Origin of the sequence: Aminobacter sp. LjRoot7, from assembly GCF_964252895.1 — a bacterium.
Classification (GTDB): Bacteria; Pseudomonadota; Alphaproteobacteria; order Rhizobiales; family Rhizobiaceae; genus Aminobacter; species Aminobacter aminovorans_B.
Genome location: NZ_CAXUPX020000001.1, coordinates 999815 through 1057485 on the forward strand (window position 1 = coordinate 999815; position 57671 = coordinate 1057485).

The following is a 57671-nucleotide window of genomic DNA, read 5'->3' on the forward strand; positions in this document are numbered from 1 at the left end:
CGCCTCGGCGATCAGCTTGCGGTCGAGAACGTCGTCGATCGGGTGCTTCTGGCGTTCGGTCCAGTGCACGGCTTCACGCGGCGCATCGGGCTTGTAGAACACCTTGGAGAAGTCGAGACCACGCGACTTCCAGTGGTTGATCAGCTCGCGCTTTTCCAGAAGGTCGGCGTCGCCGATGATCTGGTCGAGATGGGTGTAGCCCATTTCCGCCAGCAGCTCGCGCACCTCTTCGGCCACGTAGAAGAAGTAGTTGATGACGTGCTCGGGCGTGCCCTTGAAGCGCTTGCGCAGCACCGGATCCTGGGTGGCGACGCCAACCGGGCAGGTGTTGAGGTGGCACTTGCGCATCATGATGCAGCCCGCCGCGATCAGCGGTGCGGTCGAGAAGCCGAACTCGTCGGCGCCCAGAAGCGCGCCGATGACGACGTCGCGGCCGGTCCTGAGGCCACCGTCGACCTGGAGCGCGACGCGCGAACGCAGGCCGTTCAGCACCAGTGTCTGGTGCGTCTCGGCGAGGCCCATTTCCCACGGGCTGCCAGCATGCTTAAGCGAGGTCAGCGGCGATGCACCGGTGCCGCCGTCATAGCCGGAGATCGTGATGTGGTCGGCACGCGCCTTGGCGACACCCGCCGCAACCGTGCCGACACCCACTTCCGACACCAGCTTGACCGACACGTCGGCCGCCGGGTTGACGTTCTTCAGGTCGTAGATCAGCTGCGCCAGATCTTCGATCGAGTAGATGTCATGGTGCGGCGGCGGCGAAATCAGGCCAACGCCCTGCGTCGAGTGACGGGTCTTGGCAATCGTCGCGTCGACCTTGTGGCCAGGCAGCTGGCCGCCCTCGCCGGGCTTGGCACCCTGCGCCACCTTGATCTGCATCATGTCGGAGTTGACGAGATATTCCGTCGTCACACCGAAGCGGCCGGAAGCCACCTGCTTGATCGCCGAGCGCTCGGGGTTCACGCCCCCACCGGGCAGCGGCAGGTAACGGTCCGGCTCCTCGCCGCCCTCGCCAGTGTTCGACTTGCCGCCGATCTTGTTCATCGCGACCGCAAGCGTGCTGTGCGCTTCGCGGCTGATCGAGCCGAAGGACATGGCACCCGTCGAGAAACGCTTGACGATCTCGGCAGCGGGCATGACGTCGTCGAGCGCGGCCTTCTTGCGCCCGCTCTCCTCGGCCAACTTGATGTGGAACATGCCACGGATCTGCTGGGCACGCGCCGTTTCGCTGTCGATCTGGGCCGAGAACTCCTTGAAGGTCGACCACGAGCCCGAACGCACGGCGTGCTGCAGCGAGGCCACCGCATCGGGTGTCCACACATGGGCTTCGCCGCGCATGCGGTACATGTACTCGCCGCCGACTTCGAGCGCGTTCCGCAGCACCGGGTCTTCGCCGAAAGCCGACTCGTGACGGCTGACGGTTTCGGAAGCCACCTCTTCCAGCCCGACGCCTTCGATGTTGGTCGCCGTGCCGGTGAAGTACTTCTCGACGAAGTCGGTCTTCAGGCCGATGGCGTCGAAGATCTGGGCGCCGCAATAGGACTGGTAGGTCGAGATGCCCATCTTGGACATGACCTTGAGGATGCCCTTGCCGATCGACTTGATGAAGCGGCCGACGACTTCCGAGCCGTCCACTTCAGGTGGGAACTCGCCCCGCTTGTGCATGTCGGTCAGCGTGTCGAATGCCAGATACGGGTTGATCGCCTCCGCGCCGTAACCGGCGAGGCAGCAGAAATGGTGCACTTCGCGCGGCTCGCCCGATTCGACCACGAGGCCGACCGAGGTGCGCAGGCCCTTGCGGACAAGGTGATGGTGCACGGCGGCCGTTGCCAGCAGCGACGGGATGGCGATGCGGTCCGGGCCGAGCTGACGATCGGACAGGATGATGATGTTGTAACGGCCGGCAACCGCCGCCTCGGCGCGTTCGCACAGACGCTCGATGGCACCCTGCATGCCGGCAGCACCCTCGGTGGCCGCATAGGTGACGTCGATCGTCTTGGTGTCGAAGCTCTCCTCGGTGTGGCCAATGGAGCGGATCTTCTCCAGGTCGGCGTTGGTGAGGATCGGCTGGCGCACTTCCAGACGCTTGCGGCGCGACGTGCCGACGAGGTCGAGGATGTTGGGGCGCGGGCCGATGAACGACACCAGGCTCATCACCAGCTCCTCGCGGATCGGGTCGATCGGCGGGTTGGTGACCTGGGCGAAGTTCTGCTTGAAATAGGTGTAGAGGAGCTTCGACTTGTCCGACATCGCCGAGATCGGCGTATCCGTGCCCATCGAGCCAACGGCTTCCTGGCCCGTCGTCGCCATTGGCGACATCAGCAGCTTGGTGTCTTCCTGGGTGTAGCCGAAGGCTTGCTGGCGATCGAGCAGCGAGACGTCCTTGCGCAGCGCGCGCGGTTCGACCGGCTTCAGCTCCTCCAGGATCAGCTGGGTGTTGGACAGCCACTTCGTGTAGGGGTGCTTGGTCGCGATCTCGGACTTGATCTCCTCGTCCGAAATGATGCGGCCCTTGACCAGGTCGATCAGCAGCATCTTGCCTGGCTGCAGGCGCCACTTCTTGATGATGCTCTTCTCGTCGACCGGCAAAACGCCGGCCTCGGACGCCAGGATGACCCGGTCGTCGTCGGTGACCATGTAGCGGGCGGGACGCAGGCCGTTGCGGTCGAGCGTCGCGCCGATCTGGCGGCCGTCGGTGAAGCACACCGCAGCCGGGCCGTCCCACGGCTCCATCAGCGCTGCGTGATATTCGTAAAACGCCTTGCGGTCGGCATCCATCGACTTGTTGCCGGCCCAGGCTTCCGGGATCAGCATCATCATGGCATGCGCCAGCGTGTAGCCGCCCTGGAACAGGAACTCGAGCGCGTTGTCGAAGCACGCCGTATCCGACTGGCCCTCATAGGAGATCGGCCAGAGCTTGGAGATGTTGTTGCCGAACAGCTCGCTGTCGACCGAAGCCTGGCGCGCCGCCATCCAGTTGTTGTTGCCACGCACCGTGTTGATTTCGCCGTTGTGGGCGACCATGCGGTACGGATGCGCCAGCTTCCACGACGGGAAGGTGTTGGTCGAGAAACGCTGGTGGACGAGGATCAGTGCCGTCTCGAAGCGCGGATCGCTGAGGTCCTTGTAATAAGCGCCGACCTGGAAGGCCAGGAACATGCCCTTGTAGACGATGGTCCGCGCCGACAGCGACACGCAATAGGCGCCGATGTCCTTGTTGTTGTGCTCGGCATAGATGCGGCCGGAGATCACCTTGCGCAGCAGATAGAGGCGGGCCTCGTACTCCTCATCGTCGTCGATTTCGGGCGTGCGGCCGATGAACACCTGACAGTGGAACGGCTCGGAAGCAGCGATGTCAGGCGCCTTCGACAGTGAGGCGTTGTCGACCGGCACGTCGCGGAAGCCGATCAGCGGCAAACCTTCCGACTGCGCCGACTCGCGGATGATGTCCATGACATGTTCGCGCGTCGCAGCGTCCTGCGGCATGAACCAGTGGCCGACACCATACTGGCCGGGAGCCGGCAGCTCGATGTCCTGCTTGGCCATCTCCTCGCGGAAGAACCCGTCGGGAATCTGCACCAGGACACCGGCGCCATCGCCCATCAACGGGTCGGCGCCGACGGCGCCGCGATGCGTCAGGTTTTCGAGCATGAACAGCCCGTCCTTGACGATCTGGTGCGACTTGATGCCCTTCATCTGGGCGATGAAGCCGACGCCGCAGGCGTCGTGTTCGTTGCGCGGATCATACAGGCCATGCGGAGCAAAGCCGGTGGGGGTTCGGAGATGATCGGTTTTATTGTTGGCCGCTTTCGTCTGCGCGGCCGGTGCAAAATCCGTCGTCACAGATGGCGTCAACTCCGTCATCGTCCTGTCTCCATTCCCGCCCGATCCGGGCAATTTGCTTTGGGACGGCAATATGCCGATCCATTCACCTTCAGATATGCTCGATATGCAGCGGCGCAGTGCCGTTCGCCGGCACTAAACCGCAGTCGGGACAGACGTGAACGGATTGCTCCGGCCTCAGCCCCTGACCCTAGCTCGCGGCGGAAGCCGGACGCGGCGTCATCATACGCCAAATCCGGTTCGCTTTGGGCAGATAAATAAGACAGCACTGCTGTCCTAAATTTTGTATGACAGAATTCTTGAATACGCACAAGACCGATTCACGAATTTTCCGCCTCTGAGAAGACCGAAAATTACGTCAAACCGTCGCATGGCGTAATTTTTGAACCCCCGGTCAAAACAGTGCTTTTCCTGCCTCAATCGATTTCCGGACCCCGCACTTGCCGAAGATCGGCAAATCCGGTCTAGCTCGCGCCTATCCTGCCACGCAGTCTCCCGCAGCCATATTACGGACGGACGATAATGTTCTTCGCATCAGACAATTGGGCCGGCGCTCACCCCAAGGTCTCCGAGCGTTTGCACGCCAATGCCGCAGGCTTCAGCCGCGCCTATGGCGATGGCGAGCTCGACAAGGCGGTCTATGCCAAATTCTCCGAGATTTTCGAACGTGAAGTCGCCGTGTTCTACGTCGCCACCGGAACGGCGGCGAACTCGCTGTCGCTCGCCGCTTACGGCAAGTCGGGCGGCATTTCCTTCGCCCATCGCGAGGCGCACATCCTCGAGGACGAATGCGGCGCGCCGGAGTATTTCTCCCATGGCTCGCGGCTTTCTCCTGTCGATGGCCCGCTCGGGCGCATGGACATCGGCAATCTCGAGCGCGCCGTCGGCCGCTACGCCTCTGAGAATGTGCACGGCGGACGCCCAGCGGCGATCTCCATCACCCAGGCGACCGAGGTCGGCACCATCTACGGCCTCGACGACATCGAGGCCGTCTCCGCCGTCGCTCGCAAGCATGCGCTGCCGCTGCACATGGACGGCGCCCGCTTTGCCAATGCGCTTGTATCGCTCGACGTCTCGCCGGCTGAAATGACCTGGAAGCGCGGCGTCGACATCGTCTCCTTCGGCGGCACCAAGAATGGTTGTTGGTGTGCCGAGGCGATCGTCATGTTCGACCTCGACCGTGCCAGGGAAATGGCCTTCCTGCGCAAGCGCTCGGCCCAGCTGTTCTCCAAGGCACGCTTCATCTCGGCGCAGTTCGACGCCTATTTCGACGGCGGCCTGTGGCTGGAGACGGCACGGCACGCCAATGCGATGTCGGCCAGGCTGGCCCAGGCGATCGAAAGCTCGTCCGTCGCGCGCCTCGGCTGGCGGCCCCAGGCCAACGAAGTCTTCGCCATCATCAGGAAGGATGTCGCCCAGAAGGCCCAGGCGGCCGGCGCTGCCTTCTACACATGGCCGACCCCAACGTCGCTCGCCGGCCAGATCGGCGACGACGAGGCGCTCTATCGCTTCGTCACCTCCTTTGCCACCACATCAGACGACATCGGCCGGTTCAGCGAACTGCTGCGTTAATTCAGATTTCCGGATAGCTGGACAACAAAAAGGCGGCGCTGGTGGCGCCGCCTTTGCTGCTTGGGAGGAGCAGTCTTAGTTGACCGTGTTGGCCTCGATCTGCTTGGCAGTCGCCGGAGCAGCCGAGATCTCGATCTTGCGAGGCTTGTGCTCTTCGGGAATGTTGCGCTTGAGATCGATGTGCAGCAGGCCGTTCTTGAGGTTCGCACCTACGACCTCGACGTGGTCGGCGAGCTGGAAGCGGCGTTCGAAGGCACGCGAGGCGATGCCGCGATAAAGCAGCTCCGAACCTTCGCCGGCGCTTTCATTGGCGCGCTCGCCCTTGACCGTCAGTACATTGCGATGGGCTTCGATCGAAATCTCGGTTTCCGAGAAGCCTGCGACCGCCATGCTGATGCGGTAGGCGTCTTCGCCGGTACGCTCGATGTTGTAAGGCGGATAGGTGGTGCCGCCGTCAGGCTGGCCAAGGCCATCAAGCATGTTGAACAGGCGGTCGAAACCGACGGTCGAGCGGTGGAGCGAAGAAAAATCAACGTGACGCATGGGTGTTCTCCAGTGAGCAACAAGGTTTTGCGCATGACCTGTGCCGAAACCCATTCTGGCGTCCCGGCGGTGGTCAGCGGCCCCGATATTGGGCGCCGCAGGAGACATTTGGGGGCCGCCCAAAGCCATTTCAAGACATCTTCGCGAGAGCTTTTTCACTGCTGCCAGGATGAACCTCAGATGAACCGGCCCTTCGGTATCCGTTCAGGTCGCCCCGTCTAGAGTGCACCCAAGTTAACGAACAGGCGGCACCACAGAATGCCGCCGACGAGGCCGAACCGGGTTGCAACGTCCCTTCCTCCCGGAACGACAGAGGCCGAAGGCAACCCGCAAGCTGCCTTCGGCCTCATTCGATTCCGATTGGGCGATTCCGATTGGCGATTCCGCTTCGCACGGATTTCCTTTGATTTTCTCGATGCGGCTTTCTATCACCCTCGTATCGCCAGATCCCACTGTAGCGAGTGCCGAGCCGAGCGCTGATGACGGACGTGTTCCACGAAATCCCCGGCAATCCGGTACCCGAGCGGGCAACCGTCGGCCACTTCAACGCGCATGACGGCAAACAACTGCGTTATGGCCTGTTTCCCGCGACCTCGCACCCGTTCAAGGGCACGGTGATTCTGCTGCCGGGCCGCAACGAGTGCATCGAGAAGTATTTCGAGACCATTCGCGATCTGTCGGTGCGCGGCCATGCCGTTGCCACCTTCGACTGGCGCGGCCAGGGCGCTTCCGAGCGGCTGCTGCGCGACCGCCATCGAGGCCACGTCAAGACCTTCGACCACTACGTCAAGGATCTCGAGGCGTTCTTCGAGCAGATCGTTTTGCCCGACTGCCGCGGCCCGTTCTTCATCCTCGCCCATTCGAGCGGTGCGCTGATCGCGCTGCTTGCGGCACCCGCGATGATCAACCGCGTCCAGCGCATGGTGCTGGTGGCACCGTTCATGTCGGTTGTCGGCGCTCCGTTTTCGATGAAGACGATCCGGCGCCTAACGACGCTGCTGTACTGGCTCGGCCTCGGCGGGCTTTATGCCGCCTGGGGCCCGCGGCCGCGCGAAGGCACGCCCTTTGCCGTCAACAAGCTGACCAGCGACGAACGCCGCTACCGCCGCAACATCCTGCTCTACGAAACCTATCCCGAACTGTCCGTCGGCGGACCGACGATCGCCTGGCTGCGGGCAGCGGCCTCGGCATCGGAAGCCGTGCGCGACCCCGCCTTCATGGCATCGCTCAAGGTGCCGATGCTGATCGTCACCGCCGGCGCCGACCAGGTCGTGTCGACGCGCGACGTCGAGCAATATGTCCACGGATGCCGCGTCGCTTCGCTTTTGACCATCGACGGCGCCCGTCACGAAATCCTGCAGGAAGTCGACATCTACCGCGAGCAGCTGCTCGCGGCGTTCAGCGCCTTCGTGCCGGGAACGCCAGCGACGGTGGAATAGTCTGATTCAGCCCATCAGCACCTTCAACGCCGCGGCATGCAGCTCGGGCGTTGCTGCCGCGATGATATCGCCGCCGTTTTCGGCCGGACCACCTTCGAAAGTGGTGACGATGCCACCGGCCTGCTCGATGATGGGGATCAGAGCCACGATGTCGTAGGGCTTGAGCCCCGGATCGACGACGATGTCGACCTGGCCTGCCGCAACCATGGCAAAGGCGTAGCAGTCGGTGCCGTAGCGCGCGAGCTGAACCTGGGTCTCCAGATGATCGTAGCGCTTGCGCATCTCGCCCTTGAACAGGGCAGGCGTGGTGGTGAACATCGTCGCATTGGCCAGCGATGTGGTCTTGCGCACGGCAAGCTTACGCGGCCCGCCCGGCCCCTCATAGTGCGAGCCCTTGCCGTCGGCATAAAACAGCTCGCCGGTGAAAGGCTGCGACATCAGGCCGGCGACCGCATCGCCATTGACAGTCAACCCGACCAGTGTGCCCCACACCGGCAGGCCGGAAATGAAGGCGCGCGTGCCGTCGATCGGGTCGATCACCCAGACATGGCTGTTGCCGAGGTTTTCGCTGCCATGCTCCTCGCCGAGGATGCCATGGTCGGGAAATTCGCCGTTGATCAGCGCGCGGATGGCGCGCTCGGCCTCCTGGTCGGCCTCGGTGACAGGATCGAAACCGCTGGCCAGCTTGTTTTCCACCGCCTCGAGGCGGCGAAAACGCGGCAGCGTCTCAGCTGCTGCGGCACTCGCGATCCGTCGCATGAAACCAGCATCGACCATCATTCACCCCATCTCCAACTGTGGCGTGGATGACACGCCACGACCCCGCTCGGCAATAACCACATCACCGTGAATTAAAAAGCCCAAAGGCGCCTTGACTTTTGTGCAGCGCACAATAATCTCGACCTCGGACAGTTCTCCTGTCCATGCCCTCCTTGGGCGTTTCCTCCCTAGACTTCGACCGCTCTCCGGAGCGGTCTTTTTTTTAGCCACGGCCTGTCGCGGCTATTCCGCGGCCAATGGCAGGTCGAGGAAATGATAATCCGGAATCGCCATCAGATCGGCGGAAAACCGGGCCAGATCGTCGGCAAGCGCATAAAAACCGGCTGATTTCTTGAACGTCCGTTCGTCCATGTAGAGCCCGCGATTGATCTCGATCTGCAGCGCGTGCAGCTTCCGCGCCGGCCGGCCGTAGTGCTCGGTGATGAAGCCGCCGGCGTAAGGTTTATTGTGCGCCACAGCATAACCCATGGCCGCCAGCAGCCCGATCGCCCGCTCCGACAGAGCAGATGCAGCAGAAGTTCCGAAGCGGTCGCCGACGATGAAATCGGGCCGCGCGCCATTGTCGCCCAGGCGCACCGACGCCGGCATCGAATGGCAGTCGACCAGCACGGCATAGCCAAACCGGGCATGCGTCCGGGTGACCAGCCGCTTCAGCGTCTCATGATAAGGCTTGTAGACGGATTCGATCCGCCCGATCGCTTCGGCCAGCGGCAGCCGGCCGGGATAGATGTCGAGCCCCTCGCCGACCAGCTTCGGCACAGTGCCGAGCCCTCCGGCGACACGCGCCGAGCGCACATTGGCGAAGGGCGGCACCGGCTCGGCGAACATCCGGGGATCGAGCTCCCACGGCTCGCGGTTCACATCGAGATAGGCGCGCGGGAAGTGCGCCGTCAGCATCGGTGCGCCAAGGGCAACGGCCGCGCCGAACAGCTCGTCGACGTAGCAGTCCTCCGAGCGCCTGATGGCCATGGCGTCGAGCCTGGACATCGCCAGGAACCGGTCGGGATAGCAGCGTCCGCTATGCGGCGAATTGAACACGAACGGCACACGCTGCTCGGCACTCGTCCGGACTTCGAACGGCGGCAGCTCGGCGAAATCTTCGGCTGGCGTCATCTTTGCTGATGGACCTGCGAAATGCACTCACTCATCCATCGAAAGTGCCACCTGCGGCCGCCCCTGTCCAGCCGTTCGAGTGGTGGAAAGTCGGCCCTTTTTGTGCCTTTGCGTCACTCTGCTGACACGGCATTCACTTGATGTTTACCGTCCAGGACTCATATACAAGATGGTTAACGAAGCCCCTGCTGGGGGGCGGCTTCGACCGCTGATTCGGACGGGATACTTATGGCACGCATTCTTCTGGCAGAAGACGACGACGATATGCGTCGCTTCCTGGTCAAGGCGCTGGAACGCGCAGGTTACCAGGTGAGCGACTTCGACAATGGCGCGAGCGCTTACGAGCGGCTGCGCGAGGAACCCTTTTCGCTGCTTCTGACCGACATCGTCATGCCGGAAATGGACGGCATCGAACTGGCGCGCCGCGCAACCGAGATCGACCCCGATCTCAAGGTGATGTTCATCACCGGCTTCGCGGCAGTCGCCCTGAACCCTGATTCGAAGGCTCCGCGCGACGCAAAAGTGCTGTCGAAGCCCTTCCATCTGCGCGATCTCGTCAACGAGGTCGAGAAGATGCTCCACGCCGCTTAGGCGTTTCCCCAGCGTCGCCAAGGGGAATTGATGGCGCCGGGAAAGGAATTGATGATCCGGCGCATTTTTCCGCCAAACACGCTATTGACGCGCCGGATCAAAAATGGTGTATCCGCCCCCATCGGATGGGCGTGTAGCTCAGCGGGAGAGCACTGCATTGACATTGCAGGGGTCACAGGTTCAATCCCTGTCACGCCCACCATCCGAACTCCCTGATATCGCTCAACAAAATTCGTCAGACGCCCGACCAACATTCGGGCGTGACGCAGTTCTTTTCGCCGTCTGGTTACGCTGCGCGATAATCCGGCGCACTTGCCAGATAGCCGGCATAGGCATCGGCGTTCGGTGGCGCGAAGTTCTCGGCTAGGGGATTGCGCCGCCGTTTCGTTGCGCCGATGTCGGCCAGCAGCTCGTCGAAATGCTTGAAGTGATAAGGCGCAACGCAGAGGCCGCCATAGACGCCTGCCGCCGGTCGTTCGTCGCGCTTCCAGCGCAGCATCATCTCGATATTGTCGGTCATCTCCTGGCGCGTTGGCTGCCGCCCCAATTTGCCGTCGGCGTAGCGCACCAGCCAGTTGGCGGCGAGTTCGGCGCTCAGCACCGTGCAGAATGACGAGTTGAAGCCGACAAAGCCCATGTCGGGCAAATCGGGATTGGCGATGACGCGATAGAGCCGGTACTGCCCGTCGGGCTCGACAAGCTTGCGCCGGCATTCTTCCGGCAGGAACGGCACGCCCGGTTTCCAGCCGACCGCGAGAATGGCCATGTCGGCCTTGACCCGCTCCCCACCTGACAGGATCACCGTGTCCTTGTCGTACGAAGCAATGGTGCCCTGGATCGCCTTGATGCGACCGTCGGCGACCATGTCGAAGAAGCCGGGCGTGACGATCGGTACCGAGCAGTTGATGCTGGTTTCGATCGGCACCTTTGGCCTGAGGCCAGTCTTCTTCAGCTTGAGCTGCAGCGACAACAGGCTCTCCAGCCCCCGCCAATTGGCCCAGACGAAGGGCTTGGCCACTGCATGCGCCAGCCGCGCCAGCAGGGGCTGGTTCCAGCTCGGGAACATCACCTCCTGGGCGCGGACGTAGAGGATGCGCTTGAAGTTGATCAGGCCGCCGATGAAATAGGGAATGCGCCAGACCGGCTCGAGATAGACGATGGTGACGGCAGCAGCGCCCGAATTGACGGCGTTGACGGCAATGTCGGTCGCCGACTTGGAGAAGCCGAGCACCACGACTCGCTTGCCTCGTACAGTTGCCGGGTCGGTGTATTCGGACGAATGCAGCGCCTGGCCGCCAGCGGCGACAAACTCATCCTGCCCCGGATGCACCAGCTCGCGTTTCTCGCTGAAATTGCCGGTGCAGACGGCAACGAAATCAAAGTCCTGCCGCGTCGTCGAGCCGTCGCCAGACTCCAGTTCGACAGTCCAGCCTTTGGCGCCATTGCGCCGCTGCATGGAAACAACCTTGGTGCCGTAGCGGATAAGCGGCACGAGCCCGTTCTGCTCGGCATAGCTCTTGAGATAGGCGTGAACCTGCGTGCCTTTCGGCCATTCCGGATAGTTCTCCGGCATCGGCATCGAGGTGTAGCGATAGAGATCCTTCGGGCTCTGCGTCTGCACATCGGGATAGGAGCGCGATGGCTCCCAGACGCCGCCCAGATCGTAACCGCGCTCGACGATTTCGACATCATGCCCGCGCTGCCTGAAGGCGTGCGCTGCCGCAAGCCCGCTCACGCCGGCGCCGATGACGCAGACTTTCTTCTTCTCGACCATGTCGTTGTTTCCTTTCGCCAGGACACGGGCCAGCCTTCGCACGCGACCGATGTCGCGCGCGTCAGGCAGATTCCCCGGTGGAAGCTGGCAGCCTAGTCGTTGGCTTCGGGCGGCAGGAAGTTGACCTCGTGCTGGGCCGAGACCTTCACCACCTCGGCCGGGTCGGCGAGGTTGTCGAGCTTGTTGAACAGCTCTTCCAGCATGCCGGCCGGCGACACCCAGAACAGCGCCTTGGTCGGCTTGTCCGACTTGTTGAAGTAGCCATGCGGAATGCCCCTGGGCATGCGCACCAGGTCGCCGGCCTTGGCCTTGACCCATTCGCCGTCGAGCTTGAGGTCGAGTTCGCCTTCCTGCACCAGGATGAATTCTTCCTGGTTCGGATGGATGTGCACGGGCACGAACTGGCCCGGCTCGCTGTTGGTCTCGAATGCGAAGGTCGATTCACAGACCGCCTTCGGGAAATAGACCTGCCCAAGGATGTTCCAGGTCTTGCCGGCATAGCCGGTGCCCTGGCGCGTGATGCCCTTGGCGAGTTCATTGCTCATGTGATGCTCCCTTTGCTTTCGAAGGGCCTGCCTGAGGCGACCCTTTCATTTGTTCCACCGCAGAGATTGCTGCGGGCATCCCCAAAGCACTAGCCGGAATGCGCGATGACTATCCAGAAAGCGCAAAAATGCTGCCGGCGCGACCTGTTGCCGCTCATTTTCGTTGGCAGCCCAAGGATCGGTGCTAGTCTGCCAAAATGCTGATGGAAGAGGCGTCCGTCCGAAGGGTACCGCTTTCAGACCATGTCTTGTTTCAGTCGAACGATCTCGACTGCGCCAGGGAGCGGGTCGCCCAGAAGTTTTGCAATCACCGACTGGACATCATCGGTGACCGGAAAGCTTTTCGCGTCACCCATAATCATGCGCCCGGCGAGATGATCTCGCTGAACTACATCAGCTATGGCGCCGATGTGTTGATCGATCCGGGCGAACTTGGCGACTTCTACCTGATCCAGATGCCGGTCTCGGGCGCAGCCACCGTCCGCAACGGCACGCGCGAATTCCTGACCGACCGCAGCATCGCCTCCGTCCTTAACGCCGACCTGGCGACAAGAATGAAATGGTGGCAGGGCTGCGCCCAGTTGCTGGTCCAGGTTCGCAAGGCGCCGCTGCATGCCTTCGCCATGCGCCTGCTCGACCGCGATATCCAGGGGCCGCTTATCTTCGACCCGCTGATCGATTTCTCCCGGCCCGAGATGCAGGCATGGCGACGCTTGGCCAACTCGCTTTTCCATGCCGCCGACGCGAAAGCACCTTTGCACGGCCCAGGCCTGCACAACGTGCTGCACGAGCAGCACCTGCTGGAACTGTTCCTGCGCAACCAGCCCAACAATATGAGCCTGTTCTTCAATGAGCAGAGGCCAGGTGCTGCCCCTCGCCACCTGAAGCGGGCAGAAGAATTCATCCGCGCCAATGTCGCGGCACCCATTGGGCTGCATGAGATCGCAGAAGCTGCCGGCGTGGCCCCGAGGACGCTGCAACTGGCCTATCGCAACGCCTTCGGTATCTCGCCGATCCGCGCACTGACACGCGAGCGCATGCGCCGTGCCCGCTTCGACCTGGTGGCGGGCGAAGCCAGCGTCACCGACATCGCGCTGAAATGGGGCTTCACCCATTTCGGCCGCTTCGCCGCCGAATACCGGCACGAGTTTGGCGAGCTCCCGCGCGAGACGAGAAAGGCCAGCGCCTTGCCGCAATAGCTTGCGGGCGCATGGCGGAACGCACTACCCTCCTGCCTGACACGCGACGCTGCCGGACAGCATTCGGTCGCCTTCGTCGTTCGGCAATCTCTGGAGCCCACCGATGCCTGACCTGCCCCGGATGGCACCGCCGTTGCAGGCGATCCTGATGTCGGAGCTATCAAGGGGAAACAGCATTCTCTCGGTCGGTGACTGGCCGCCGGACTGCCGCCTGTTCGTCATGCTCGCGCGTCCGTTCAGGAAGAAATACGTCATGTCGGCCGATGTCGAATACGCCGTGGTCAACGACCCGCACTACTGGAAAGCCGAATATCGCTACAGGAACGGCGAGGAATGCCTGGCCTGCGGTTTCTAGGCCTGTTCTCGGCCGAACCTGCAATTTCCGACGTGTATACAATTATCACAACGTCCTGATGCGCTAGCTGCTCCGGAAAGCCGTGCATTGCTTGGCTTTGAGCTGCCGCGCGCTGCAGCGCAGCAAAACCTCAAATCCTTCAAATGCTTGCACCGCCAACTGCTGCAGTCCGTGCATCCATGCGTAAACCCGCCTCCGTCGGTTCTGTGCCAGGCGGGCGCTCTTTCTCGCCTGTCCCGGAAAATCGCCTGATGCCATGTTGACAACAGCAAATTACATCCAATACGAATACATGATAGTATACAATTTAAGGCTGGGAATTACCCACACCCGGCGAGGCCAGCGGCTTCAGAGGATCGCATGAGAATTAAGCTCATCAATCCCAACACCACCCAGTCGATGACCGACCTCATCGGCGACGCGGCGCGATCGGTTGCGGCACCTGGAACCGAGATCCTGGCGGTAACCTCCCGCTCCGGCGCCGCCTCGATCGAAGGCCACTACGACGAAGCGATGAGCATTATCGGGCTTGTTGACGAGATCATGGATGGGCCGGCCGCCGACGCCTACATCATCGCCTGCTTTGGCGATCCCGGCCTGCTTGCGGCGCGCGAGATAACAGGCGCGCCGGTGTTCGGCATTGCCGAAGCAGCGATGCACGCCGCAACCTTCGTCGCTACTGGCTTTTCCGTGGTGACGACGCTCGAGCGCACCCGCATCATCGCCGAACAGCTGGTCCGCAACTATGGCATGGAGCACCATTGCCGCCGCGTGCGCGCCACCGACGTTCCGGTGCTGGAGCTCGAGAAGCCGGAATCGAACGCCCGCGCCATCATCCTGGCCGAATGCGAGAGGGCGCTGTCCGAGGACCGTTCGGAAGCGATCGTTCTCGGCTGCGCCGGCATGGCCGATCTCGCGCATTATCTGGAAGACCGGCTGCAGGTGCCTGTCATCGACGGCGTCGTCGCCGGCGTCAAATTTGCCGAGGCCATCGTCGGCATGGGCCTGAAGACGTCCAAGCGTGGCGACCTCGCCTATCCGCTGCCCAAGACCTATCGCGGCAAGCTTGCCGGCTATGCACCCGATACGCGCCTCGCAAGCACTGAAAAGTCGAGAAAGGTCAGTTAGGCCAAGGGTTTGAACAGCGTCTTGAAGTCGACGCGCACGGGGTGGTCGGACAGGTCGATTTGAGCCTCGATATGACGGAGATGGTGGTCCATGTACTGCGCAGCTTTCTTGCCGTCCCGCCGCTTCAGGGCGTCCACGATCTCCTTGTGCTCGCTGTACGAACACGGCACCGCACCCGGCGACTCATACAGCGCGATGATCAGCGACGTTCGCGATACCAGCTCGTGGACGAAGTCACGCAACACCTCGTTTCCCGCAAGCGAGGCGAGTTCACGATGAAAATCCCCGGAGAGCTGCAGCCGCCTATGTTTGCTGTCTTGCTCGACTGCCTCCGCCTCGACGCTCACCATGGCCGTCAGCCGATCGACGTCTTCCTTGGTGATCGTCGAGGCGAGCTTTTCCGCGAGGATGCATTCCACGCCGCGCCTGGCTTCGAACACCTGCCGCGCCTCCTCGATCGAAGGCTTGGAAACAAAGGCGCCTTTGTTGGGGATCAGGTCGACAAGCTTCTCGTGCGACAGCCGCTGCAGAACTTTGCGGATGATCGTGCGGCTGACGCCGAAGGCCGTCGCCAGCGCATCTTCCTGCAACGGCGTCGCCGGGCGGATCTGATGGTTGATGATCGCCGCGTAGATTTCGCCGTGAATATGCTCGTCGGTTGGGCCGCCGCGCTTCTTGGTCTTGCCGGCCTGCGGCGAAACGGCGGTCTTCGAAGCGCGGGGCTCGCGTAGCATGTCACGATCCTGGTGAATTGGGCATAGGGAGGACTTGGTATGTATTCTATCCTCTACAGTTCCCGCTTGGAACATGCCTTTTCCCTTGGCACAACCCTTGAACGAACGGCGGTGCTCCCATGACTGGACTAGCCCTTGACCCGAGACCGGCGGCGCAAACAGGAGCCGTTCTCGATGTACACAATCTGCGCATCGAATTTCCATTGCGCCAGCGTTCCCTTGTCGCGGTCGACGACGTTTCCTTCAGCATCGGTCAGGGCGAAATCCTTGGCGTTGTCGGCGAGTCTGGCGCCGGCAAGTCGCTGACCGGCAGCGCCCTGATCGGGCTTTTGCAGCCGCCCGGACGGATTGCCGGCGGCACGGTCCATCTCTCCGGTCAACGCATCGACGACCTGCCGCAGGCCGAACAGCGCAAGCTGCGCGGCCGCCACATCGGCGCGATCTTCCAGGATCCGCTGACCAGCCTCGACCCGCTGTTCACCGTCGGGCGCCAGCTCACCGAAACCATCCGCGCGCATCATCCCGGCAATGCCGAGACCGCACGCGCCAAGGCGCTGCAGCTGCTGCGCGAGGTCGGCATCGCCGATCCGGAAAACCGCTTCAGCCAGTACCCGCACCAGTTTTCCGGCGGCATGCGCCAGCGCATCGTCATCGCACTGGCGCTCGCCGGCGAGCCCGAGCTGATCATCGCCGACGAGCCGACAACGGCGCTCGATGTCTCGGTGCAGGCCCAGATCATCGGCCTTTTGAAGCGGCTTGCGGCGACGCGCGGCACCGCAATCATGCTCGTCACTCACGACATGGGCGTCATCGCCGAGACCGCCGACCGTGTAGCGGTGATGTATGCCGGCCGGGTCGTCGAAATCGGACCGGTCGACGAGGTCATCCATCGTCCCCGACACCCCTATACGGAGGGCCTGATGGGCTCGATCCCATCGCTCAACCGCAAGGCCGATCGGCTTGCGCAGATCGACGGCTCGATGCCGCGCCTCGGCAGCTGGCCCGAAGGCTGCGCCTTCAATCCACGCTGCCCCAAGGCCGGGGACCGCTGTCGCAGCGAACTGCCAAGGCTCGCCGATGCCGGCGGTACATCCGCCGCCTGCTTCATCCACCAGGGCGGCACGACGCTCTGACGACAGCATGGCAGCGCGCGCTGCCGTGGCCGAACACGGTATTCGACCGGCGTCGCCCGTTGCAAACGGCGACCGCTTAGTTACGCCCACCCTCCCAGCAAAAAGCTCAAATTTCAGGCATTATTTGTATACAATTGATGTCACTTTGCGCATACAACACTGTAGACGAAGCGTATTCGATGTGAAATCATCCCTCCTGTCGGCTCTCAACAGGCTGGGCTCCAAGTGACAAGCGCTCGAGATCAGAACGGATCGAAATGGGCATTCCCCGCACCTCGGGGGATGAGAGGATCGCGGTTTCGTTCCTGTCACGCCGGCCATGCAGCCCTGTTGAACCAGCTCAAGACCCCGATGGACGCGGCAGCTTTCGGCATGCCCGACGCCCCGGCCATCGGCCTGCCGACGCCCGAACGAGACAACGCAAGTCCAACAATCAAGAACTGTGTGGGAACAGCCGATGAACCGTTATCTGAAAATACTTCTCCTCACCTCCTGCGCCGGCCTCGCCGTCAGCGCGGCTGATGCCAAGACGCTGCGGTTCGCTGAATCGCAGGAAATCAGTTCGATGGACCCTCACGCGGCGCGTGAGGATTTCACCCTCAGCCTGATCGGCAATGTTTATGAAGGCCTTGTCCGCTGGAACAAGGAGCTCAAGATCGAGCCGGCGCTGGCCGAAAGCTGGGAAACGCTATCCGACACCAAATGGCGCTTCCATTTGCGCAAGGGCGTGGAGTTCCACAACGGCAACCCGTTCACCGCCGACGACGTGATCTTCTCCTTCGAACGCGCCGGCTCGCCCGGCTCACCCTTCGCCGGCCTGCTTGAGCCCATCGCCGAGGTAGTCAAGGTCGACGATCACACCATCGACATGACGCTGAAGCGCAAATACGCGCTGCTGCTCAACGATTTCGCCGGCTGGTACATTCTCGACAAGGAGTTCCAGGAATCGATCGGCGCCCAGAAGCCGCTCGACTTGTCGACCAACACCGGCGGCGCGATGATCACGCAAGGTGTCGGCACCGGACCGTTCAAGGTCGCCAGCCGCGAGCCCGATGTGAAGACGGTCTTCGTCGCCAACGAGAAATGGTGGGACAAGCGCGAGCACAACATCGACGAGATCGTCTACACGCCGATCGCCAACAACGCGACGCGCGTCGCGGCCCTGCTCTCCGGCGAAGTCGACTTCATTCGCAACGCACCGCCGCAGGACGTCGCGCGCATCGAAGCCACCCCTGGCATGCAGATCATGCGCGCGCCCCACCTGCGCAACATCTTCTACGGCATGGACCAGCAGTCCAAGACCTTGCCCGGTCTCGATTCCAACCCGCTCGCCGACATCCGCGTCCGCAAGGCGATCTACCAGGCCATCGACATCGACGGCATCAAGCGCTCGATCATGCGCGACAACAGCCGCCCGTCAGCTATCATGATGGCGCCACAGCTGCCGTTCTACGACGCCAGCCTCGACGTCCGTTTCCCCTTTGACATCGAGGCGTCGAAGGCGCTGCTCAAGGAAGCGGGCTATGCCGACGGCTTCACTTTGCCGATGGATTGCCCGGCCGGTTCGTTCATCAATGACGAGCAGATCTGCCAGGCAACTGTCGGCATGCTTGCCAAGGTCGGCATCAAGGCACAGCTGACGATGCATCCGCCCGTGCAGTTCGACACCGAACTGCCGGCCGGCAAATACTCCTTCTACATGCTGGGCTGGGCCGGCCTGCCGACGCTGGACGCCTACAACATCATCTCGGCGACCTTCCATACGCCCACCGGCGACCTCGGCGCCTGGAATCCGAAGGGCTATTCCAACGCCCGGGTCGATGAGCTGATCCCGCAGATTGGTACCGAATACGACACCGAGAAGCGCCAGGAGATGATCTCCGAGGTCATGAAGCTGCATCGCGACGAGGTCGGCAAGATCATGCTGCACCAGCAGTTCCTGACCTGGGGTATGAGCGACAAGGTCCACGCCATCGTACCGGCCGACGAATACACGCGGTTCTGGTACTACACGATGGACTGACGAATGATCGGAGGCTGGGTGCCACGCGCCCGGCCTCTTCTCCATTTCAGAGGCTGAGATGATTTCCTTGCTCGCCACGCGACTGACCAGCGTCATCCTCGTGATGCTGGTCGTGTCGGCGCTTTCGTTTTCGATCTTCAATTTCCTCGGCGACCCGGTGAACAACATCCTCGGCGTCAACGCAACGCTTGCCCAGCGCGAGGAGCTGCGGGTCGCGCTTGGTCTCGACCAGTCGACATTCGTCCAGTTCTGGCGCTTCGTTGAACGCGCCGTGGTCGGCGATTTCGGTGTCTCCTACCGCAACCGCCAGCCGGTGGTCGACCTGATCCTCGCCCGCCTGCCGGCGACGCTGGAACTGGTCCTGTGCGCCACCGTCATCGCCCTTGCCGTCGGCATCCCGATGGGTGTCTACACCGCGCTCAAGCCACGCGGCCTCCTCAGCCGCAGCCTGCAGTTCGGTTCGCTGCTCGGCATCTCGATGCCGCAGTTCCTGATCGGCATGCTTTTGATCCTGGTTTTCTCCGTCGAGCTGCGCTGGCTCTCGGCCTTCGGCCGCGGTGAGGTCGTCAAGCTCGGCTGGTGGACGACGGGTATGCTGACCACGTCGGGCCTCAAGGCGCTGATCATGCCGACAATCACGCTCGCCGTGTTCCAGGTGTCGATGATCATGCGCCTGGTGCGCGGCGAGATGCTCGAGGTGGTGCGGACCGATTTCGTCAAGTTCGCCCGTGCCCGCGGCCTCTCCGACCGCGCCGTCTATCTGACGCACGCGCTGCGCAACAGCCTGCTTCCCGTCATCACCATCACCGGCCTGCAGATCGGCTCGCTGATCGCCTTCGCCATCGTGGTCGAAGCAGTGTTCCAGTGGCCGGGGATGGGCATGCTGATCCTGCAGGCCATCGAATTTGCCGACTTCCCCGTCATGGCCGCTTATCTCGCCTTCGTCGGCTTCAGCTTCGTCACGATCAACCTGATCGTCGACTTGATCTATCTCGCCGTTGATCCAAGGTTGCGCGCAAAATGAGCCAGCTCGTCCTCAGACTCAAAGCCTTCGGCAACAGCGAACTGGCCTGGCGCTTCAGGAACTCGCCGCCGGTCATCTTCGCCGCTGTCGTGCTCATCGTGCTGGTGTTCTGCGCCGCTGCCGCAAGCCTGATCGCGCCGCATAATCCGTTCGATCCGGCGACCCTCAACATCATGGACGCACGCCTGCCGCCGGTGTGGATCGATGGCAGTAGCTCGACCTATCTGCTCGGCACCGACGAGCAGGGCCGCGACATCCTCTCCACCATCTTCTACGGCATGCGCGTGTCGATCCTTGTCGGTATCGCCGCCGTCGCCTTCTCGATGACAATCGGCGTCGCGCTCGGCCTGATCGCTGGCTATCTCGGCGGCTGGGTCGACACCGTCATCATGCGGCTCGGCGACATCCAGCTCAGCTTCCCCACCATCATGATCGCCTTCTTCATCGACGGCGTCGCCAAGATCGTTATGCCGATCGGCATGCGCGAGGAGATGCGCTTTTACGTCGTCATCCTGGCGATCGGCGTCGCCGACTGGGTCCAATTCGCACGCACCGTGCGCGCCGCCACCATGATCGAGCGCCGCAAGGACTATGTCGCCGCCGCCCGCATCAGCGAGGTCAGCGGTGTCCGCATCCTGTTTGCCCACATCCTGCCCAACACCATCGGCCCGGTGCTGGTGCTTGCGACGCTGGGCCTCGGCGTCGCCATCCTTACCGAAGCGATCCTGTCCTTCCTCGGCCTCGGCATGCCGCCGTCGCAGCCCTCGCTCGGAACCTTGATCCGCGCCGGCAACGACCTGCTTCTGTCTGGCGAATGGTGGATCTCGCTCTTCCCCGGTGCCGCACTCGTCTTGCTGGTGCTGGCCGTCAACATCGTCGGCGACTGGCTTCGCGACGTCCTCAACCCTCGCCTCCGCTAAGACCACGGAACAGCAATCATGACCGACCTTCTGCTCACCAATGTCCGCCCCGACGCCGGGGTCGCCAGCAACATCCTGATCGAGAACGGCCGCATCTCGGCTATCGGCAGTGATGTGACAGCCCGCGACGGCATCAAGGTCGTCGACGGCAAGGGCGCGATCGCCATAGCCCCCTTCGTCGAAGCACACGTCCACCTCGACAAGATCCTGTGGGGCCTGCCCTGGCACAGCATCAACGTGCCGGATTCGCTCCGCGCGATGATCGACAACGAGGTCGATATCCGCCGCACCTTGCCCTGGTCGGTCGCCGAGCGCGCCAGCAATCTGATGCGCCAATGCGTCGCCAACGGCTCGACCCATATCCGCAGCCATGTCGATATCTCGCCCGAATACAAGCTCGACAATCTCCACGGCGTACTCGCTGCCTGGGAAAAGACCAAGCACGCTGTCGACCTCGAAATCGTCGCCTTCCCGCAGCTCGGCATGCTGATAGAGCCGGGCACGGCCGAGCTGATGGAAGCTGCCCTCGACGAAGGCGCTTCGATCATCGGCGGCATCGACCCAGCCAGCGTCGACGGCGACGCCAAGGGTCATCTCGACACCATCTTCGGCATCGCCCACCGCAAGCAGGCCAAGATCGACATCCACCTCCACGAGCGCGGCGAGCTTGGCCTCTACGAGCTCGGCCTTATCGCCGAACGCGCCAAGGCGCTTGGCATGCAGGACAAGGTCATCGTCAGCCATGCCTTCTGCCTCGGCACTGCATCCCGCGACGAGCTTGCCCGCATGATGGACCTGCTCGCCGAAGCTGGCATCGGCATCATCTCGGCGGTTCCGGGCGACATCCCCTTCCCGCCGATGTTCGAGCTCGCCGACTATGGCGTGCGCTGCGCGGTTGCCTCCGATTCTTTGCGCGACACCTGGAACCCGCATGGCAATGGCGACATGCTGGAGCGCTGCTGGCTGTTGTCCTGGCGCAGCAACTGCCGCACCGACGCCGAGCTGACGGCTGCCCTCGACATGGGCACCAAGCGTGGCGCCGACCTGCTCGATCTCGCTGGCCACGGGCTGGACGTCGGCTGCGACGGCAGCCTCGTGCTGATCGAGGGCGAAAACCCGGCGCAGATCGTCGTCGATCGGCCAAAGCGCGCGCTGGTGGTCAAGCGTGGCCGCATCGTCGCCCGCGACGGCGCATGGATCGAAGGTGGCGGCGCATGAACGCAATCGTCAGCGAACAGCCTCTGCTCAAGGTCGCCAATCTCGGCCGCACCTTCGACGTCTCGGCACCGTTCCTGCAGCGGCTGGTGACGCGCGCGCCGCGCCGCAGCGTCAAGGCCGTCGACGGCGTCAGCTTCGCCATCCGCCCTGGCACCACCTTCTCGCTGGTCGGCGAATCCGGCTGCGGCAAGTCGACCGTCGCGCGCCTCGTCGCCGGACTGGAGAAGCCGACCGCGGGCGCTGTCGAGATCCGCAAGGCCAGCGGCGAACGCGTCCGCCTGCAGATGGTGTTCCAGGATCCCGTCGGCAGCCTCAACCCGCGCTGGCGCATCGGCCAGAGCATCGCCGAGCCCATGGCGCAAAAGCTTGGCCGCACTGAGCGCCGCAAGCGTATTGGCGAGTTGCTTGTTACGGTCGGCCTGGCGCCCAGCGACGCCGACAAATACCCGCACGAATTCTCCGGCGGCCAGCGCCAGCGCATCTCGATTGCCCGCGCGCTTGCCGCCGAGGCCGAACTGCTCTTGCTCGACGAACCGACCTCCGCCCTCGACGTCTCGGTGCAGGCGCAGGTGCTCAACCTGCTCAAGGACCTGCAGCAGAAGCTCGGCCTGACCTACCTGTTCATCAGCCACAACCTCTCGGTCGTGCGCTTCCTCACCGACCGCATCGGCGTGATGTATCTCGGCCGCCTCGTCGAGGAAGGACCGGGCGAAGTCATCCTCGAAAACCCGCAACACCCCTACACCCGACTGCTGCTCGAAACCGTGCCCGACCTCGAAGCGCCAAAGCGTGATCGCGCACCTCTGGGCGGCGACATTCCGAGCCCGCTCAACCCGCCAAGCGGTTGCACCTTCCACCCGCGCTGCCCGCTGGCGATGGACATCTGCAAGAAGGAGAGGCCCGAACTGAGGCTCTCCGCCGGCGGCGCCAACGTCGCATGCCATGCAGTGACGGGCTGACTGCAGAGGAAGAAACTGAAATCGAAGGATCGGCCTATCTTGCCAATCAACGGGCCGTTATTACAGGATTTTAATAATAAACCGCCAAAGCCAATTTTGATTGGCATCAACATTACAGAGATTTAACAAAAACCGCCAATAAGTAAGTGGAACCCGAAAACAACTTCAGCATTTATATCTCGCATGGAGTTGCCGGCCGCACCTGAGGATCAGGGGAAAAATGGCTAAACAAACAGGAGCACTTCTATGAATAAGATTGTTCTCGCATTTGTTGCTGCAAGTCTGTTTTCGGTTCCTGCCTTTGCGGCCGATGGCATCGTCAAGGAATTCAACAAGGAAACCCGCGTCATCATGCTTGAAGATGGCACGAGCTATACCATCCCCGCCGACGTCGCCATTCCGCCGGAGGTCAAGGCCGGCGCCAAGGTCTCGGTGCAGACCGACAAGAACGACAACACCAAGATCACCGACGTTCTGATGAACCCGTAACCTCTACGGACGACAATCGGGGCCACGGGCGCCTTGCGCCCGTGGCCTTTCGTTTTGGCGCTCAGCTCATCTCGGCCCGCGCCCTTGGCCTGATATCGTTGCGCTCATGCGTGAAGATCGCCGGTGGCAGCGGGTCGCGGTTGCGGATGATGTCGGCGCCCTTTTCGCCCATCATGATCGTCGGGCCGTTGGTATTGCACGACGGCACGCGCGGCATCACCGAGCTGTCGCAGACACGCAGGCCCTCTATGCCGCGCACCTTGAGCTCGAGGTCGACCACGGCCATGTCGTCGGTGCCCATCTTGCAGGTGCCGACGGGATGATGGTCGGTCTTGGCGTTGGCGCAGCCATAGTCGAACAGCTGTTCCTCGGTCATCTTGTCCGGCCCCGGCAGCCGCTCGGCCAGCACGAAGGGCTTGAGGGCCGCCTGCTGCATGATCTCACGCGCCACCCTGAGCCCCTCGATCGACATCTTGCGGTCGTGTGGATCGGACCAGTAGTTGGGGTCGATCAGCGGGGCGGTTGCGGGATCGCTTGAAGCGAGACGCACCGTGCCGCGCGAGCGCGGGTGCAGGTAGGCCGAGTTCAGCGTCACTCCGGCATTCTTGAGCCGCGCCACGCCGGCCTCTATGCCTGAACCAAGCCCGAGGTGGAACTGGATATCGGGCGAGCGGGCATCGGGATCGGCATACCAGAAGCCGCCCGTCTCGAAGAGGCTCGACGTCACCGGCCCGGTGCGGAAAAGCACATATTGCAGCCCGGCCCACAGTGTCCGATGCAGCTTGGCGACGTTGTCGTAGGTGTGATCGCCGGTGCATTCGGAAATGACGAACAGGTCGAGGTGGTCCTGCATGTTTTCGCCGACGCCCTTGAGGTCGTGGACAACGGGAACGCCGACGCTTTTCAGGTGATCGGCCGGGCCGATGCCCGACTGCAGCAGAAGCTTGGGCGAGCCGATCGCACCCGAGGACACCAGCACCTCGCGCTCGGCGCGGATCATCTCGGTATTATTGCCGCTGGCGATCTCGACACCGACCGCCCTGCCCTTTTCGACGACGATGCGTGTCACCCGCGCGCCCAGACGGACGGTCAGGTTGCGCCGGTCCTTGATCGGAGCGAGATAGGCCATCGAGGCCGACGAACGTCGCTTGTTGCGCTGGGTCAGCTGGTAGAAGCCGACGCCAGCCTGCTGCTTGCCATTGAAGTCGTGATTGTAGGGAATGCCAAGCTCCTGGCCGGCGCGGATATAGGCATCGCAGATCGGCAGCGCAGCCGAGGGCATCGACACGCCGAGCGGGCCGCCATAGCCATGATAGTCGTCAGCGAAACGCTGGTTATCTTCCGAGCGCTTGAAATAGGGCAACACTGAGCGGTAGCCCCAGCCGGTGCAGCCGTCCTCGCTCGCCCACAGATCATAGTCGGCGGCATTGCCGCGCGTATAGAGTTGGGCGTTGATGCTAGAGCCGCCGCCGATCACCTTGGCCTGGGTGTAGCGCAGCACGCGGTTCTTCATGTGCTTCTGCGGCACGGTTTCCCAGCCCCAGCTCGCCACGCCCTTGGTCATCTTGGCAAAGCCCGCCGGCATGTGGAACAGCGGGCTCCAGTCGCCACCGCCCGCTTCCAGCAACAGCACGCGCACGTCGGGGTCTTCGCTCAGCCGGTTGGCAAGCACGCAGCCGGCGGGACCCGCACCTGTGATGATGTAGTCGTAGGTCATCTCTGATCTCAAAGTCGCGCGACCGACAGCGCACCGTCGGCCCTGATGATGGAACCGGTGGCGAAACCGAACCCGCCGCTGGCAAGTGCTGCCGCGATGCGGCCGATGTCGTTTGGCTCGCCCCAGCGCTTGACCGGCACAAGCCCGTCGGCGATCAGCCGGTCGTATTTCTCCGAGATTTTCGCCGTCATGTCGGAACGGATGATGCCGGGCCGGATCTCGAACACGTCGATACCGGTGCCGGCGAGCCGCAACGTCAGCCCTTGCGTGAAGGCGGCAAGCCCGGCCTTCGACATGCAGTAGTCGAGCCTGTCGGGCGACGTCATCTCGGCCGAGATCGAGGTGATGTTGATTACCGAGCGCGGGTGAAGTGTGGGCGGCGCAATCAGCATGGCGCGCAGCACAGCCTGGGTGAAGAACACGGTGCCGCGCAGATTGACCGCCATGATGGCGTTGAAATTCTCGGGCGTCAGCTCGAGGAAATCGCCGCGTACCCTGGACGCGACGCCGGCATTGTTGACCAGGCAATCGATCTGCCCGAAGTGTCCGACGATCTTGTCGACGGTGCCCGCGTGGCCATCGAGATCGGCGAGGTCGGAGGCGACAAACAGTACCCGAGCGCCATGCTTCTCAAGGCCCGAAACTGCCTCGGTGGAGGTTGCATCTTCCTCGCGGTCGGTGATGGCGAGATCGAAGCCGGTCCGGGCAAGCGCCTCGGCGACCGCAAGGCCGATGCCGCGACGCGCGCCGGTCACCAGCGCGACAGGTTTTGCCGCAACCTTCATGCCGCCAGATCCTTTTCAGCGATGTGGTTGGCGACCCGCAGCGCCTGGGCCGCAATGGTCAGCGCCGGATTGACCGCCGCCGACGTCGGCAGGAAGCTCGCGTCGACGACAAACAGGTTGGGATGCTCGAAGGCGCGGCAGAAGACGTCGAGCGGCGCCTCCTTGGGGTCGTTGCCCATCCGCACTGTGCCGCACTGATGCGACGGCGTGCGCTTGTCGAAGGCGCGTGACACGACGAGCGGAAAGCCCGCGCTGCGCAGCACCTGCTTGAGCTTGGCCACCAAGCGCTCATGCGCCTCCCAGTTGCTGCGCACCCATTTCAGCACGATGCGCTCGCCGTCGATCATCACCCGGCTGTCCGGCGACGGCAGGTCCTCGCTCATGGCATAGAAGTCGATCGAATGCGCCGTCACCCGGTTCAGCAGCCACTCCGGCACCGCCGGCATCGAGCCCTTCAGGATCGTGCCCGAGATCCGGCCCAGCAACTGGACATTGCCGAGCGGCGGCCCGCCCTCGCCGTCGGAGAGGTAAAAATCGTTGAAGCCGAAAGTCTTCTGGTAGATCGAGTCGTTGCGGAACCAAGGGCTCATGGCGATCACCGCCGTCGAGTTGTGGTTCATGAAGTTGCGGCCGACCTGGTCGGAGCGGTTGGCGAGCCCGCTGGGATTGCTGTCATTGGCCGAGCGCAGCAGAAGCACCGCCGACTGCACGGCGCCCGCTGACAGGATCACCAGCTTCGGCCGCAGCACCGCAGTCTCGCCATCGCTGATGTAGTGGACCGCGACGATCCGCCCGTCAGCCGCCGCTTCCAGCCGCGTCACGCGCGAGCCGGTCTGAAGCCTGACGTTCTCGTGCTTCAGCGCCGCCGCCAGCGCGGTCGTCTCGGCATCCATCTTGCCGTCGAAGCTGTTGGGATGCGCGTCCCACGGCGTCTTGCCCTTGGCCAACCAGCGGTCGATGTCGACGCCGAGCGGTAGCGAGAAGGGATGCACGCCTTTGGCCTTGAGGCGCGCCCGCACCTTGGAGATCGCCGGTTCGTCAGCGACCGGCTTAAGGCCATAGGGCTGCGAATGCGCCGGTTCGGTCGGGTCCTCGCCAAGCGTGCCGCGCACCTGGTAGAGCTCCTCGGCAAGCCCATACCACGGCTCCAGGTCGCCATAGGTTATCGGCCATGCCGGCGAGATACCGTCGAGATGCTGCATCTCGTCAAAGTCCTCGCGGCGATAGCGCGTCAGCACCGCCCCGTAGAACTTCGAATTGCCGCCGACATTGTAGTAGTTGCCGGGGTTGAAGCCCGTGCCGTCGACCTCGTACCAGGTCTCGTCGGGCCGGAAGTGCCCACGTTGGAAGATGGCGCGCTGGTCGCGGTTTTCCGGCCGGTCGGCGATGTGACCGCCGGTCTCCAGGATCAGGATTTCGGCACCGGTCGCAGCGAGGCCAGCAGCGACAGTCGCGCCGCCGACACCCGAACCAATGATGACGATATCAGGCTGTCTCGACATGTCAGGCGATGCGCAGCTGGCTCTTCGGGTCGAAGAACACCGCCTTGTCCAGGTTGAAGGCGAGCTTTGTCTTCTGGCCGGCATGGATCGCCGCGTCGGCGCGCAGCCGCGCCACCACTTCCTTGCCGCCGAGCTTGGTCACCGCAAAGGTGTCGGAACCAGCGGGTTCGACCACCTCGATCAGGCATTCGCCCTCGGCGATCGACTTGGCATTGCGATCAGCACCGTCAGGGTCGGTCAGCGCCTCAGGGCGGACACCAAAGATGATCTCCTTGCCCGAATAGGCACTGAGCGCACCGTTGGCCGTCTTGATCGGCAGTGCCAGCGGCTGGTCGCCGGGCCGGTCGAGCATGACGCTGAGCCCGCTCGCCCCGCCTTCGAGGCGGCAGTTGAGCAGGTTCATCGCCGGCGAGCCCATGAAGTCGGCAACGAACATGTTGGCCGGGCTGTTGTAGATTTCGGCCGGCGTGCCGAACTGCTGCAGCACGCCATCCTTGAGCACTGCGATCTTGGTCGCCAGCGTCATCGCCTCGATCTGGTCGTGGGTCACATAGACGATCGTCGTCTTCATGCGCTGGTGCAGGCGCTTGATTTCGGTGCGCATGTCGACGCGCAGCTTGGCGTCGAGATTGGATAGCGGCTCGTCGAACAGGAACACCTGCGGGTTGCGCACCAGCGCCCGGCCCATGGCGACGCGCTGGCGCTGGCCGCCAGAGAGCTGGCTCGGCTTGCGGTCGAGCAGATGGCCGATCTGCAGGATGTCAGCGACGGTCTTGATCGCCTTTTCGCGCTCGTCCTTGGGCACGCCGCGGATTTCCATGCCGAACGCGATGTTCCCCGCCACGGTCATGTTCGGATAGAGCGCATAGGACTGGAACACCATGGCGATGTCGCGCTTGGACGGGTGCAGCCCGGCCACCGAATTGCCGTTGATGGCGATCTCACCCGAGGTGATCGGCTCGAGCCCGGCGATGGTGTTCAAAAGCGTGGACTTGCCGCAGCCCGACGGCCCCACGAGCACCAGGAAACCGCCCTTGTCGATCTCGATGTTGATGTCTTTGAGGATCTCTACCTGGCCGTAGTTCTTGTAGAGATTGCTGATCTTGAGAAACGACATGGGCTTACCCCTTGACCGCGCCGGCCATCAGGCCGCGCACGAAGTAGCGTCCGGAGACGATGTAGACGATGAGGGTGGGAAGCGCGGCGAGGATCGCGCCGGCGAAATGGACATTGTATTCCTTCACGCCGGTCGACGAGTTCACCAGATTGTTCAGCGCCACGGTGAGCGGGATGGAATTGAAGCCCGAGAAGGACGAGCCGAACAGGAAGTCGTTCCAGATGTTGGTGAACTGCCAGATGACGGTGACGACGATGATCGGTCCCGACGACGGCAGCAGGATGCGCCGGAATATCTGGAAGAAGCTCGCGCCGTCGATTTGTGCTGCCCGGATCAGCTCGGTCGGGAATGCCTCGTAATAGTTGCGGAAGAACAGCGTGGTGAAGCCGAGGCCATAGATGGCGTGGATCAGCACCAGCCCGGTGATGGTGCCGGCAAGGCCGGTCAGGCCGAGGATGCGGGCCGACGGGATCAGCACGATCTGGAACGGGATGAAGCAGGCCAGCAACATCAGGCCAAAGACGATGTTGTCACCCTTGAAGCGCCACTTGGTCAGCACATAGCCGTTGAGCGCGCCGAGGATGGTCGAGAGCGCCACCGCCGGCACGACCATCATCACCGAGTTGAGGAAGTAGGGCTTGAGGCCCGTTGGCGAAACACCGATCTGCGCCGTCGACCATGCTGACAGCCAAGGCGCGATCGTCCATTGCTGCGGCAGCGCCAGCATGTTGCCCTGGCGGATCTCGTCCAGCGGCTTCAGCGAATTGACGATCATCACATAGAGCGGCAGCAGGTAGTAGACCGCAAACAGGATGAGCACGGCATAGATCAGCGCACGAGCGAAAATGCCGTTGCGGGTAGCGACGTCCTGGGAGGCGGCACTCATTTCTTCTTCCCCCCGAGTTCGGAGTAGAGATAGGGCACGATGATGGCGAAGATCATCATCATCATGATGATCGCAGACGCGGCACCCATGCCCATTTCATTGCGGCCGAAGGTGAACTTCTGCATGAACAGCGCCGGCGTCCAGGTCGCGGTGCCGGGGCCGCCGTCGGTCATCGCCACGACAAGGTCGTAGGACTTGATGGCGAGGTGGGCGAGCACCACGAAGGCCGACAGGAACACCGGGCGCATCAATGGGATGATGATCCGGCGATAGATCGTCAGCGTCGAGGCGCCGTCAATCTGGGCCGCCTTGATGATCTCGTTGTCGACCCCGCGAAGGCCGGCGAGGAACATCGCCATGACGAAGCCCGACGATTGCCAGACCGCCGCGATAACGATGGTGTAGATCGCCATCTGGCCTTCCTTGATCCAGCGGAACGAGAAGCTCTCCCAGCCCCACGACTGCATGACATGCTCAAGGCCGATGCCGGGATCGAGGAACCATTTCCAGGCGACGCCGGTGACGATGAAGGAGAGCGCCATCGGGTAGAGATAGATCGGGCGCAGCACGCCCTCGCCGCGGATTTTCTGGTCGAGGAAGATCGCCAACGCCAAGCCGATGAAGCTGCAAATGACGATGTACAGCACCGAGAAGATCGCGAGGTTCTTCAGCGCCGTGATCCAGTTGGGATGGTTGAACAGCCTGACGTAGTTGTTCAGGCCGACCCAGGTCGAGAAATCGGGCAACAGCTTCGAGCCGGAGAACGACAGGAAGGCCGTGAAGATGATGAAGCCGTAGACGAAGATCAGGATTAACGCGAAGCTCGGCGCCAGCACGATCTTCGGCAGCAGGTCCTGCAACGTCGCGCGCGGGTTCGTTACCGCGCGGGGTGCGGTCGTGGTGAGATCGGCCATGGTCCAGCCTCTGGGTTGTCAGGTCAGGAGGTGCCCCGGCCGAAGCCGGGGCACGAAGAGCGTGCCGCGCGCCCCAAAAGGACGCGCGGCGCAGTAAGATCAGCCCTTTGCTGCGGCAACCGCTTCGGCCAATGCCTTGGCGGCGGCCTTGGAATCGAGCTCGCCATTGAAGTGGCGGGTCACGACGTCATAAAGCGCGTTCTTCACCGCGGCCGGTGCGGCATAACCATGGGCCATCGAGCCGAACAGCTTGCCGCCGGAGCTGGCTTCCGCCAGGTCCTTGATGCCCTTCTTGCCGCAATCGTCGAAGGCAGTGTCCGGCACGTCGGTGCGCGCCGGCACCGAGCCCTTGACCACGTTGAACGACGACTGGAAGGCCGGATCCTCGATGTCGGCTGCCATCTGCAGCTGTGCCTTCTTCTTGTCGTCGCCGACCTTGAACATCATGAACATGTCGGAGTTGAAGGTGACTGCGCCCTGCGTGCCGGGGAAGCGGATGCAGACGAAGTCGGTGCCCGGCTTCTGGCCGGCCTTGAGGAACTCGCCCTTGGCCCAGTCACCCATCATCTGCATGCCGGCCTTGCCTTCAATCACCATTGCCGAGGCAAGGTTCCAGTCGCGGCCGGAGAAGTCCTTGTCGACATAGGTCTTGAGCTTGGCCATGCGGTCAAAGGCCTCGACCATCTTGTCGCCACCAAGTGCCGCCGGATCGAGATCGATCATCGACGACTTGTAGAAATCGGTGCCCAGCGACAGCACAACGGCGTCGAAGATGGTCGCATCCTGCCAGGCCTGGCCGCCATGGCCGAGCGGGGTGATGCCATTGGCCTGCATCTTGTCGAGCACCGCAACCAGCTCGTCCCAGGTCTCGGGCGCCTTGCCGCCGGCAGCGTCGAGCGCTTTCTTGGAGATCCAGACCCAGTTGGTCGAGTGCACGTTCACAGGTGCGGCAATCCACTTGCCGTCATGCTTGGCGAAGTTCTGCAGCGCGGCCGGAACGACCTTGTCCCAGCCTTCCTTGTCAGCCACTTCCCCGAGATCGCCGACGACACCCTGGTTGGCCCAGTCGGTGATGTCGAAGCCAAGTGCCTGCACCGCGGTGGGCGGATCGCCTGCAGTGACGCGGGCGCGCAGCGCGGTCATCGCCGCTTCACCGCCGCCGCCGGCCACCGGCATGTCTTTCCAGGTCACGCCCTGGCCTTCGAGGTTCTTCTTCAGCACGTCGAGCGCCGCCGCCTCGCCGCCTGACGTCCACCAGTGCAGAACTTCGACGCTTTCCTCGGCCTGTGCCATCGGCATCGGCGCGGCAAACAGCGCCGCCACAGCTGCCGTACTCATCAAAAACTTACGCATTCCAGTTCCTCCCGGGTTGCAAGTTCCTCACGCGTCATTGCGTGTCATAAAATCCCTTTGGCCCCGCCTCTGGGAATCCTCCGTTCAGCCGCGCGCCTCCTTCGGCATCCAGTGGCCGGTGCGCGGTCCGATATGCATGTTGAGCGTCTTGGTCTCGGTGTAGTCTTCGACCGCATGGCGGCCGAGCTCGCGGCCGATGCCCGACTGGCGGTAGCCACCGAAGGGCAGTTCCGACGCGCCATCCATGAAGGTGTTCATCCAGACGGTGCCGGCGCGGACGCGGCGACCGACAGTCAGGCAGGTGTCGAAGTCGCGGCTCCACACGCCGGCCGACAGGCCATAGTCGATCGAATTGGCGACGCGGATCGCCTCATCGGTGGTCTCGAAGGCAAGCACCGAAAGCACCGGTCCGAACACCTCCTCTTTCGCCACCGCCATGTCGGGGGCGACCGACGACAGGATCGTCGGCTCCATGAACTGGCCGAGGCCGAGATCAGCGGCAGTTCCGCCGACAGCAACGCTCGCACCGTTCTCGCTCGCACCTTTCACGTAACTCACGATCTTCGCAAGATGCTGCGGCGTGATGATAGCACCAACCTGTGTCGAAGGGTCGAGCGGATCGCCGACCTTGACCTTCGCAGACAATGCGGCGACGCGGCTGGTCACCTCGTCCAGAATCTCGCGATGCACGATCAGGCGCGAACCGGCATTGCAGCACTCGCCAGCGTTGAAATAGGCGCCGAACACGGCCGCATCGATGAAGTCGTCGAGATTGGCGTCGGGAAACACGATCTGCGGGTTCTTGCCGCCAAGCTCCAGCGACACCTTCTTCAGCGTCTGCGCAGCGTTGGCCATTGTCAGTTTGCCGATGCCGGTCGAGCCGGTGAACGACACCATGTCGATATCGGGGTGGCTGGTCAGCGGCGCGCCCGCCTCCGGACCGGTGCCGACGATGACGTTGACCACGCCGGCCGGAACGCCCGCGGCCTCAAGGATCTCGCCCAGAACCAGGGTCGAACCTGACGTCAGTTCCGACGGCTTGACCACAGCCGTGCAGCCAGCGGCGAGCGCAAAGGGCAGCTTCTGGCTGACGATCAGGAAGGGGAAGTTCCATGGCGTGATGATCGACACCACGCCGATCGCCTCACGCAGCACCACGCCCAGCGTGCCATCGCCCAGCGTGTTGTAGCTCTCGCCATGCAGGTCGCGCGCAAGCGCTGCGGCATAGCGCCAGATGTCTGCGGCACCGCCGAGTTCGCCCTTGGCTTGCGAGATCGGCTTGCCCGACTCGATGCAGTCGAGGAAGGCGAGTTCGTCGGCGCGCTCATCGATGATGTCGGCGGCTCGCAGCAGGATGCGCGAACGCTCGGCGCCGGTCATGCGCGGCCAATGGCCGTCGTCGAATGCCTTGCGTGCCGAGGCAATGGCGCGGTTCGCATCGACAGCGGTCGCGGCCTGATAGCGGCTGACCACGGCGCCATGGCCGGGGCTGGCACGCTCAAGAATCTTGCCTTCGGCGCCGGCGGTCCATTTGCCGTCGATCAGCATGTTGAACTCGCGGACCTTGAAGCCGTCGAGCGGCTTGGGGCGCATCAGGACCGTCATCACCATTCTCCTGCAAATTTGGCGGCACGCTTCTCGCTGAAGGCCGCGAGCCCCTCCTTGAGGTCTCCGGTCTTGGCCACGAGAATCGAGCCCAGCGCCTCGACGGCGGTGCCATTGTCTTCGCCGTTTGCGGTCGCGATCATCAGTTTTGCGACCTCGACTGCCGCTGGACCGCGCGCCGCGATCCTGGCCGCATAGTCGCGCGCGGCAGCCACCGCCTCGCCGGTCTCGACCACATCGTCGACCAGCCCGAGCGCTGCTGCCTCGTCGGCGGAAAACACCTCGCCGCCCAGCGCCATGCGCCGAACCACCTGTGCTCCTGCGCGACGCACCAGCCGCTGCGTGCCCGACCAGCCCGGCACCATGCCGAGCCCGGTCTCGGGCAGGCCAATTTTCACGTGACGTTCGGCGATGCGGATGTCCGCGGCGATCGCCAGCTCCAGCCCGCCCCCTAGCGCATGGCCGTTGATCGCAGCGACCAGCGGCATGCGCAGCGTCGCCAGCCGTTCGAACACGCGGTGGCCGAAGCGCACCCAGGCATGGCCGAATTCGCTGGGCGTCATGCCCCCCCAGGCCTTGATGTCGCCGCCGGCCGAGAACGCCTTGCCTTCGCCGGTCAGGATCGCAACGCGGATGTCGGCATTGGCCTCGACCTCGTCGCATGCCGCCGCCAGCGCCTTCAGCATGTCGATGTCGAAGGCATTCAGCTTGTCCGGCCGGGCCGCCGTGATGATGGCAACAGGACCGTAGAACTCGACCTTGATGCGCTGGTCAGCCATTGATGCCCTCCAGCTTGCGCACCGGCTTGCGCGGCAGCTTCAGCCCGATCGGCGCGTCGGCAAACAGAGAAGCCTCCATCTGCTTGAGCTTGTCGGAGACGATCAACGGAAACTCGGACTGATCCAGGATATGAGCCTGCAACTCGACGCCAGGCGCGATCTCGGTCAGCACGATGCCCTGAGGTGTCAGCTTCATCACGCAGCGCTCGGTGACATAGGTGATGTCCTGGCCCTGCTCGACGCCGCGGCGGCCCGAGAAGGTGACGTGCTCGACCTCGTTGACCAGCTTCTTGAGCTTGCCCTCCTTGTCGATGACCAGCTTGCCGCCTGATATGTCGAGCTTGGCGCCGGCGTTGAACATGCCGGAGAAGACGATCTTCTTGGCCCGCGCGGTGATGTCGACGAAACCGCCGGCACCCGCCGTCACATGCGGCCGGAAGCTGAGCTTGGAGACGTTGACCGAGCCGCTGCGATCGATCTCCAGGAACGACAGCAGCGAAGCGTCGAAACCCGCGCCCTGGAAATAGGTGAACTGATAGGGAGACGGCATGAAGGCGTCGGCGTTCGACGCGCAGCCGAAGGCGAAGTCGAGCAGCGGCACGCCGCCGACCGCACCTTGCTCGATCACCCAGGTAACCTCACCATGCAGCCCCTCTTCGAGCAGAATGCGCGGCACGTTGGCCGAGATGCCGAAGCCGAGATTGACGGCGCTGCCCGCTTCCAGTTCCTGCGCCACGCGGCGCGCGATCACCTTCTGAATATTGAACTCCGGCACGCGGAAACTGTCGAGCGGACGCATGATCTCGCCCGAGATCGCCGGGTCGTAGGCCGTCTGCGTCGTCTGCTTCTGCTCGGGATCGACGACGATGTAGTCGACCAGCATGCCGGGCACACGCACGTCATGCGGCCTGAGCGAGCCATCCTTGGTAATGCGCTTGACCTGGGCAATGACGATGCCGCCATTGTTACGCGCGGCCAGCGCCTGGTCGAGCCCGCCGAGATAAGCGCCCTCATGCTCGTAGGTCAGGTTGCCGCGCTCGTCTGATGTCGTCGCACGGATGATCGCCACTTGCGGCTTGATCGCGGGGAAGAACAGCCAGTCCTCGCCCTCGAAGCTGACCTTCTTGACCAGAGGTTCGGCCGCGGCGCGCGCATTCATGGCGCAGCCCTGCCGCTCCGGATCGACGAATGTGTCGAGCCCGACCTTGGTCATCACGCCCGGCCGCTTGGCGGCAGCCTCGCGATGCATGTCGAACATGATTCCTGACGGCACGTTGTAGGCCGCGACCTCCTCATTGCCGATCATCTGCCAGATCAGCGGCGGTTCGGCACTCGACGGACCCGAGGGATAGGAGCCGCCGATGATCTTCTTGAGCAGACCCTTTTTAGCGATGTAGTCGACGCCCTTGATGCCGCTCATGTCGCCGGCGGCGATCGGATGCAGTGTTGTCAGTTCGCGTGGATGACCCGTCGCCTCAAAGCGCTCGCCGATGGCTTTCAGCATCAGGTCGGGGCAGCCGAGCCCACTCGACGACGACACCGAAACAACGGCGCCATCGGGGATGAGTGCTGCGGCCTGATCAGGGGTGATGTGCTTGCCCATGATCAGAGCCCCGCCTCGATGGCAACCGCCTTGCCGGTCGCGGCCGACTTAACCACCGCCAAACCTGTCGCCAGCGACCACACGCCGTCCTCGCCTGTCGCCGAGGGCTTGCCCTTGCCGGTGACTGCGTCGTGGAACGCCTGCAGCCCCGCCTCATAGAGATTGCGCTGGTCGAGCTTGAGTTCGTGTTCGCCGGCGGCATTGCGCAGCACGACCGAGCCGACCGGCTTCTGCGTCATGACATTGCGCGCGATCAGCGAACCCTCGGTGCCGTGCACCTCGAAACCCGTCTCGGCGAACTTGGTAGTAAACGCGTCATGGAACTGGGCGATCACGCCCGACTTGAAGCGCAGCACGCCCATCACGGCGTCCTCCAGCCCCGCCTGGCCCATCCCGCCAACCTGACTGAAGGCCACTGCCTCGACCGGATCGTCATTGAGCACGAAGCGCAGCGTGTCGGCGTCATGCACCGTGATGTCGAGGATGACACCGCCGCCGGCCTGCGGCTTGTCGAGCCGCCAGCCCTGCAGATGCAGCGGCAGGTAGACGGCGTGGAACACCCGCGCCGCCAACGGCTTGCCGATACGGCCCGCAGCGATCGCATCGCGCATCGCCCGATGGCTCGCCGCATTGCGCAGATGATGGTTGGTGCCCATCACCACGCCCGCCTCACGCGCCGCCTTCACCATTTCCAACGCGTCGTCGAGTGCCAGCGCCAGCGGCTTCTCGCACAGCACGTGCTTGCCGGCCCCAGCTGCTGCGATCGCCTGTTCCAGGTGCAGCTCGTTGGTGGTCGAGATGTAGACAGCGTCGACGCCGTCATCGCCGACGATGTCCTCGAGCGACGTCACAGATTTCGCGATGCCGTTCGCCTCGGCATAGGCCCGGCCGCGCTCGGCATTGGTGCTCATGACGGACACCACCTCGCCACCGGTCGCCCGGATCGCGCCGATGACCCATTCCTTGGCGATGGTGCTCGCCCCGATCAGACCCCAGCGCGTCATGCCGTAAGCTCCCTAACCCGTTGCGGCGCACCGCAGCTCTCGCGCACCACCAGCCGCACAGTCGCCACCAGCGCCTCGGCGTCGAAATCGCCGGCATTGATCTGCTTGAGCAGCAGCTGTGCCGCTCGGCGGCCCATGCCTTGCGGATCGACCGAAACGGTGGTCAGCGCCGGCACCGCGGTCTTGGCCTCGATCACGTCGTCGAAGCCGATGACGCCGAAGTCGACGCCCGGCTCAATGCGAGCGCTGCGCAAGCCATCGCAGGCGCCAAACGCCACCGCATCGTTGAAGCAAAGGGCGGCTGTCGGGCGATCGCGCATGGCAAGCATGCGCTCGACCGCCGCCACACCGCCCGCACGCGACGGTGCGGAGCTGATGACAAGCTCGTCCGAGGCATCAAGGCCGGCTTCCACCAGCGCGTCGCGGAAGCCGCGCATGCGCTCGTCGAAGACAGCCGTGTCATTGAACCCGCCGAGGAAGGCGATGCGCCGATGACCGAGTTCGATCAGATGCCGCACGGCCGCCGCAGCACCTGCGTGCCCGTCCGACACGACGGAAGAAACCTTGAGCCCCGGCACATTGCGCGCCACCAGCACGACAGGAATGCCGCTGTCGACAAGCGGCTTGAGATCGGCTGCTGTCGTGCCGCGCGCCGGCGACAGGATTAGCCCGGCCATGCCGTGCTCACGCATCGAGGCGATCACCTCGCCCTGGCGATCGGCATTTTCGGAGGTGTTGGCCATGAACTGGATGTAGCCGGCCGACTGCACCACCATGTCCATGCCGACGGCAAGCTCGGCAAAGAAACTATTGGTCAGGTCGTTGACGACGATGCCGACGATCTTCGACTTGGACTGCCTGAGATTGGCAGCACCGCGGTTGTAGACGTAGCCAAGCTCACGAATGACCGCACCCACTTTGGCTCGCGTCGCCTCATTCACCAGCGAGCTGCCCTGGAGCACCAGCGACACGGTCGACTTCGACACGCCGGCGGCGTGCGCAACATCGACGACTGTCACCTTCGTCTGCTTCAAAACGAACCTCCCGGGGAAGTGTCTTTGGCTCCCTTTTCCGAGTCAAATAATTGGAACGTTCCAAACTGTCAAGCAAGGATGAACGGTAACGCCATCGATTTCACAACGGCTGCACGCAAGGGACCATGGGTACAGAAATGCCTAAATTGTACACAATTTGCCCTTTCAAACGATTTGCAATGCCTTTTGACACCTGAATCATCTCGGCCCAACGACGCACCGACTGATCGACGGGTACGCCTGCACCAGACCACGAAATTCCAACTTGAAATTTGGAACGATCTAAATTACGAGATGCAACCGATCAGGGAGGAACCCATGGCCAAGGCAGTGAAGCTTCCGCGGGCAGACCGCTCGATCGAGACCTACGCCGTTGTCGGCACACCGACCGAACGGCCTGGAGCCGCTCCCATTTTCAACCGCATCGCCTATGCGGCTGCCCATGTCGTCTCCGACCCGTGGGCGGATGTCACGCCCTGGAACAACCCGGCCATCGACTGGGATGCGACCATGGCCTTCCGCCATCATCTCTGGTCGCTCGGCTTCAGGATCGCCGAGGCGATGGACACCTCGCAGCGCGGCATGGGGCTCGACTGGGCCGGCGCGCAGGAGCTGATCCGTCGTTCGCTCGCCGAAGCGCGCACGGTCCCAGGCGCCGACCTCGCCTGCGGCGCCGGCACCGACCAATTGGACAAGCGCGAAGCTCGCTCGCTCGATGACGTGATCGCGGCTTATGAAGAGCAACTCGGCTTCATCGAAAAGCATGGTGGCCGCGCGATCATGATGGCCAGCCGTGCGCTTGCCCATGTCGCGAAATCCCCCGACGACTACCGCAAGGTCTATGGCCGCATCCTCGGCCAGGCCAGGGACAAGGTCGTCCTGCACTGGCTGGGCGGCATGTTCGATCCCGAGCTCAACGGCTATTGGGGCGGCGACCGCTTCGAGGATACGCTGGAGACTGTGCTCTCCATCATCGCCGATCACCAGGACAAGGTCGAAGGCATCAAGATCTCACTACTTGATCAGGCCTATGAGGTCGAACTGCGCCGCCGTCTACCCGAAGGCGTGCTCTGCTTCACCGGCGACGACTTCAACTACGCCGCCCTGATCGAAGGCGACGGCACACACCACAGCCACGCGTTGCTCGGCATATTCGATGCGGTTGCACCCCAGGCATCAAAGGCGCTGGCGGCGTTGGCCAAAGGCGACCTCGCCACCTTCCGCGGCACCATCGAGCCGACGGTTCCGCTGTCACGGAAAATCTTCGAGGCGCCGACGCAATACTACAAGGCCGGCGTCGTCTTCCTCGCCTGGCTCAACGGCCACCAGAGCCACTTCACCATGCCCGCGGGCATGCAGTCGGCGCGAGGTGCGGTGCACTACGCCGACATCTTCCGCCTCGCCGACGAGGCCAATGTGCTCGACAAACCTGAATTCGCAACAGCGCGGATGACGGCACTTATGACGCAATACGGGGTCGGCTGATCTCTTCCTTCTCCCCGTTCACGGGGAGAAGGTGGCCCGAAGGGCCGGATGAGGGGCGGCGCTTCAATCTACGAGCGTGGCTCAGCCCGTCATCTGCCTGCCGGCATCTTCTCCCCGTGAACGGGGAGAAGAAAGCTACCCATGTGCGATCATCACGTGACGCACCGCAGTGTAATCCTCCAGCGCGTAGACCGACATGTCCTTGCCATAGCCAGACTGCTTGAGGCCGCCATGCGGCATCTCGTTGGTCAGCATGAAGTGCGTGTTGATCCAGGTGCAGCCATATTGCAGCCGCGCCGCCGTCGACATGCCGCGCGAGATGTCCTTGGTCCACACCGACGACGCCAGGCCGTAGTCGCTGTCATTTGCCCAGTTGACCGCCTCGTCAACGTCGGAGAAGCGCGTTACCGAAACCACCGGGCCGAACACCTCGCGGCGCACGATCTCGTCTTCCTGCAGCGCGCCGGCAACCACCGTCGGCTGGTAATAGAAGCCGCCGCCCTCGCCCGGCTTGCCGCCAGTAGTAATCTCGATGTGCTTGAGCTCCGAGGCGCGCTCCACGAAGGAGGCGACGCGGTCGCGCTGACGACGGGAGATCAGCGGCCCGATCTCGTTTTCAGTATCGTCAGCCTGGCCGAAACGGATGGTCGACACCGCCGACGACAGGTCGGCGACGAGCTTGTCGTAGACCTTCTTGCCGGCATAGATGCGGCAGGCCGCGGTGCAGTCCTGGCCGGCATTGTAGTAGCCGAAGGCGCGCAAGCCGCTGACCACGGCGTCGATGTCGGCATCGTCGAAGACGATGACCGGCGCCTTGCCGCCAAGTTCGAGATGGGTGCGTTTGACCGACTTGGCCGCCGCCTGCAGCACCTTCTTGCCGGTGGCAACGTCGCCGGTGATGGAGATCATGCTGACCGCCGCATGGTTGATCAGCGTGTTGCCGACGCTCTCCCCACGCCCGAGCACGACATTGACCACGCCCTCGGGCAGCACGTCGGCGAGGATTTTCGCGAGCTTCAACGCCGTCAGCGGCGTCTGTTCCGACGGCTTGAAGACGACCGTGTTGCCGCCGGCAATTGCGGGGGCCAGCTTCCACGCCATCATCATCAGCGGATAGTTCCACGGCGCGATGGAGGCGACGATGCCGACCGGGTCGCGGCGGATCATCGAGGTGTGGCCGGGCAGGTACTCGCCCGCCACCAGCCCAGGCATCGAGCGCACCGCACCGGCAAAGAAGCGGTAGCAGTCGACGATGGCCGGGATCTCGTCATTGAGCACGGCATTGATCGGCTTGCCGCAGTTGAGCGCCTCGAGCTTGGCAAAGCCTTCCGCCTCGGCCTCGATCCGGTCGGCGATCTTGAGCAGGTAGCCTGAGCGCTGCGCCGGCGTCGTCTTCGACCACGTCACGAAAGCCTTTTGGGCCGCCGCGACCGCCGCCTCGATCTGTGCCGGCGAAGCCTCGGGCAGGCTGAGGATCGTCTCGCCGGTACGTGGGTTGAGGATGGCTTCTTCCGTCTCGGTTCCCCGCTCGAACTTCGAGCCGATGAGCATCTGGGTGTCCATGATTTCTCCCTTTCGATCTTATTTGCCGGCGCCGGCGATCTGGTCGCCTTCGCGGGTCAGGTAATAGGCGGCGAGGATGGGCAGCAGGGTCGCGAGCACGACGACCATGGCGACGACATTGGTGACCGGGCGCTGGCGCGGCCGCACCAGTTCCTCCAGCATCCAGATCGGCAGCGTCTGCTGCTGTCCGGCGGTGAAGGTGGTGACGATGACCTCGTCGAATGACAGCGCGAAGGCGAGCATGCCGCCGGCAAGAAGTGCCGTGCCGATGTTGGGCAGGATCACATGCCTGAACGTCTGGAAGCCGTCAGCGCCGAGATCCATCGACGCTTCTATGAGCGACCCCGAAGTGCGGCGGAACCGCGCCACCGCGTTGTTGTAGACAACGACGACGCAGAAAGTCGCGTGGCCCAGCACGATCGTCCAGAACGAGAACGGGATCTCCGCCAGGCTGAAGGCCGAACGCAGCGCAATGCCGGTGATGATGCCGGGCAACGCGATCGGCAGGATGACCAAAAGCGAGATCGCCTCGCGGCCGAAGAAGCGCGTCTGGCTGACGGCAGCCGCGCAGAGCGTGCCGAGCACAAGCGCAATTGCCGTCGAGATCGCCGCGACCTGCACCGAAAGTCCCAGCGCCTGCCAGACGTCGGCGCGTCCCCACGTCACCGCAAACCACTGCGTGGTGAAGCCGGGCGGCGGCCACTGATAGCTCTTCTCCTCGGTGGTGAAGGCGTAGACGAAGATGAGCAGGATCGGCAGGTGCAGGAAAGCGAGCCCTGCAGCAGCAGCGATCTTCAGGCCCGTCGGGGCCGATTGCGAACGGTCAGAGCGCATCGAAGGCCCCCATGCGTTTGGCGCCCCAGAGATAGAAGCCCATGATGACGACGGGCACCACGGTGAAGGCGGCGGCGAGCGGGATGTTGCCGGCGGTACCCTGCTGGGCATAAACGGCCTGCCCGATGAACAGCCTTGATGTGCCGATGATCTGCGGGATGATGTAGTCGCCGAGCGTCAGCGAGAAGGTGAAGATCGAGCCGGCGACGATGCCGGGCAGCGCCAGCGGGAACAGCACATTGCGGAACGTCTGCCCTGGCGACGCGCCAAGGTCCGACGAGGCCTCGACCAGATTGCTGGGCACGCGCTCGAGGGCCGCCTGGATCGGCAGGATCATGAATGGCAGCCAGACATAGACGAAGACGATGAAGGTGCCGGTGAACGACACCGACAAAGAGTTGCCGCCGACGACGGGCAGCGACAGCCAGCTGTCGAGCAGCCACGACAGATGCAGCTTGGCGAACAGCCAGGTCAGGATGCCTTCCTTGGCGAGGATCAGCTTCCAGGCATAAATCTTGACCAGGTAACTCGACCACAAGGGCAGCATGACGCCGAGATAAAACAGCGCCTTCCACGTGCCGCGGGCATAACGCGCGGCGTAGTAGGCAATCGGGAACGCGATGACGGCCGAGGCCAATGTCACCACGGCCGCCATCGTCACGGTACGCACGATGATGTCGAGATTGGCCGCCTGCAACAGGTCGCCATAGGTCTTGAGCGTCAGCTCGCGGCTGATCAGCCCGGAGAACTCATCGATCGAAAAGAAGCTCTGCGCCAACAGGGCGATCAACGAGCCGATATAGACGACACCGAGCCAGAGCAGCGGCGGCGCCAGCATCAGGAACAGCAGCAGCCCCGGCTTGCGCCACAACAGGTCCGAAAACGACCCGGCCAACCCGCCGCGCCGGGGCAGGATCGCAGCAGTCACATCCGACGTGCCTGACACAGCCTGGACGCTCATGCCTGCTCCTCCATGAGGTGAAGCTGGTCGCGGTTAAAGGTCAGCATGACGTGGGCGCCATCCTCGGGGACAGCCGTGCCCGACGGCAGCGTCGCGTGCAGCCTCAAGCCATCGGCGTCGAGCGACAGCTTGGTGGCCGCACCGAGATAGTGGCGCGAAACGACGCGTGCCGCCACACCGTCACCCGACGTATCGGCGCGGACGCGGATCTGCTCGGGCCGAAGGCTGCCCCAGCGGTGCTGGCCGGCGTAGCGCTGGACGAAGTCGGGCGGCAGCACGTTGGACGAGCCGACGAAATCGGCGACGAAGCGCGAGGCCGGGCGCTGGTAGATCTCCTCCGGCGCACCCACTTGCATGATGCGGCCGTCGTTGAAGACAGCGACACGATCGGCCATCGAAAGTGCTTCGCCCTGGTCGTGGGTGACGAAGACGAAGGTGATGCCGAGCGCCTTCTGCAGCTGCTTGAGCTCTTCTTGCATGCTCTCGCGCAGCTTGAGGTCGAGCGCGCCGAGCGGCTCGTCGAGCAGCAGGACCTTGGGCTTGTTGACCAACGCACGGGCAAGCGCCACGCGCTGCCTCTGGCCACCGGACAGCTGGCCCGGCTTGCGGCTGCCATAACCCGGCAGCTGCACGAGCTTCAGTGCATCTTCGGCGGCACGGTGGCGTTCGTCCTTGCCGATACCCTTGACCATCAGGCCGTAAGCGACGTTGTCGAGCACGTTGAGATGCGGGAACAGCGCGTAGTCCTGGAACACCGTGTTGACGTTGCGGCGGTAGGGCGGCACGCCCTCGGCACGCTCGCCGAAGATCGAGATGCTGCCCGAGGTCGGCTGCTCGAAACCGGCGATCAGCCGGAGGCAAGTGGTCTTGCCCGAACCCGAGGGTCCCAGCATGGCGAAGAACTCGCCGGGCTTGATCTCGAGGTCGACGGCATCGACCGCGCGCACCGCGCCGAAGTGGCGCGAGGTTTTTTGAAAGGCGACTGCTGGGGTCATCGTCTTCAGCTTCCGATGTCTGGGCCACGTGCACCCAGGTGATAGCCTGGCATGGCTGCGCATCCGGCCGACCCACGGCCGCCGATGCTTGTCTGCCGCCGTCAGGCGATCGTTTCAGGTCGGTTGGTGCCCTCCGCCCCCTCTCCCCTGAGGGAGAGGGTTGGCCGCAAGCGGCCTGGCGAGGGGGGCATCGTTTCGTTGCCGGCCTCAGCGGCCGCCGATCACGCCGATATAGTCCGACACCCAGCGATAGTAGGGCACGCACTGGTCGTTCTGGCTGGCGCATTTCGACACCGGCGTCCGCCAGAACTTGATCTTGGCGAAGTCCTCGAAGCCGTTGGCCTTGCAGCCTGCGTCGGTGAGCAGTTCATTGCCTTTACACGCAGCCGGCACCACCGGGTTCGAGCCGAACCAGGCGGCAAGATCGCCCTGCAGCTTGGGGTTCAACGAATGCTCGAGCCACATATAGGCGCAGTTCGGGTTGGCGGCCTCGGCATGCATCATCGTGGTGTCAGCCCAGCCGGTGGCGCCCTCCTCCGGGATCGTCGAGCCGACGGGCTGCTTTTCCGAGCCGAGCAGGTTGACCTGGAACGGCCACGAGCCCGAAGCCACGACACCTTCGTTCTTGAAGTCGTCGACCTGGATCATGGCGTCGTGCCAGTAGCGGCCGACAAGCGTGCGCTGGACACGCAGCAGGTCGAGCGCTGCCTTGTACTGGTCCTCGTTGAGTTCGTAGGGATCCTTGATGCCGAGGTCGGGCTTGTGCGCCATCAAATAGTTGGCAGCATCCGCGATATGGATCGCGCCGTCATAGGCCTGGACGCGGCCCTTGTTGGGCTTGCCGTCGGGCAGGTCCATCGGCTCGAACACGACGCTCCAGCTCTTGGGTGCTTCCTTGAAGACATTGGTGTTGTACATCAACACGTTCGGGCCCCACTGATAGGGCACGCCGTAATGCTGGCCGTCGACGGTGAACCACGGCGCATCCTTGAGGCGCTCGTCGACAGTCGACCAGCTCTTGACCAGGTCGGTGTTGATCGGTTGGACGCGCTTGCCGGCGACGAGGCGGAGCGAGGCATCGCCCGAGGCGGTGACGAGGTCGAAGCCGCCCTCGTTCATCAGCGCGACCATTTCGTCGGAGGTCGCGGCAGTCTTGACGTTGACCTTGCAGCCCGACGCCTTTTCGAACTCCGTCACCCAGTCGTAATTCTTGTCGGTCTCGCCGCGCTCGATATAGCCCGGCCAGGCAATGATGTTGACCTGTCCCTCGGCCTTGCCGATTTCCTTGACCTGCGCCACCGCCTGGCCGGAAAAGCTGCAAGCCAAGGCGATTGCCGTGCAGGATTTCAGAAATGCCTTCATCTCGATCCTCCCATGTGCAGGAACCGCTCTCCCATCGGCGGTGTTGCCCTGAAACGAAAGGTGCTGCGAAAGCGCAGGTTTCGCAAATTCATTCGAAAGAAGGGTGATATCGGTTTTTCCGATACCGGACGGATGCGTCAGAGCTTCTGGCGGACGGTGCGCTGCGCCTGCGCGATGCCGATGAAATCGCGCGCAGCAGCCGGCAGCGACGAGCCGCGCCGCCAAACCATGCCGACCTGCACCACCGGCAGCGAGCCGGAGACGTCGCGGGACTCGATCCTGTCCCCTTCCAGAGACCAAGGCCGGTAAACCAGGTCGGGCAGCAGCGCCACCCCTGCCCCTGTCGCCACCAGCGAACGCACGGCCTCGACCGAGCGCGTGCGGAAGGCGACATGCGGCTTGGCGCCGATGGCCGAAAGCAGCTTGCCGGTGTTCTCCTCGATCTCGTCGACGGAGAGCATGATCAGCGGCTCGGACGCGATGTCGCCGACGCTGATGATTTCGGCCGAGGCGAGCGGATGGCCGAGCGGCAGCCAGAGGCGATAGGCGGAGACCTCGAGGATTTCCGATTGCAGCGCCATGCGGTCGCGCAAATTGGAGGTGACCATGACGGCGAGGTCGAGCTTGCCGCCGACAAGCAGGTGTTCGAGATAATCGCCATTGTCCTCGATCGCCGAGATCTCGACAGCCGGATGGGCACGGCGGTAGCGGGCGAGCAGGTCGGACAGCACGTAGCCGGCAACCAGCGAGGTGACACCGAGCTTGAGCTGGCCGGTGGCCGTCGCCTGCCCACCGAAGAAGGTGCGGCGCGCGTCGGAGACGTCGGCGAGGATCTTGGTGGCGTGGCGCAGGAACTGGTGGCCCTTGTGGGTGATGTTGAGGCCGCGCGGATGGCGCTCGAACAGCTCGACGCCGAGATCGCCCTCCAGTTCCTTGATCGCCTCGGTGACCGACGATTGCGAGATCGACAGATTCTGCGCCGCGCGTGAGATCGTACCCTGCTCGGCGACGGCGACGAAGAACTGCAGCTGGCGAAGCGTGAAGGCCATGGCCGGAGTAGACAGGGCGGCGGGCGATTTGGGAAGGCCTTCGACACGCGTGGCGGACAACCGCGCAGCCGTCATCCCGGACGAGCGCAGCGAGACCCGGGACCCATTGATTAGCGCAGCCGGGGTTTGGGTTCGCAGGTCGGCTCACGAAGGGCGGTGAAGCGAGGACCCGGCCCTGCTTCACGATGGTCCAGTCAATGGGTCCCGGCTCTCGCTTCGCTCGGCCGGGATGACGGCGGCGGTGGTGGCGCCAAATTTATTCACTGCCACGCTCGCTTTCGCGCCTGGCCATTGTCAAAGAACGCTCCCGTCTCGGGAGAAAAATTTCGGGAAGCGGGGCGCGAGGCCGTGCCTTCCGATTGTAAGTATGTGGCGCGACGTTCGCGCCCCGCTCGGTGTTCTTGCCCCGCTCAGTCGCCTCGGCTTTCACCGCCAGCCGCCGCAAGGCCCGGGCTTGGGGGCTCATCACCCAGCAGGAGATCCGACCTCCTGCCAGCCCGGCACCGGCGCTTCCCCCCGCTGCCCGGTGCGCACCGGGGTCCCGTGGAAGATCGCGAGGGGAATTGTACGGGAGGTGTTTGGGGCGTGGAGAAACCGGCGCGGCTATCCACGGTGGTTGGTGACAAAGATACTGACAGGGAGCGGGTTCAAAGGGTGGTTCGGTCGCGCCCTGCGAAGCAAACCTTCAGCCTGGTGATCCTTCGCACCCCCCTCTGGCCTGCCGGCCATCTCCCCCACAAGGAGGGAGATCAGGCTGTCATCGCCGCCTCGGTAAATCGCCATTTTCGCCAATGCCGCTGGAATTTCCCTCCAACGAGGCAGAATGGGCACCGCCGGCGACGTGACTAATCTCCCTCCTTGTGGGGGAGATGGCCGGCAGGCCAGAGGGGGTGCGAAGGATCACGGCGGCGAAGGTTGGCCTGTGGCAGCACCGGCGCCCTATGTCCCACAAAAAATTCTGAGACCGCGGAAACTCTCTCCCGCTCAAAACACCAAAAGGCCTCGCGTAATGCAGCAAGGCAGCCGCCTACCCCAAAATACAACAAGGCGGAGAAATCCCCGCCTCGCCGCAAAGCCAATGATCGGAGCGCGCCGGGCGCCAACGCCCCCTAGTGCAGCACCAGCACGTCGCCCGAGGAAAAGCTGATTTCAGTCTTTTGACCAACGACGGGCGGCGGGGTGGAAGAGTTGTTGAACGTGTCGAGCGAGACGACGTTCGGGCCGACGCCGACGCGGACGCGGATGACCGAGCCCAGGAAATGCACGTCGGCGATCTGGCCGGTGAGGTTCGAGTCGTTGCCGGCCTTGCGGCCGAGCGAGATCGCCTCGGGACGCAGCGCGAGCGACAGCGTGTCGCCCGACTTGGAGCCGTTGAGCTTGCCCTTGAGGCCGATCTCCTCGGCGTTGATCTTGACCGTGCCAGAGGCGGCGTCGCTGATCGTGCCTTCGAGCACGTTGAGGGTGCCGACAAAATTGGCAACGAACTTGGTCGACGGGCGGTTGTAGATCTCGAACGGCGTGCCGGTCTGGTCGGCGCGGCCCTCGTTCATCACCACGATGCGGTCGGACATCGACAGCGCCTCTTCCTGGTCGTGGGTGACGAAGATGGTGGTGATGCCGAGCTTCTTCTGGATCGAGCGGATTTCCTCGCGCAGCGAGATGCGAACCTTGGCGTCGAGCGCCGACAGCGGCTCGTCCAGCAGCAAGAGCTTGGGCTTGGGCGCGAGCGCGCGCGCCAAGGCGATACGCTGCTGCTGGCCGCCGGAGAGCTGGTAGGGATAGCGGTCGCCGAAGTCGGGCAGCTTGATGATGCCGAGCATCTCGTCGATGCGCGCCTGGGCCTCCGCCTTGGGCATGCCGGCGACCTTGAGGCCGAAGCCGATGTTCTGGGCGACGGTCAGGTTGGGGAACAGCGCATAGGCCTGGAACACCATGCCGATGTTGCGCTGATTGGGCTTGAGGCCGGTGACATCCTTGCCGCCGATCAGCACCTTGCCGGCGCTCGGTTCCTCGAAGCCGGCGACGATGCGCAGCATGGTGGTCTTGCCGCAGCCCGATGGTCCGAGGAACGAGACGAACTCGCCGGCGCCGACATCGAGGTTGAAGTCCTTGACCACGGCGACGTTGCCGAAGGATTTCTTGACGCTCTGGATGGAAAGGAAGGGATCGGCCATTGGCTTGTGCTCTTCTTGTTCAGTTCGGGCGGTTTGCCGACTTCGGCGCGAAACGGGCGAGGATCTGGATCACCGACATGCAGCCCCAGGTGATGGCAAACGCGATGACCGCAAGTGCTGCCGGCTCATAGGCGCGGTTGGCGCCGATGTTCTGCAGGTAGGGACCGAAGGCCGGGCGGTTGAGCAGGCTTGCCAGCGTGAACTCGCCGATGACGATGGCGAAGGTCAGGAAGGCACCCGACAACACGGCGATCAGCACGTTGGGCAGGATGACGCGGGCGATGATCGTGGTCCAGCCGGCGCCAAGGATCTGGGCGGCTTCGGTCAGCGTGCGCACGTCGATGGTGCGCAGGCCGGTGTCGACGGCGCGGTACATGTAGGGTAGCGCCAGCGTGGCATAGCCGATGACCAACAGTGCATCGGTGCCGCGCGCCGAGCCGAGGAACGGCAGCGGCGAGTTGGAGCCGTACATCCTGATGTAGCCGAAGACGATGACGATCGCCGGGATGACCAGAGGCAGCAGCGTGATGAACTCGACCACCGGACGGAGCTGCGGCATGCGCAGCCGGATCCAGTAGGCCGTCGGCACGACGAGGAACACGCCAAGCAGGATGGTGAACACCGCGACCGTCACCGAATAGGCGAAGGTTTCCTGGAAACGACTGTCGCCGAGCACGACGCGGTAGGCATCGAAGGAATATTCGCCGCGGCGCATGCGCAGCGAAAACTCGAAGGTGGCGATCAGCGGGATGAAGAAATAGGCGGCGCCGACGGCAAAGACTAGCCAGGCCCAGAAGCGGGAGGTCTTCATTTGAGCCACCTCTCCGAGCGGGTTCGGAACCAGATGTAGAAGATGTTGGCGAGGCCGGTGACGACGATCATGCCGAAGGCCAGCGCGTAGCCGAGATGCGGGTTGTGCAGCACGTCACCGCGGATCTGCGCATAGAGCTTGATCGGCACGATGTTGAGCGACGAGCCGGTGAAGGCATAGGCGGTGGCAATCGCGCCGAAAGAATTGGCAAACAGCAGGATCACCGTGCCGAGGAAGCTCGGCCACAGCACCGGGATGACGACCATGCGCCAATACTGCCAGGTGGTGGCGCCGAGCGTGGCGGCAGCTTCGCCCCATTCGCGCTTCAGGCCGTCGATCGCCGGCGTGATGATGACGATCATCAGCGGGATCTGGAAGAACAGGTAGACGATGATCAGGCCCCAGGACGTCAAGACGTTGAAGCCCAGCGCATAGATGTCGATGCCGATGCCGCGCAGCAGCACGGTGACCAGGCCAAGACGGCCGAGCGTGGCGAGGAAGGCGAAGGCCAGCGGCACGCCGGCGAAATTGGAGGCGACGCCGGAGAAGGTCATCGTCGACGAGCGCACCCAGCTGGGCAGGCCGCCGCGGACGATGGCGATCGCCATGGCGAGGCCGATGAAGGCGCCGATGGTGGCCGACCAGAAGCTGATCTTGATCGACACCCAGTAGGCGTCACGGATCGAAGCGTCGAGGAAGAGCTGGCGGATGTTGTCGAGCGTGTACTGGCCCTGGTCGTTCTGGAACGCGCCGATGACGAGGTAGAGCGTCGGCAGGATCAGGAACATCAGGGCGAAGATGAAGAACGGCGCGACGCCGAGCCAATGGGTCGGCAAGCGGAAACCGCGGGTCGCGTCCGGCGGAGCGGAGCGTGCGGCGATGGCCGTGTCGGATATGCTGGCTTGGGTCATCGGGGCGCCGTCTCGAGAGAAAAATGCGGGCGGCCGCGAAGCCGCCCGCGATGGCAGAGATCAGTTACTGAACGTTGGCGCCGACAACGGCATCCCACTGCTTGGTGATCGCTTCCTTTCCCTTGGCCTGATCGTCAAGCGTCGGGAACACGGCCTTTTCATAGGCAGCGGCAGGCGGCAGCTTGTCGAGCATTTCCTGCGGGATCTTGCCGTTCTTGGCGAGATCGTTGAAGCGGATCGGGTGGCAGTAGCCCTTCAGCCAGCCGAGCTGACCTTCATCGGAATAGAGATACTCCATCCACAGCTTGGCAGCGTTCGGGTGCGGCGCGTAAGCGCTGATCGCCTGGACGTAGACGCCGGCAACGACGCCCGAAGCCGGGACGATGACGTCGACCGGCGGGTTGCCGTTCAGCGTGTCGCGGCCCGCAAGGGCGTTGTAGTCCCAGGTGATCAGGATCGGGGTCTGGCCCTGAGCGAGGGTCGCCGACTTGCCGATGACCGGCACGAAGTTGCCCTTGGCGTTCAGTTCCTTGAAGAAGGCGAGGCCCTTCTCGGCAGCCGAGGCGGCGTCGGTGGCACCCGAGCCGAGACCGGCGGCGTAGACGCCCTGGATCGCCTGGTTCGACGCGCGCGGATCACCGGCGAGAGCGACCGAGTTCTTGTACTCGTCCTTGAGCAGGTCGGCCCAGTCGGCCGGCGGGTTCTTGACGAGGTCCTTGTTCACTTCGAAGGACAGCACGCCGTAATAGTCGCCGTACCAGAAGCCTTCCGCGTCCTTGGCGGTGTCGGGAATCGAATCCCAGGTCGCGACCTTGTAGGGCTGGATCAGGCCGTCGGCCTTTGCCTGCGGGCCGTAGGAGAGACCGACGTCGATGACGTCAGGCGCCTGCGGGCCCTTGTTGTCCTTGTTCGCCTTGATCGCCTCGATCTCGTCGCTGGAGCCCGCGTCGGGGTTCAGCTCGTTGACGGTGATCTCGGGATACTTCTTCTTGAAACCTTCGATGACGGCGCCGTAACCGCACCAGTCATGCGGCAGCGCGATCGTGGTCAGCTGGCCCTCCGCCTTCGCGGCAGCCTCGAGCGCGGCCAGGTCCTGGGCCGACACGAAAGCCGTCGTCACCATCAGCGACGCCGCGCTTAGGGAAAGCACTTTCCCTGCAAACTTGAACATGTTGTTCTCTCCGTTGAACTGACGCCATGAGACGCCTGCGATGCGGTAATGGCTTCATGTGACAGTCACATGAAAGTTCCATGAAGCCACCGCCCGCAGTGGAAAAAAGTTAACTACTTTTAATCGGTTGTCGCAATCGTCGCCGTTGTTTACCGGCTAATTAAATTCCGATACCTCCCAAGCCCCTCCCCCTTTGTTTTGCCGACTATACAATTCGGGATCGCGTCTCGACACTAGTCTCAAACCGTCCCTTCGATGGCGTTTTCAAGCAAGCCGAGCGCGGCCTTCTTGGTGAGCTTGACCGGGTTGCCGCCAGCGGTCGGATCGACCACCGCCATGTCGGCGATCAGCGTCTTTCGCTTCTTGTCCATGTCGAGGCCCTTGATCAGGCCGGGCAGCGCGTGCGGCACCTTGAGCTCCTTGCGCAGCTTGATGACCGCCTTGGCGAAACCGTCGAAACCGCCCTTGATTCCGCAATAGGCCGACAGGCGCGCGATCTTCTCCTCGATGGCGTCGCGGTTGAAAGCGAGCACATAGGGCATGAAGACGGCGTTGGTCATGCCGTGGTGGGTATCATAGAGCGCGCCGATCGGATGCGACAGCGAGTGGATGGCGCCGAGGCCCTTCTGGAAGGCGGCGGCACCCATGGCGGCAGCGCTCATCATGTGGGCGCGGGCGGTGAGGTCCTTGCCGTTGGCATAGGCCTTGGGCAGGTTCTCGAACACCAGGCGGATGCCTTCGACGGCGATGCCGTCGGCCATCGGATGGTAGCCCGGCGCGCAATAGGCTTCGAGGCAGTGGGCGAACGCGTCCATGCCGGTGCCGGCGGTGATGAAGGACGGCATGCCGACCGAAAGCTCGGGATCGGCAATGACGATCGCCGGCAGAAGCTTGGGATGGAAGATGACCTTCTTGGTGTGGGTCTCTTCATTGGTGATGACACCCGCGCGGCCGACTTCGGAGCCGGTGCCGGCGGTGGTCGGCACGGCGATGATCGGTGCGATGGCGTCGGAATTGGCGCGGGTCCACCAGTCGCCGACATCCTCGAAGTCCCACACCGGAAGCGTCTGGCCAGCCTGGAAGGCGATCAGCTTGCCCAAGTCGAGCGCCGAGCCGCCGCCGAAGGCGATGACGCCGTCATGCTTGCCCTTCTTGAACACGGCGATGCCGGCAGTAAGGTTCGATTCGACCGGGTTCGGCTTGACGTCGGAGAACACGCCGTAGGGCACCTTGGCGTCGTCGAGGATCTTCAGCGTCGAGGCCACGACCGGCAGCTTGGCGAGGCCCGGATCGGTGACGAACAGCGGCTTCTTGATGCCGGTGGCGGCAAGCACGTCGGGCAGCTCTGAGATGCGGCCGGCGCCGAAACGAACGGTGGTCGGGTAGTTCCACTTGGAAACGAGTTTTGTCATGGGTTTGCTGGCTTTCCACGTTTGCAAAGATCCCCTCTCCGGCCCTGCGGGCCACCTCTCCCCAAAGGGGCGAGGAACCCAAGCTTGAAAAGCGCCGGCGCTGCGGAAGCATTTCCTCGCCCCTTTGGGGAGAGGTGCCCAGCGCAGCGAGGCGGAGAGGGGTAGTTCATAAATCGTCGACCTAGATCTTCTCGCGCAGGTGATAGGACTTCGGCCTGGTCAAATTGTCGTAGCCGATCTGCGACAGCGCCGCACCCTTGCCGGTGTCCTTGACGCCGGTCCAGACAAGTGCCGGATCGAGATAATCGCAGCGGTTCATGAAGACCGTGCCTGTCTCGACGCGGTCGCCGACTGAAATGGCGTGCTCGGTGTCGGCGGTCCAGATCGAGGCAGTCAGGCCATAAGGGCTGTCGTTCATCAGCGCGATCGCCTCTTCGTCGTTGCGAACCTTCATGATGCCGACGATCGGGCCGAAGCTCTCGTCACGCATCACCGACATCTGGTGGTCGACATTGGTCAGCACCTCGGCCGGCAGGTAGGGCGAGCCCTCCTTGTCTTGCGCATCTTTGGTGTTCATGTGCGCGACGGCACCCTTGCGCAGGGCTTCGGCCTTCTGCTCACGGATGAAGTCGGCGAAGCGCGCCTGGGCCATCGGGCCCATGGTCGTTGCCTGCTCCAGCGGATTGCCGAGCACATAGCTCTTGGTTTCGGCGATGAAGCCCTCGACGAACTGGTCGTAGATCTTCTCGTGGACGTAGACGCGCTCGATGCCGCAGCAGCACTGGCCCGAGTTGAAGAACGCGCCTTCGACGAGATTGGCGACAGCATGGTCGAGCTTGGCGTCCGGCAGCACATAGGCCGGATCCTTGCCGCCGAGCTCGAGGCCGAGCGTCATGAAGGTGCCTGCCGCTGCCTTCTCGATGGCGCGGCCGCCGGCGACGGAGCCGGTGAAATTGACGTGGTCGATCTTGCCCGAGCCGAGCAGCTTCTCGGTCTGGGCGTGGTTGAGCACTAGGTTCTGGAAGACATATTTCGGCAGGCCAGCAACCTCGAAGGCACGGGCGAAGCGCTCGCCGACGAGCAGCGTCTGGGCGGCATGCTTTAGGATGACGGTCGAACCGGCGATCAGCGCGGGAACGATGGTGTTGACCGCGGTGAGGTAGGGATAGTTCCACGGCGCGATGACCATGACCACGCCGAGCGGGTCCTTCTTCACGTAGCGGCGGAAACCGTCCTTGGGGTTGGACGCAGGCACCGGCGCGAGCGCGCGCTCGGCGATCTCGACCATGTACTGGGTGCGTTCCCTGACGCCACCGAACTCCCCGCCATAGCGGGTCGGCCGGCCCATTTGCCAGGCCAGTTCCGGCACGATCTCGTCGCTCATGGCAACGAGCGCCTCGAGCATCTTGAGCATGTAGGCGGCGCGCTCGGCGACTGGCACGCGGGCCCAGTCGGCCTGCGCGGTGCGCGCGCGTTCGACCGCTGCATTGATCGCCTGGTCGGAAGCGACCGGCCGCTCGACAAAGATCGAGCCATCGATGGGGGATTTGAGTTTGACCGTCTCGGTCATGTTTTTTGTCCTTCCAAGTTCAACACCCTCCCCTGGCCGGCAGGCCAAAGGAGGGTCACGCAATGATGGTGACTTTAGTACCGCTCGAAGCCTCTGTGCAGCTCCCAGTCGGTGATGCGGCGGTCGTATTCGAACTGTTCCCAGCGCGCGGTGTGGACGTAGTGGTCGACGACCTCCTCGCCGAGCGCTTCCCTGAGCATCTTCGACGACGCCAGGGTCTCGGTGGCATCGCGCAGGGTCTTTGGAATTTCGGGCAGGCTGGCGGCCTGGTAGGCGTCACCGAAGAACGGCTTCTGCAGCTCGAGCTTCTCGTCGATGCCGGCAAGGCCGGCGGCGATCAGCGCGGCGAAGGCGAGATAGGGGTTGAGGTCGGCGCCGCCGATGCGGCACTCCATGCGAATGCCCTTGGTGCCCTCGCCGCAAAGGCGGAAGCCGGCGGTGCGGTTGTCCTCGCTCCACATGATCTTGGTCGGCGCAAACGTGCCCGACTGGAAGCGCTTGTACGAATTGATGTAGGGCGCCAGGAACCAGGTGAACTCCTTGGCGTATTTGAGCTGGCCGGCCGACCACTGCTGGCCGAGCTTGGACAGGGTCCACTCAGCGCCCTTGTCATAGAACAACGGCGTCTTGCCGTCGGCGCTCCACAGCGAATTGTGGATGTGGCTGGAGTTGCCGGCGAGGCCGTAATTGTACTTGGACATGAACGAGATCGCCTTGCCTTCCGAGGCTGCGATCTCCTTGGCGCCGTTCTTCAGGATGACATGGCGGTCGGCCATCTCGAGAACTTCGGCGTAGCGGACGTTGATCTCTTCCTGGCCCGGGCCCCATTCGCCCTTGGAGTTTTCGATCGGAATGCCGGCGGCTTCCATCTCGTTGCGAAGCCGGCGCATGACGCCTTCTTCCTTGGTGGTGATGCCGATCAGGTAATCGCCGATATAGGGCGATGCGGTGTCGAGGTTCTGCCAGTGCTTGGCGCGGGCGGAATCGTAGGTTTCGGAGAACAGGTAGAATTCGAGCTCGGAGGCGAAATAGGCGAGATAACCGCGATCCTGCAAGCGCCTGACCTGCTTGCGCAGGATGCCGCGTGGTGAGTGCGCCAGATCTTCATGCGTGTGGTGGTCCTGCAGGTCGCAGAGCAGCAGCGCCGTCTTTTCGAGCCAGGGCACGTTACGGATGGTGTTGAGGTCGGGCTTCATGACGAAATCGCCATAGCCCTTCGACCAGCTTGCCGCCTTGTAGCCGGGCACCGGCTCCATATCGATGTCGTTGGCCAGCAAATAGTTGCAGCCATGGGTCTCATCATAGGCGGATTCGACGAAGTACTTGGCCAAAAACCGCTTGCCGACCAGACGGCCCTGCATGTCGACGGCGCAGGCGAGCACCGTGTCGATCTCGCCAGCGGCGACAGCCTTCTTCAACTGATCGAATGAGAGATTTCCAGCCATTTTTGTTCCGCTCCGGGCAATGCCACTTTCAGGTTTTTGGATGATCGAGGGTTTGAAACGAGACGTGGCCGGCGCTTGGCCGGCCACGGCCATATCGAGGACTGTCAGTGTCCGGTTTCGCCGACGGCGCGTTCGGCCGCTTCAATGATCGCCTTGCGCTTCGCGATCTGGTCACCGATGGGCGGCCCCTGGAAGCGTCCTTTTTCAACAGCAAACCAGAGCACGGCGGCCAGCACGACGAAGCCGAGCACGATCCACAGAACCTTGTCGTTCGGCGGCTGGATGGCGATGTAGAAGATGACTGCCATGCCAACGACCGACAGGAAGGTGACCAGCCTGTAGAGCCCGCCAGACATCGCCCATGGACCCGGATTGGGCCATTTCGGCGTGCCATAGGCGAACATCGCCAGCACCAGCGGAATGGTGAACGACAGGAACAGGAACACCAGGGTCGAATTGACGACGATGGTGTAGAGGTTGGTGCCGCCGAACGAAACAAACTGCGCCACGAAGACGTAGATGATTTCGAGGATGGCAGCGACCCAGATCGCCGTCACCGGCGTCCGGTACTTCGGCGACACCGTCGCCATGGCCTTGGAGCCGACCGGCATGCCGTCATCGCGCGAGAACGCAAACAGCATGCGCGATGCGGAAGTGACCGTGGCGAGGCCGCAGAGGAACTGCGTCACGAAAATCAGGAAGTAGAGGACCTGCTTGAACGTTGCCGGCAGGATCGCGTCCATCGTGCCGAAGAACATGCCCCAGCCCTGCTTGGCAGCAGCATCCATATCCGGGATCGCCAGCGTGATCGCGCAGATCATGACCCAGCCGACCAGCGACGACCACAACACGGCCGACACGATACCGCGTGGTACCGAATTGGCGGCATTGACGGTTTCTTCCGACGTGTGGGCAGAGGCGTCGTAGCCCGTGATCGTATAGACCGGCAGCAACAGGCAGAGCAGGAACAGGTAGCCCATGCTGTCGCTTTGCGGGAACACTTCTCCGCCGGCCGGGCCGGAGTAGTTGGTGAAGGTCCACAGCCGCGAGAAATCCAGCGCCGGCGCATAGACGAGACAGGCGACGACCAACGCTGCAGTGGTGGCAAAGATGATGTAGCCGGAAATATCGGTCAGGAACGTCGTGACCTTGATGCCGAGATGATTGAACAGCGCCTGGATGACGGTGATCAGCGTCACGAAGGCAACGACATGACTCGCCGATGCTTCCATGCCGAAATAGCTGCCAAAGGTACCCTGGAAGAAGAGCGCCGTGCCGATGTTGATGGCGCCCATCACCGTGATCAGGCCGAGCAGGTTGAGCCAGGCGGTCAGCCAGCCGGTGAAGCGGTTGCCGAGGATCGATGCCCAGTGATAGAGGCCGCCGGCCGTCGGAAACGCTGACGCGATCTGCGCCATCGACAGAGCGAACATGCCTGAGATGATGCAACCGACAATCCAGCCGATACCAGCACCGGCGCCGCCGATCGACGAGATCGCCTGCGCGAAGGAGTTGATACCGCCCGACAGGATGCAGATGATCGAGAACGAAATCGCGAAATTGGAGAAGCGGCTCATCGACCGCTGGAGTTCCTGGGCATAGCCCATGCTGTGGAGGACTTTGACGTCCTCGCTCTTGTCTTTCTCGGTATAACCAGGTGCTGCCATTTCAGTGTCCCCTTATTGTTATGCCTTCGATTGAGCTGCGCGTCCGTTGCCCGTCTGGAAACCGGGCGCTTCGCCCGCTTCCGGTTCGAGCCCTTCAAAGATGCCCGTGAGCAGATCCGCCCATTTCCGCTGCCCGGTCTGCGCCGAGATTTCGTCGTTGCGGATTTCGATCATCGCGCACGGCAGGCCGCGCGACCTGCCGTGGTGTTCCAGGGTGAAATAGACGCGGTCGGCCGGCGAATAAGGCTCGTTGACGCCAACGGTGATGCCGTCGAGCCCTTGCAGCGCCGCGATCAGTGGCGCGGCGAGCCGGGAGTCCTCGTCATGGATGATGCCAATGTGCCAGGGGCGCGAAACGCCCTTGTAGACCGGAGTGAAGGAATGGACAGACACCAGTCTCGTCTCCCGCCCTTCGCGGAGCCGCTCCGCAACGACCTCGTCGATCGCCTCGTGGAACGGGCGCCACGATAGCGCGATTCGCGCCTCGCGCTGAGAGGCGGTCAAAGCAGCATTGCCGGGTATGGCTGTCGTTTCGCTGATCTCCGGGATCAGGTCATGGGCAGCGAGCGGCCGATTGCAG

48 protein-coding genes, 1 tRNA gene and 1 pseudogene (2 of these 50 running past the window's edge) are annotated in these 57671 nt (G+C 63.4%); 16 read left to right on the plus strand and 34 right to left on the minus strand.

Annotated features, from left to right (window positions below):
* Positions 1-3864, minus strand: partial view of a glutamate synthase large subunit gene (gene gltB / locus ACSQ3E_RS04875; protein ID WP_436121816.1) — the 5' portion only. Its footprint begins 867 nt before the window's first position; only the first 3864 of its 4731 coding nucleotides appear in the window; the start codon lies at positions 3862-3864; its stop codon lies off the left edge, out of view.
* A gap of 501 nt (positions 3865-4365) precedes the next feature.
* Between gltB and ACSQ3E_RS04880 the strand changes: the two genes are divergently transcribed.
* Positions 4366-5415 (plus strand): threonine aldolase family protein, encoded by a 1050-nt coding sequence (locus ACSQ3E_RS04880; RefSeq protein ID WP_436121817.1) that lies wholly within the window; start codon positions 4366-4368, stop codon positions 5413-5415.
* Between the two features lie 75 nt (positions 5416-5490).
* Here ACSQ3E_RS04880 and ACSQ3E_RS04885 read toward each other — a convergent pair whose 3' ends face one another.
* Complete coding sequence (locus ACSQ3E_RS04885; RefSeq protein ID WP_436121818.1) at positions 5491-5958, minus strand: Hsp20 family protein; 468 nt, start codon at positions 5956-5958, stop codon at positions 5491-5493.
* 479 nt (positions 5959-6437) lie between these two features.
* Here ACSQ3E_RS04885 and ACSQ3E_RS04890 point away from each other — a divergent pair, with 479 nt between their 5' ends.
* The gene (locus ACSQ3E_RS04890) at positions 6438-7397 is read left to right on the plus strand and encodes an alpha/beta fold hydrolase (protein ID WP_436121819.1); all 960 of its coding nucleotides are present in this window, start codon (positions 6438-6440) and stop codon (positions 7395-7397) included.
* 6 nt (positions 7398-7403) lie between these two features.
* Here ACSQ3E_RS04890 and hisN read toward each other — a convergent pair whose 3' ends face one another.
* Together hisN and ACSQ3E_RS04900 are read right to left on the minus strand one after the other, a co-directional pair.
* Positions 7404-8177, minus strand: coding sequence for a histidinol-phosphatase (gene hisN / locus ACSQ3E_RS04895; RefSeq protein ID WP_436121820.1), 774 nt, complete (start codon positions 8175-8177; stop codon positions 7404-7406).
* A gap of 222 nt (positions 8178-8399) precedes the next feature.
* Positions 8400-9290: an N-formylglutamate amidohydrolase gene (locus tag ACSQ3E_RS04900; RefSeq protein WP_310322378.1), complete on the minus strand. Its 891-nt coding sequence runs from the start codon at positions 9288-9290 to the stop codon at positions 8400-8402.
* Positions 9291-9518: 228 nt separating this feature from the next.
* Here ACSQ3E_RS04900 and cpdR point away from each other — a divergent pair, with 228 nt between their 5' ends.
* Both cpdR and ACSQ3E_RS04910 read left to right on the plus strand, forming a co-directional pair.
* The gene (gene cpdR, locus ACSQ3E_RS04905; RefSeq protein ID WP_018429348.1) at positions 9519-9881 is read left to right on the plus strand and encodes a cell cycle two-component system response regulator CpdR; all 363 of its coding nucleotides are present in this window, start codon (positions 9519-9521) and stop codon (positions 9879-9881) included.
* A 127-nt stretch (positions 9882-10008) separates the two neighbouring features.
* Positions 10009-10083 (plus strand) — tRNA-Val (locus ACSQ3E_RS04910).
* Between the two features lie 84 nt (positions 10084-10167).
* Here ACSQ3E_RS04910 and ACSQ3E_RS04915 read toward each other — a convergent pair.
* Positions 10168-11655: a flavin-containing monooxygenase gene (locus ACSQ3E_RS04915; protein ID WP_436121821.1), complete on the minus strand. Its 1488-nt coding sequence runs from the start codon at positions 11653-11655 to the stop codon at positions 10168-10170.
* Positions 11656-11747: 92 nt separating this feature from the next.
* A complete protein-coding gene (locus ACSQ3E_RS04920; RefSeq protein ID WP_310322394.1) occupies positions 11748-12200 on the minus strand; it encodes a cupin domain-containing protein in 453 nt (150 codons plus the stop codon).
* Between the two features lie 248 nt (positions 12201-12448).
* Here ACSQ3E_RS04920 and ACSQ3E_RS04925 point away from each other — a divergent pair, with 248 nt between their 5' ends.
* The 3 genes from ACSQ3E_RS04925 (at position 12449) to ACSQ3E_RS04935 (ending at position 14882) form a co-directional block, all read left to right on the plus strand.
* Positions 12449-13399 carry an AraC family transcriptional regulator gene (locus ACSQ3E_RS04925; protein ID WP_436121822.1) on the plus strand — a complete coding sequence of 317 codons (951 nt, stop codon included), beginning with the start codon at positions 12449-12451 and terminating at the stop codon, positions 13397-13399.
* Positions 13400-13502: 103 nt separating this feature from the next.
* Positions 13503-13754, plus strand: coding sequence for a hypothetical protein (locus ACSQ3E_RS04930; RefSeq protein ID WP_436121823.1), 252 nt, complete (start codon positions 13503-13505; stop codon positions 13752-13754).
* A 360-nt stretch (positions 13755-14114) separates the two neighbouring features.
* Positions 14115-14882 (plus strand): aspartate/glutamate racemase family protein, encoded by a 768-nt coding sequence (locus tag ACSQ3E_RS04935; RefSeq protein ID WP_436121824.1) that lies wholly within the window; start codon positions 14115-14117, stop codon positions 14880-14882.
* Here ACSQ3E_RS04935 and ACSQ3E_RS04940 read toward each other — a convergent pair.
* Entirely contained in the window at positions 14879-15691 is an 813-nt protein-coding gene (locus ACSQ3E_RS04940; RefSeq protein WP_436121825.1) for a GntR family transcriptional regulator, read from the minus strand. The two genes, ACSQ3E_RS04935 and ACSQ3E_RS04940, sit on opposite strands and share 4 nt — an antisense overlap.
* A 44-nt stretch (positions 15692-15735) precedes the next feature.
* Between ACSQ3E_RS04940 and ACSQ3E_RS04945 the strand changes: the two genes are divergently transcribed.
* From ACSQ3E_RS04945 to ACSQ3E_RS04980, 8 genes and pseudogenes are all read left to right on the plus strand, one after another.
* Positions 15736-16749: an ABC transporter ATP-binding protein gene (locus ACSQ3E_RS04945; protein ID WP_436121826.1), complete on the plus strand. Its 1014-nt coding sequence runs from the start codon at positions 15736-15738 to the stop codon at positions 16747-16749.
* A gap of 457 nt (positions 16750-17206) precedes the next feature.
* Positions 17207-18772: an ABC transporter substrate-binding protein gene (locus tag ACSQ3E_RS04950; protein WP_436121827.1), complete on the plus strand. Its 1566-nt coding sequence runs from the start codon at positions 17207-17209 to the stop codon at positions 18770-18772.
* 58 nt (positions 18773-18830) lie between these two features.
* Entirely contained in the window at positions 18831-19796 is a 966-nt protein-coding gene (locus ACSQ3E_RS04955; protein WP_115730891.1) for an ABC transporter permease, read from the plus strand.
* Complete coding sequence (locus ACSQ3E_RS04960; RefSeq protein ID WP_436121828.1) at positions 19793-20716, plus strand: ABC transporter permease; 924 nt, start codon at positions 19793-19795, stop codon at positions 20714-20716. Before ACSQ3E_RS04955 ends, ACSQ3E_RS04960 begins: the two co-directional genes overlap by 4 nt.
* Before the next feature lie 18 nt (positions 20717-20734).
* Complete coding sequence (locus tag ACSQ3E_RS04965; RefSeq protein WP_436121829.1) at positions 20735-21934, plus strand: amidohydrolase family protein; 1200 nt, start codon at positions 20735-20737, stop codon at positions 21932-21934.
* 100 nt (positions 21935-22034) lie between these two features.
* Positions 22035-22416 (plus strand): annotated as a pseudogene (locus ACSQ3E_RS04970) (ATP-binding cassette domain-containing protein); the annotation flags it as partial.
* A gap of 192 nt (positions 22417-22608) precedes the next feature.
* Entirely contained in the window at positions 22609-22893 is a 285-nt protein-coding gene (locus tag ACSQ3E_RS04975; protein ID WP_436121975.1) for an oligopeptide/dipeptide ABC transporter ATP-binding protein, read from the plus strand.
* Positions 22894-23139: 246 nt separating this feature from the next.
* Positions 23140-23382 (plus strand): DUF1344 domain-containing protein, encoded by a 243-nt coding sequence (locus tag ACSQ3E_RS04980; protein ID WP_310322416.1) that lies wholly within the window; start codon positions 23140-23142, stop codon positions 23380-23382.
* A 61-nt stretch (positions 23383-23443) separates the two neighbouring features.
* On the opposite strand, the gene ACSQ3E_RS04985 is transcribed toward ACSQ3E_RS04980, so the two are convergent.
* The 12 genes from ACSQ3E_RS04985 to ACSQ3E_RS05040 form a co-directional block, all read right to left on the minus strand.
* Positions 23444-25099 (minus strand): GMC family oxidoreductase, encoded by a 1656-nt coding sequence (locus tag ACSQ3E_RS04985; RefSeq protein WP_436121830.1) that lies wholly within the window; start codon positions 25097-25099, stop codon positions 23444-23446.
* An 8-nt stretch (positions 25100-25107) separates the two neighbouring features.
* Positions 25108-25884, minus strand: coding sequence for a 3-ketoacyl-ACP reductase (locus ACSQ3E_RS04990; RefSeq protein WP_436121831.1), 777 nt, complete (start codon positions 25882-25884; stop codon positions 25108-25110).
* Positions 25881-27386 carry a GMC oxidoreductase gene (locus ACSQ3E_RS04995; RefSeq protein ID WP_436121832.1) on the minus strand — a complete coding sequence of 502 codons (1506 nt, stop codon included), beginning with the start codon at positions 27384-27386 and terminating at the stop codon, positions 25881-25883. Before ACSQ3E_RS04995 ends, ACSQ3E_RS04990 begins: the two co-directional genes overlap by 4 nt.
* A 1-nt stretch (position 27387) precedes the next feature.
* Entirely contained in the window at positions 27388-28503 is a 1116-nt protein-coding gene (locus tag ACSQ3E_RS05000; protein WP_436121833.1) for an ABC transporter ATP-binding protein, read from the minus strand.
* A 4-nt stretch (positions 28504-28507) separates the two neighbouring features.
* Positions 28508-29389 (minus strand): carbohydrate ABC transporter permease, encoded by an 882-nt coding sequence (locus tag ACSQ3E_RS05005; RefSeq protein ID WP_310322427.1) that lies wholly within the window; start codon positions 29387-29389, stop codon positions 28508-28510.
* The gene (locus ACSQ3E_RS05010; RefSeq protein ID WP_310322429.1) at positions 29386-30303 is read right to left on the minus strand and encodes a carbohydrate ABC transporter permease; all 918 of its coding nucleotides are present in this window, start codon (positions 30301-30303) and stop codon (positions 29386-29388) included. The genes ACSQ3E_RS05005 and ACSQ3E_RS05010 overlap by 4 nt, the downstream gene beginning before the upstream one ends.
* 99 nt (positions 30304-30402) lie before the next feature.
* A complete protein-coding gene (locus ACSQ3E_RS05015) occupies positions 30403-31656 on the minus strand; it encodes an ABC transporter substrate-binding protein (protein ID WP_067958270.1) in 1254 nt (417 codons plus the stop codon).
* 84 nt (positions 31657-31740) lie between these two features.
* Positions 31741-33261, minus strand: a complete 1521-nt coding sequence (locus tag ACSQ3E_RS05020) for an aldehyde dehydrogenase family protein (RefSeq protein WP_436121834.1) — start codon at positions 33259-33261, stop codon at positions 31741-31743.
* Complete coding sequence (locus ACSQ3E_RS05025) at positions 33261-34040, minus strand: enoyl-CoA hydratase/isomerase family protein (protein WP_436121835.1); 780 nt, start codon at positions 34038-34040, stop codon at positions 33261-33263. Before ACSQ3E_RS05025 ends, ACSQ3E_RS05020 begins: the two co-directional genes overlap by 1 nt.
* On the minus strand, positions 34033-35643 hold the full coding sequence (locus tag ACSQ3E_RS05030) for an acyl CoA:acetate/3-ketoacid CoA transferase (RefSeq protein WP_436121836.1): 1611 nt from the start codon (positions 35641-35643) through the stop codon (positions 34033-34035). The genes ACSQ3E_RS05025 and ACSQ3E_RS05030 overlap by 8 nt, the downstream gene beginning before the upstream one ends.
* Before the next feature lie 2 nt (positions 35644-35645).
* Positions 35646-36647: a Gfo/Idh/MocA family protein gene (locus ACSQ3E_RS05035; protein WP_436121837.1), complete on the minus strand. Its 1002-nt coding sequence runs from the start codon at positions 36645-36647 to the stop codon at positions 35646-35648.
* Positions 36644-37681: a LacI family DNA-binding transcriptional regulator gene (locus ACSQ3E_RS05040; RefSeq protein ID WP_436121838.1), complete on the minus strand. Its 1038-nt coding sequence runs from the start codon at positions 37679-37681 to the stop codon at positions 36644-36646. The genes ACSQ3E_RS05035 and ACSQ3E_RS05040 overlap by 4 nt, the downstream gene beginning before the upstream one ends.
* 318 nt (positions 37682-37999) lie before the next feature.
* Between ACSQ3E_RS05040 and ACSQ3E_RS05045 the strand changes: the two genes are divergently transcribed.
* Positions 38000-39166 (plus strand): dihydrodipicolinate synthase family protein, encoded by a 1167-nt coding sequence (locus ACSQ3E_RS05045; protein ID WP_436121839.1) that lies wholly within the window; start codon positions 38000-38002, stop codon positions 39164-39166.
* Between the two features lie 135 nt (positions 39167-39301).
* Here ACSQ3E_RS05045 and ACSQ3E_RS05050 read toward each other — a convergent pair whose 3' ends face one another.
* The 15 genes from ACSQ3E_RS05050 to ACSQ3E_RS05120 form a co-directional block, all read right to left on the minus strand.
* On the minus strand, positions 39302-40729 hold the full coding sequence (locus tag ACSQ3E_RS05050; protein WP_436121840.1) for a gamma-aminobutyraldehyde dehydrogenase: 1428 nt from the start codon (positions 40727-40729) through the stop codon (positions 39302-39304).
* 18 nt (positions 40730-40747) lie between these two features.
* The gene (locus ACSQ3E_RS05055; RefSeq protein ID WP_436121841.1) at positions 40748-41563 is read right to left on the minus strand and encodes an ABC transporter permease; all 816 of its coding nucleotides are present in this window, start codon (positions 41561-41563) and stop codon (positions 40748-40750) included.
* Positions 41553-42524 (minus strand): ABC transporter permease, encoded by a 972-nt coding sequence (locus ACSQ3E_RS05060; protein ID WP_436121842.1) that lies wholly within the window; start codon positions 42522-42524, stop codon positions 41553-41555. The genes ACSQ3E_RS05055 and ACSQ3E_RS05060 overlap by 11 nt, the downstream gene beginning before the upstream one ends.
* The gene (locus ACSQ3E_RS05065; protein WP_310322456.1) at positions 42521-43519 is read right to left on the minus strand and encodes an ABC transporter ATP-binding protein; all 999 of its coding nucleotides are present in this window, start codon (positions 43517-43519) and stop codon (positions 42521-42523) included. The genes ACSQ3E_RS05060 and ACSQ3E_RS05065 overlap by 4 nt, the downstream gene beginning before the upstream one ends.
* 207 nt (positions 43520-43726) lie before the next feature.
* Entirely contained in the window at positions 43727-44881 is a 1155-nt protein-coding gene (locus ACSQ3E_RS05070) for an ABC transporter substrate-binding protein (protein ID WP_436121843.1), read from the minus strand.
* A 137-nt stretch (positions 44882-45018) separates the two neighbouring features.
* Positions 45019-45930: a LysR substrate-binding domain-containing protein gene (locus ACSQ3E_RS05075; protein WP_108607052.1), complete on the minus strand. Its 912-nt coding sequence runs from the start codon at positions 45928-45930 to the stop codon at positions 45019-45021.
* A 1109-nt stretch (positions 45931-47039) separates the two neighbouring features.
* The gene (locus ACSQ3E_RS05080; RefSeq protein ID WP_310322465.1) at positions 47040-48104 is read right to left on the minus strand and encodes an ABC transporter ATP-binding protein; all 1065 of its coding nucleotides are present in this window, start codon (positions 48102-48104) and stop codon (positions 47040-47042) included.
* A gap of 19 nt (positions 48105-48123) precedes the next feature.
* Positions 48124-48915, minus strand: a complete 792-nt coding sequence (locus ACSQ3E_RS05085; RefSeq protein WP_310322468.1) for an ABC transporter permease — start codon at positions 48913-48915, stop codon at positions 48124-48126.
* Positions 48912-49826 carry an ABC transporter permease gene (locus tag ACSQ3E_RS05090; RefSeq protein ID WP_310322470.1) on the minus strand — a complete coding sequence of 305 codons (915 nt, stop codon included), beginning with the start codon at positions 49824-49826 and terminating at the stop codon, positions 48912-48914. The genes ACSQ3E_RS05085 and ACSQ3E_RS05090 overlap by 4 nt, the downstream gene beginning before the upstream one ends.
* A 64-nt stretch (positions 49827-49890) precedes the next feature.
* The gene (locus ACSQ3E_RS05095) at positions 49891-50997 is read right to left on the minus strand and encodes an ABC transporter substrate-binding protein (RefSeq protein ID WP_436121844.1); all 1107 of its coding nucleotides are present in this window, start codon (positions 50995-50997) and stop codon (positions 49891-49893) included.
* A gap of 239 nt (positions 50998-51236) precedes the next feature.
* Positions 51237-52409 carry an iron-containing alcohol dehydrogenase gene (locus ACSQ3E_RS05100; protein ID WP_436121845.1) on the minus strand — a complete coding sequence of 391 codons (1173 nt, stop codon included), beginning with the start codon at positions 52407-52409 and terminating at the stop codon, positions 51237-51239.
* 181 nt (positions 52410-52590) lie between these two features.
* A complete protein-coding gene (locus ACSQ3E_RS05105; protein ID WP_436121846.1) occupies positions 52591-53979 on the minus strand; it encodes an aldehyde dehydrogenase family protein in 1389 nt (462 codons plus the stop codon).
* Positions 53980-54053: 74 nt separating this feature from the next.
* Complete coding sequence (locus tag ACSQ3E_RS05110) at positions 54054-55424, minus strand: glutamine synthetase family protein (protein WP_310322479.1); 1371 nt, start codon at positions 55422-55424, stop codon at positions 54054-54056.
* A gap of 104 nt (positions 55425-55528) precedes the next feature.
* A complete protein-coding gene (locus ACSQ3E_RS05115; protein ID WP_310322481.1) occupies positions 55529-57091 on the minus strand; it encodes an amino acid permease in 1563 nt (520 codons plus the stop codon).
* Positions 57092-57109: 18 nt separating this feature from the next.
* Positions 57110-57671, minus strand: partial view of an N-formylglutamate amidohydrolase gene (locus tag ACSQ3E_RS05120; RefSeq protein WP_436121847.1) — the 3' portion only. 260 nt of this gene lie beyond the right edge of the window; the window shows 562 of its 822 coding nt (coding positions 261-822); its start codon lies off the right edge, out of view; it ends in the stop codon at positions 57110-57112.

Bases quoted from the DNA above. Each gene is read 5' to 3' on its own strand.
- ACSQ3E_RS04915 (WP_436121821.1), bottom strand. From the start codon at position 11,655: ATGGTCGAGAAGAAGAAAGTCTGCGTCATCGGCGCCGGCGTGAGCGGG.
- ACSQ3E_RS04995 (WP_436121832.1), bottom strand. From the start codon at position 27,386: ATGTCGAGACAGCCTGATATCGTCATCATTGGTTCGGGTGTCGGCGGC.
- ACSQ3E_RS04930 (WP_436121823.1), top strand. From the start codon at position 13,503: ATGCCTGACCTGCCCCGGATGGCACCGCCGTTGCAGGCGATCCTGATG.
- ACSQ3E_RS05020 (WP_436121834.1), bottom strand. From the start codon at position 33,261: ATGACGGTCCTGATGCGCCCCAAGCCGCTCGACGGCTTCAAGGTCCGC.
- ACSQ3E_RS05095 (WP_436121844.1), bottom strand. From the start codon at position 50,997: ATGTTCAAGTTTGCAGGGAAAGTGCTTTCCCTAAGCGCGGCGTCGCTG.
- ACSQ3E_RS04880 (WP_436121817.1), top strand. From the start codon at position 4,366: ATGTTCTTCGCATCAGACAATTGGGCCGGCGCTCACCCCAAGGTCTCC.
- ACSQ3E_RS04960 (WP_436121828.1), top strand. From the start codon at position 19,793: ATGAGCCAGCTCGTCCTCAGACTCAAAGCCTTCGGCAACAGCGAACTG.
- ACSQ3E_RS04990 (WP_436121831.1), bottom strand. From the start codon at position 25,884: ATGAAGGTTGCGGCAAAACCTGTCGCGCTGGTGACCGGCGCGCGTCGC.
- ACSQ3E_RS04980 (WP_310322416.1), top strand. From the start codon at position 23,140: ATGAATAAGATTGTTCTCGCATTTGTTGCTGCAAGTCTGTTTTCGGTT.
- ACSQ3E_RS04890 (WP_436121819.1), top strand. From the start codon at position 6,438: ATGACGGACGTGTTCCACGAAATCCCCGGCAATCCGGTACCCGAGCGG.
- ACSQ3E_RS05115 (WP_310322481.1), bottom strand. From the start codon at position 57,091: ATGGCAGCACCTGGTTATACCGAGAAAGACAAGAGCGAGGACGTCAAA.
- ACSQ3E_RS05110 (WP_310322479.1), bottom strand. From the start codon at position 55,424: ATGGCTGGAAATCTCTCATTCGATCAGTTGAAGAAGGCTGTCGCCGCT.
- hisN (WP_436121820.1), bottom strand. From the start codon at position 8,177: ATGATGGTCGATGCTGGTTTCATGCGACGGATCGCGAGTGCCGCAGCA.
- ACSQ3E_RS05015 (WP_067958270.1), bottom strand. From the start codon at position 31,656: ATGCGTAAGTTTTTGATGAGTACGGCAGCTGTGGCGGCGCTGTTTGCC.
- ACSQ3E_RS05050 (WP_436121840.1), bottom strand. From the start codon at position 40,729: ATGGACACCCAGATGCTCATCGGCTCGAAGTTCGAGCGGGGAACCGAG.
- ACSQ3E_RS04985 (WP_436121830.1), bottom strand. From the start codon at position 25,099: ATGACCTACGACTACATCATCACAGGTGCGGGTCCCGCCGGCTGCGTG.
- ACSQ3E_RS05070 (WP_436121843.1), bottom strand. From the start codon at position 44,881: ATGAAGGCATTTCTGAAATCCTGCACGGCAATCGCCTTGGCTTGCAGC.
- ACSQ3E_RS05035 (WP_436121837.1), bottom strand. From the start codon at position 36,647: ATGACGCGCTGGGGTCTGATCGGGGCGAGCACCATCGCCAAGGAATGG.
- ACSQ3E_RS05065 (WP_310322456.1), bottom strand. From the start codon at position 43,519: ATGACCCCAGCAGTCGCCTTTCAAAAAACCTCGCGCCACTTCGGCGCG.
- ACSQ3E_RS05090 (WP_310322470.1), bottom strand. From the start codon at position 49,826: ATGACCCAAGCCAGCATATCCGACACGGCCATCGCCGCACGCTCCGCT.
- ACSQ3E_RS05005 (WP_310322427.1), bottom strand. From the start codon at position 29,389: ATGAGTGCCGCCTCCCAGGACGTCGCTACCCGCAACGGCATTTTCGCT.
- ACSQ3E_RS05080 (WP_310322465.1), bottom strand. From the start codon at position 48,104: ATGGCCGATCCCTTCCTTTCCATCCAGAGCGTCAAGAAATCCTTCGGC.
- ACSQ3E_RS04945 (WP_436121826.1), top strand. From the start codon at position 15,736: ATGACTGGACTAGCCCTTGACCCGAGACCGGCGGCGCAAACAGGAGCC.
- ACSQ3E_RS05105 (WP_436121846.1), bottom strand. From the start codon at position 53,979: ATGACCGAGACGGTCAAACTCAAATCCCCCATCGATGGCTCGATCTTT.
- ACSQ3E_RS05055 (WP_436121841.1), bottom strand. From the start codon at position 41,563: ATGCGCTCTGACCGTTCGCAATCGGCCCCGACGGGCCTGAAGATCGCT.
- cpdR (WP_018429348.1), top strand. From the start codon at position 9,519: ATGGCACGCATTCTTCTGGCAGAAGACGACGACGATATGCGTCGCTTC.
- ACSQ3E_RS04885 (WP_436121818.1), bottom strand. From the start codon at position 5,958: ATGCGTCACGTTGATTTTTCTTCGCTCCACCGCTCGACCGTCGGTTTC.
- ACSQ3E_RS05085 (WP_310322468.1), bottom strand. From the start codon at position 48,915: ATGAAGACCTCCCGCTTCTGGGCCTGGCTAGTCTTTGCCGTCGGCGCC.
- ACSQ3E_RS05045 (WP_436121839.1), top strand. From the start codon at position 38,000: ATGGCCAAGGCAGTGAAGCTTCCGCGGGCAGACCGCTCGATCGAGACC.
- ACSQ3E_RS05000 (WP_436121833.1), bottom strand. From the start codon at position 28,503: ATGTCGTTTCTCAAGATCAGCAATCTCTACAAGAACTACGGCCAGGTA.
- ACSQ3E_RS05025 (WP_436121835.1), bottom strand. From the start codon at position 34,040: ATGGCTGACCAGCGCATCAAGGTCGAGTTCTACGGTCCTGTTGCCATC.
- ACSQ3E_RS05060 (WP_436121842.1), bottom strand. From the start codon at position 42,524: ATGAGCGTCCAGGCTGTGTCAGGCACGTCGGATGTGACTGCTGCGATC.
- ACSQ3E_RS04900 (WP_310322378.1), bottom strand. From the start codon at position 9,290: ATGACGCCAGCCGAAGATTTCGCCGAGCTGCCGCCGTTCGAAGTCCGG.
- ACSQ3E_RS04935 (WP_436121824.1), top strand. From the start codon at position 14,115: ATGAGAATTAAGCTCATCAATCCCAACACCACCCAGTCGATGACCGAC.
- ACSQ3E_RS05100 (WP_436121845.1), bottom strand. From the start codon at position 52,409: ATGACAAAACTCGTTTCCAAGTGGAACTACCCGACCACCGTTCGTTTC.
- ACSQ3E_RS04975 (WP_436121975.1), top strand. From the start codon at position 22,609: ATGTATCTCGGCCGCCTCGTCGAGGAAGGACCGGGCGAAGTCATCCTC.
- ACSQ3E_RS05010 (WP_310322429.1), bottom strand. From the start codon at position 30,303: ATGGCCGATCTCACCACGACCGCACCCCGCGCGGTAACGAACCCGCGC.
- ACSQ3E_RS05075 (WP_108607052.1), bottom strand. From the start codon at position 45,930: ATGGCCTTCACGCTTCGCCAGCTGCAGTTCTTCGTCGCCGTCGCCGAG.
- ACSQ3E_RS04965 (WP_436121829.1), top strand. From the start codon at position 20,735: ATGACCGACCTTCTGCTCACCAATGTCCGCCCCGACGCCGGGGTCGCC.
- ACSQ3E_RS04920 (WP_310322394.1), bottom strand. From the start codon at position 12,200: ATGAGCAATGAACTCGCCAAGGGCATCACGCGCCAGGGCACCGGCTAT.
- ACSQ3E_RS04955 (WP_115730891.1), top strand. From the start codon at position 18,831: ATGATTTCCTTGCTCGCCACGCGACTGACCAGCGTCATCCTCGTGATG.
- ACSQ3E_RS05030 (WP_436121836.1), bottom strand. From the start codon at position 35,643: ATGGGCAAGCACATCACCCCTGATCAGGCCGCAGCACTCATCCCCGAT.
- ACSQ3E_RS04940 (WP_436121825.1), bottom strand. From the start codon at position 15,691: ATGTTCCAAGCGGGAACTGTAGAGGATAGAATACATACCAAGTCCTCC.
- ACSQ3E_RS04950 (WP_436121827.1), top strand. From the start codon at position 17,207: ATGAACCGTTATCTGAAAATACTTCTCCTCACCTCCTGCGCCGGCCTC.